The sequence below is a fragment of the uncultured Methanobrevibacter sp. genome (assembly GCF_946184425.1).
Taxonomy (GTDB): domain Archaea; phylum Methanobacteriota; class Methanobacteria; order Methanobacteriales; family Methanobacteriaceae; genus Methanocatella.
The window spans coordinates 1-43,546 of record NZ_CAMHFP010000013.1; the positions used below are offsets into that span (position 1 = coordinate 1).

At 33.3% G+C, this 43,546-nt stretch carries 49 protein-coding genes; 32 read left to right on the forward strand and 17 right to left on the reverse strand.

Translation table 11 applies throughout. The annotated features are described in order from the left end of the window. Nucleotides 1–131: 131 nt before the first annotated feature. Complete coding sequence (locus tag Q0P94_RS04085) at nucleotides 132–848, reverse strand: UPF0280 family protein (protein ID WP_295114064.1); 717 nt, start codon at nucleotides 846–848, stop codon at nucleotides 132–134. A gap of 196 nt (nucleotides 849–1,044) precedes the next feature. On the opposite strand from Q0P94_RS04085, the gene comA reads away from it, so the two are divergent. The 6 genes from comA to Q0P94_RS04115 all read left to right on the forward strand — a co-directional run bounded on the left by comA (nucleotide 1,045) and on the right by Q0P94_RS04115 (nucleotide 7,254). Continuing rightward, entirely contained in the window at nucleotides 1,045–1,818 is a 774-nt protein-coding gene (comA, locus tag Q0P94_RS04090; protein ID WP_295114066.1) for a phosphosulfolactate synthase, read from the forward strand. A 24-nt stretch (nucleotides 1,819–1,842) separates the two neighbouring features. Beyond that, entirely contained in the window at nucleotides 1,843–3,093 is a 1,251-nt protein-coding gene (locus Q0P94_RS04095) for a methanogenesis marker 16 metalloprotein (protein WP_295114068.1), read from the forward strand. Then, a complete protein-coding gene (hdrC, locus tag Q0P94_RS04100) occupies nucleotides 3,090–3,701 on the forward strand; it encodes a ferredoxin:CoB-CoM heterodisulfide reductase subunit HdrC (protein WP_295114070.1) in 612 nt (203 codons plus the stop codon). Before Q0P94_RS04095 ends, hdrC begins: the two co-directional genes overlap by 4 nt. Then, nucleotides 3,685–4,626: a ferredoxin:CoB-CoM heterodisulfide reductase subunit HdrB gene (hdrB, locus tag Q0P94_RS04105; RefSeq protein ID WP_295114072.1), complete on the forward strand. Its 942-nt coding sequence runs from the start codon at nucleotides 3,685–3,687 to the stop codon at nucleotides 4,624–4,626. The genes hdrC and hdrB overlap by 17 nt, the downstream gene beginning before the upstream one ends. After that, nucleotides 4,623–6,929, forward strand: coding sequence for a ferredoxin:CoB-CoM heterodisulfide reductase subunit HdrA (gene hdrA / locus Q0P94_RS04110; RefSeq protein WP_295114074.1), 2,307 nt, complete (start codon nucleotides 4,623–4,625; stop codon nucleotides 6,927–6,929). Before hdrB ends, hdrA begins: the two co-directional genes overlap by 4 nt. 154 nt (nucleotides 6,930–7,083) lie before the next feature. After that, nucleotides 7,084–7,254: a hypothetical protein gene (locus Q0P94_RS04115; protein ID WP_295114076.1), complete on the forward strand. Its 171-nt coding sequence runs from the start codon at nucleotides 7,084–7,086 to the stop codon at nucleotides 7,252–7,254. Here the strand turns inward: Q0P94_RS04115 and Q0P94_RS04120 are convergent. The 3 genes from Q0P94_RS04120 to comD all read right to left on the reverse strand — a co-directional run bounded on the left by Q0P94_RS04120 (nucleotide 7,251) and on the right by comD (nucleotide 8,661). Further along, nucleotides 7,251–7,514 (reverse strand): MarR family transcriptional regulator, encoded by a 264-nt coding sequence (locus tag Q0P94_RS04120; protein ID WP_295114078.1) that lies wholly within the window; start codon nucleotides 7,512–7,514, stop codon nucleotides 7,251–7,253. The two genes, Q0P94_RS04115 and Q0P94_RS04120, sit on opposite strands and share 4 nt — an antisense overlap. Before the next feature lie 108 nt (nucleotides 7,515–7,622). Next, nucleotides 7,623–8,165 (reverse strand): sulfopyruvate decarboxylase subunit beta, encoded by a 543-nt coding sequence (gene comE / locus Q0P94_RS04125; RefSeq protein WP_295114080.1) that lies wholly within the window; start codon nucleotides 8,163–8,165, stop codon nucleotides 7,623–7,625. Nucleotides 8,166–8,169: 4 nt separating this feature from the next. Next, complete coding sequence (gene comD, locus Q0P94_RS04130) at nucleotides 8,170–8,661, reverse strand: sulfopyruvate decarboxylase subunit alpha (RefSeq protein WP_295114082.1); 492 nt, start codon at nucleotides 8,659–8,661, stop codon at nucleotides 8,170–8,172. Between the two features lie 204 nt (nucleotides 8,662–8,865). On the opposite strand from comD, the gene cofH reads away from it, so the two are divergent. Together cofH and Q0P94_RS04140 are read left to right on the forward strand one after the other, a co-directional pair. Then, complete coding sequence (gene cofH, locus Q0P94_RS04135) at nucleotides 8,866–10,008, forward strand: 5-amino-6-(D-ribitylamino)uracil--L-tyrosine 4-hydroxyphenyl transferase CofH (protein WP_295114084.1); 1,143 nt, start codon at nucleotides 8,866–8,868, stop codon at nucleotides 10,006–10,008. Nucleotides 10,009–10,024: 16 nt separating this feature from the next. Further along, nucleotides 10,025–10,603: a deoxynucleoside kinase gene (locus tag Q0P94_RS04140; protein ID WP_295114086.1), complete on the forward strand. Its 579-nt coding sequence runs from the start codon at nucleotides 10,025–10,027 to the stop codon at nucleotides 10,601–10,603. On the opposite strand, the gene Q0P94_RS04145 is transcribed toward Q0P94_RS04140, so the two are convergent. Both Q0P94_RS04145 and priS read right to left on the reverse strand, forming a co-directional pair. Continuing rightward, nucleotides 10,598–10,855, reverse strand: coding sequence for a hypothetical protein (locus Q0P94_RS04145; RefSeq protein ID WP_295114087.1), 258 nt, complete (start codon nucleotides 10,853–10,855; stop codon nucleotides 10,598–10,600). The genes Q0P94_RS04140 and Q0P94_RS04145 overlap by 6 nt on opposite strands. A 1-nt stretch (nucleotide 10,856) precedes the next feature. After that, nucleotides 10,857–11,834 (reverse strand): DNA primase catalytic subunit PriS, encoded by a 978-nt coding sequence (priS, locus tag Q0P94_RS04150; RefSeq protein WP_295114088.1) that lies wholly within the window; start codon nucleotides 11,832–11,834, stop codon nucleotides 10,857–10,859. 220 nt (nucleotides 11,835–12,054) lie between these two features. Between priS and Q0P94_RS04155 the strand changes: the two genes are divergently transcribed. Next, the gene (locus Q0P94_RS04155) at nucleotides 12,055–12,504 is read left to right on the forward strand and encodes a YdeI family protein (protein ID WP_295114089.1); all 450 of its coding nucleotides are present in this window, start codon (nucleotides 12,055–12,057) and stop codon (nucleotides 12,502–12,504) included. A gap of 62 nt (nucleotides 12,505–12,566) precedes the next feature. On the opposite strand, the gene Q0P94_RS04160 is transcribed toward Q0P94_RS04155, so the two are convergent. Then, complete coding sequence (locus Q0P94_RS04160; RefSeq protein WP_295114090.1) at nucleotides 12,567–12,689, reverse strand: hypothetical protein; 123 nt, start codon at nucleotides 12,687–12,689, stop codon at nucleotides 12,567–12,569. Nucleotides 12,690–12,867: 178 nt separating this feature from the next. On the opposite strand from Q0P94_RS04160, the gene Q0P94_RS04165 reads away from it, so the two are divergent. Together Q0P94_RS04165 and Q0P94_RS04170 are read left to right on the forward strand one after the other, a co-directional pair. Continuing rightward, nucleotides 12,868–13,008: a hypothetical protein gene (locus tag Q0P94_RS04165; protein ID WP_295114091.1), complete on the forward strand. Its 141-nt coding sequence runs from the start codon at nucleotides 12,868–12,870 to the stop codon at nucleotides 13,006–13,008. 45 nt (nucleotides 13,009–13,053) lie between these two features. Continuing rightward, the gene (locus Q0P94_RS04170) at nucleotides 13,054–13,572 is read left to right on the forward strand and encodes a hypothetical protein (RefSeq protein ID WP_367270199.1); all 519 of its coding nucleotides are present in this window, start codon (nucleotides 13,054–13,056) and stop codon (nucleotides 13,570–13,572) included. Between the two features lie 24 nt (nucleotides 13,573–13,596). Here Q0P94_RS04170 and Q0P94_RS04175 read toward each other — a convergent pair whose 3' ends face one another. Continuing rightward, on the reverse strand, nucleotides 13,597–15,336 hold the full coding sequence (locus Q0P94_RS04175; RefSeq protein WP_295114093.1) for a Na+/H+ antiporter NhaC family protein: 1,740 nt from the start codon (nucleotides 15,334–15,336) through the stop codon (nucleotides 13,597–13,599). Between the two features lie 358 nt (nucleotides 15,337–15,694). Next, nucleotides 15,695–17,026 carry a DNA primase large subunit PriL gene (gene priL, locus Q0P94_RS04180; RefSeq protein ID WP_295114094.1) on the reverse strand — a complete coding sequence of 444 codons (1,332 nt, stop codon included), beginning with the start codon at nucleotides 17,024–17,026 and terminating at the stop codon, nucleotides 15,695–15,697. A 204-nt stretch (nucleotides 17,027–17,230) separates the two neighbouring features. Here priL and Q0P94_RS04185 point away from each other — a divergent pair, with 204 nt between their 5' ends. The 3 genes from Q0P94_RS04185 to Q0P94_RS04195 all read left to right on the forward strand — a co-directional run bounded on the left by Q0P94_RS04185 (nucleotide 17,231) and on the right by Q0P94_RS04195 (nucleotide 19,009). Beyond that, a complete protein-coding gene (locus Q0P94_RS04185) occupies nucleotides 17,231–17,662 on the forward strand; it encodes an AAA family ATPase (protein ID WP_295114095.1) in 432 nt (143 codons plus the stop codon). Then, nucleotides 17,659–17,853, forward strand: a complete 195-nt coding sequence (locus tag Q0P94_RS04190) for a hypothetical protein (protein ID WP_295114096.1) — start codon at nucleotides 17,659–17,661, stop codon at nucleotides 17,851–17,853. Before Q0P94_RS04185 ends, Q0P94_RS04190 begins: the two co-directional genes overlap by 4 nt. A gap of 133 nt (nucleotides 17,854–17,986) precedes the next feature. Further along, nucleotides 17,987–19,009, forward strand: a complete 1,023-nt coding sequence (locus Q0P94_RS04195) for an MATE family efflux transporter (protein ID WP_295114097.1) — start codon at nucleotides 17,987–17,989, stop codon at nucleotides 19,007–19,009. Here Q0P94_RS04195 and Q0P94_RS04200 read toward each other — a convergent pair. Both Q0P94_RS04200 and Q0P94_RS04205 read right to left on the reverse strand, forming a co-directional pair. Further along, entirely contained in the window at nucleotides 19,006–19,620 is a 615-nt protein-coding gene (locus Q0P94_RS04200) for an ABC transporter ATP-binding protein (RefSeq protein WP_295114098.1), read from the reverse strand. The two genes, Q0P94_RS04195 and Q0P94_RS04200, sit on opposite strands and share 4 nt — an antisense overlap. After that, nucleotides 19,610–20,569 (reverse strand): ABC transporter ATP-binding protein, encoded by a 960-nt coding sequence (locus tag Q0P94_RS04205; RefSeq protein ID WP_295114099.1) that lies wholly within the window; start codon nucleotides 20,567–20,569, stop codon nucleotides 19,610–19,612. The genes Q0P94_RS04200 and Q0P94_RS04205 overlap by 11 nt, the downstream gene beginning before the upstream one ends. A 142-nt stretch (nucleotides 20,570–20,711) precedes the next feature. Between Q0P94_RS04205 and Q0P94_RS04210 the strand changes: the two genes are divergently transcribed. Next, complete coding sequence (locus tag Q0P94_RS04210; protein WP_295114100.1) at nucleotides 20,712–21,275, forward strand: GNAT family N-acetyltransferase; 564 nt, start codon at nucleotides 20,712–20,714, stop codon at nucleotides 21,273–21,275. Here Q0P94_RS04210 and Q0P94_RS04215 read toward each other — a convergent pair. Then, entirely contained in the window at nucleotides 21,270–21,962 is a 693-nt protein-coding gene (locus tag Q0P94_RS04215) for a 4Fe-4S double cluster binding domain-containing protein (RefSeq protein WP_295114101.1), read from the reverse strand. The two genes, Q0P94_RS04210 and Q0P94_RS04215, sit on opposite strands and share 6 nt — an antisense overlap. A gap of 341 nt (nucleotides 21,963–22,303) precedes the next feature. Between Q0P94_RS04215 and Q0P94_RS04220 the strand changes: the two genes are divergently transcribed. The 6 genes from Q0P94_RS04220 (at nucleotide 22,304) to Q0P94_RS04245 (ending at nucleotide 28,610) form a co-directional block, all read left to right on the forward strand. After that, nucleotides 22,304–23,920, forward strand: coding sequence for an ABC transporter substrate-binding protein (locus tag Q0P94_RS04220; RefSeq protein WP_295114102.1), 1,617 nt, complete (start codon nucleotides 22,304–22,306; stop codon nucleotides 23,918–23,920). Nucleotides 23,921–24,031: 111 nt separating this feature from the next. Beyond that, nucleotides 24,032–24,961 (forward strand): ABC transporter permease, encoded by a 930-nt coding sequence (locus Q0P94_RS04225; RefSeq protein ID WP_295114133.1) that lies wholly within the window; start codon nucleotides 24,032–24,034, stop codon nucleotides 24,959–24,961. Beyond that, entirely contained in the window at nucleotides 24,954–25,808 is an 855-nt protein-coding gene (locus Q0P94_RS04230) for an ABC transporter permease (protein WP_295114103.1), read from the forward strand. Before Q0P94_RS04225 ends, Q0P94_RS04230 begins: the two co-directional genes overlap by 8 nt. A 48-nt stretch (nucleotides 25,809–25,856) precedes the next feature. Beyond that, on the forward strand, nucleotides 25,857–26,363 hold the full coding sequence (locus tag Q0P94_RS04235) for a GNAT family N-acetyltransferase (protein ID WP_295114104.1): 507 nt from the start codon (nucleotides 25,857–25,859) through the stop codon (nucleotides 26,361–26,363). A 680-nt stretch (nucleotides 26,364–27,043) separates the two neighbouring features. After that, a complete protein-coding gene (locus Q0P94_RS04240; RefSeq protein ID WP_295114105.1) occupies nucleotides 27,044–28,246 on the forward strand; it encodes a hypothetical protein in 1,203 nt (400 codons plus the stop codon). Nucleotides 28,247–28,355: 109 nt separating this feature from the next. After that, nucleotides 28,356–28,610, forward strand: a complete 255-nt coding sequence (locus Q0P94_RS04245) for a hypothetical protein (RefSeq protein ID WP_295114106.1) — start codon at nucleotides 28,356–28,358, stop codon at nucleotides 28,608–28,610. Nucleotides 28,611–28,692: 82 nt separating this feature from the next. Here Q0P94_RS04245 and Q0P94_RS04250 read toward each other — a convergent pair whose 3' ends face one another. Beyond that, nucleotides 28,693–29,010 carry a hypothetical protein gene (locus Q0P94_RS04250; RefSeq protein ID WP_295114107.1) on the reverse strand — a complete coding sequence of 106 codons (318 nt, stop codon included), beginning with the start codon at nucleotides 29,008–29,010 and terminating at the stop codon, nucleotides 28,693–28,695. A gap of 377 nt (nucleotides 29,011–29,387) precedes the next feature. Beyond that, a complete protein-coding gene (locus Q0P94_RS04255) occupies nucleotides 29,388–29,939 on the reverse strand; it encodes a hypothetical protein (protein WP_295114108.1) in 552 nt (183 codons plus the stop codon). Between the two features lie 229 nt (nucleotides 29,940–30,168). On the opposite strand from Q0P94_RS04255, the gene Q0P94_RS04260 reads away from it, so the two are divergent. The 3 genes from Q0P94_RS04260 (at nucleotide 30,169) to Q0P94_RS04270 (ending at nucleotide 33,198) form a co-directional block, all read left to right on the forward strand. Next, nucleotides 30,169–31,368, forward strand: coding sequence for an ATP-binding protein (locus Q0P94_RS04260; protein WP_295114135.1), 1,200 nt, complete (start codon nucleotides 30,169–30,171; stop codon nucleotides 31,366–31,368). A 425-nt stretch (nucleotides 31,369–31,793) separates the two neighbouring features. Then, nucleotides 31,794–32,081, forward strand: a complete 288-nt coding sequence (locus tag Q0P94_RS04265) for a hypothetical protein (protein ID WP_295114109.1) — start codon at nucleotides 31,794–31,796, stop codon at nucleotides 32,079–32,081. Nucleotides 32,082–32,322: 241 nt separating this feature from the next. Next, nucleotides 32,323–33,198: an SHOCT domain-containing protein gene (locus Q0P94_RS04270; protein WP_295114111.1), complete on the forward strand. Its 876-nt coding sequence runs from the start codon at nucleotides 32,323–32,325 to the stop codon at nucleotides 33,196–33,198. Between the two features lie 81 nt (nucleotides 33,199–33,279). Here the strand turns inward: Q0P94_RS04270 and Q0P94_RS04275 are convergent, their stop codons facing one another. Both Q0P94_RS04275 and Q0P94_RS04280 read right to left on the reverse strand, forming a co-directional pair. Further along, nucleotides 33,280–33,741, reverse strand: a complete 462-nt coding sequence (locus tag Q0P94_RS04275; RefSeq protein ID WP_295114113.1) for a type II toxin-antitoxin system CcdA family antitoxin — start codon at nucleotides 33,739–33,741, stop codon at nucleotides 33,280–33,282. Between the two features lie 109 nt (nucleotides 33,742–33,850). Further along, nucleotides 33,851–34,204 (reverse strand): hypothetical protein, encoded by a 354-nt coding sequence (locus tag Q0P94_RS04280; protein ID WP_295114137.1) that lies wholly within the window; start codon nucleotides 34,202–34,204, stop codon nucleotides 33,851–33,853. A gap of 178 nt (nucleotides 34,205–34,382) precedes the next feature. Here Q0P94_RS04280 and metG point away from each other — a divergent pair, with 178 nt between their 5' ends. The 5 genes from metG (at nucleotide 34,383) to Q0P94_RS04305 (ending at nucleotide 40,367) form a co-directional block, all read left to right on the forward strand. After that, a complete protein-coding gene (gene metG, locus Q0P94_RS04285) occupies nucleotides 34,383–36,374 on the forward strand; it encodes a methionine--tRNA ligase (protein WP_295114115.1) in 1,992 nt (663 codons plus the stop codon). Nucleotides 36,375–36,385: 11 nt separating this feature from the next. Continuing rightward, on the forward strand, nucleotides 36,386–37,963 hold the full coding sequence (locus tag Q0P94_RS04290; protein ID WP_295114117.1) for a DUF530 domain-containing protein: 1,578 nt from the start codon (nucleotides 36,386–36,388) through the stop codon (nucleotides 37,961–37,963). Between the two features lie 8 nt (nucleotides 37,964–37,971). Further along, nucleotides 37,972–38,442 (forward strand): hypothetical protein, encoded by a 471-nt coding sequence (locus Q0P94_RS04295; RefSeq protein ID WP_295114119.1) that lies wholly within the window; start codon nucleotides 37,972–37,974, stop codon nucleotides 38,440–38,442. Nucleotides 38,443–38,676: 234 nt separating this feature from the next. Continuing rightward, on the forward strand, nucleotides 38,677–39,690 hold the full coding sequence (locus Q0P94_RS04300) for a glycosyltransferase 4 family protein (protein WP_295114121.1): 1,014 nt from the start codon (nucleotides 38,677–38,679) through the stop codon (nucleotides 39,688–39,690). Between the two features lie 8 nt (nucleotides 39,691–39,698). Beyond that, nucleotides 39,699–40,367 (forward strand): 2,5-diamino-6-(ribosylamino)-4(3H)-pyrimidinone 5'-phosphate reductase, encoded by a 669-nt coding sequence (locus tag Q0P94_RS04305; RefSeq protein ID WP_295114123.1) that lies wholly within the window; start codon nucleotides 39,699–39,701, stop codon nucleotides 40,365–40,367. A 2-nt stretch (nucleotides 40,368–40,369) separates the two neighbouring features. Here Q0P94_RS04305 and Q0P94_RS04310 read toward each other — a convergent pair whose 3' ends face one another. Continuing rightward, nucleotides 40,370–41,035 carry a histidinol phosphate phosphatase domain-containing protein gene (locus tag Q0P94_RS04310; protein WP_295114125.1) on the reverse strand — a complete coding sequence of 222 codons (666 nt, stop codon included), beginning with the start codon at nucleotides 41,033–41,035 and terminating at the stop codon, nucleotides 40,370–40,372. Between the two features lie 62 nt (nucleotides 41,036–41,097). Here Q0P94_RS04310 and Q0P94_RS04315 point away from each other — a divergent pair, with 62 nt between their 5' ends. The 3 genes from Q0P94_RS04315 to Q0P94_RS04325 all read left to right on the forward strand — a co-directional run bounded on the left by Q0P94_RS04315 (nucleotide 41,098) and on the right by Q0P94_RS04325 (nucleotide 43,448). After that, the gene (locus tag Q0P94_RS04315; RefSeq protein ID WP_295114127.1) at nucleotides 41,098–42,321 is read left to right on the forward strand and encodes an FprA family A-type flavoprotein; all 1,224 of its coding nucleotides are present in this window, start codon (nucleotides 41,098–41,100) and stop codon (nucleotides 42,319–42,321) included. A gap of 228 nt (nucleotides 42,322–42,549) precedes the next feature. After that, on the forward strand, nucleotides 42,550–42,798 hold the full coding sequence (locus Q0P94_RS04320) for a hypothetical protein (protein WP_295114129.1): 249 nt from the start codon (nucleotides 42,550–42,552) through the stop codon (nucleotides 42,796–42,798). 143 nt (nucleotides 42,799–42,941) lie between these two features. Then, nucleotides 42,942–43,448: a flavodoxin gene (locus tag Q0P94_RS04325; protein ID WP_295114131.1), complete on the forward strand. Its 507-nt coding sequence runs from the start codon at nucleotides 42,942–42,944 to the stop codon at nucleotides 43,446–43,448. The last annotated feature ends 98 nt before the right edge of the window (nucleotides 43,449–43,546 follow it).

Genomic DNA, 43,546 nt, shown 5'->3' on the forward strand with positions numbered 1-43,546 from the left:
GACAAATTTTAATATATCAATTCATGTTTTGATATTAATAAAGTTTCTTTGATAAATTCATTGTTAATTAATTTAACGATATGTAATCAGGTATTATCTGTAAATATTTATTAAATGCTATTTTTTTTTAATTAGATTTTTATATTAAATTCGTTTGTTTCAACAATTTTTGGTAATCTGCCAATTGTTCCAATATTATTTTCAGATATCAATAATGCTCCATCGAAGTATTCTTTATAGTTTTCTGCGGTTTCTAATGCATTTGAGATTTTATCCTGTGAAGTTTCACCATTAACATCATTTGCAATTCGTGTTGCAAGTCCGTCTGCTAGGGATGCTGATTTGGAAAGAATTGTCACGCTATCTGATTTTCCGAAACTAATGGAATGGCCAATCTTGCCTGATGAAGTGCATATTCCCAAAGCTTTTTTTCTAGGTTTTAATTTGAATGCAATTTCATTTCCAATTATTTTATTATTTGAATAAATTCCGCATAATATTGTTTCATCATTTATTAGTGCGATATCTCCGCCATTTTCAACAGTTGAACATTTGGTGTTGTTTTTGATTAAATGATTTAAAGATAATTCTGATATGGTTCCTGCAACACAGGCCATGGGTCCGACATCAGAGATATTTGATGTTTCATTCATTTTTTTAATTATTGGAGGTAATGACTCTTCATGTAATTTAAGCGGCTCTAATGAAAGTAGAAAATCTTGATTTTTTGCAATATAATGTTTCAAATCAGACCTTAGTGAGAAAATATAATCTTTTAAATCATGTTTGTGCAGATCGGTTTTCAGCCGTATATGTGTTTCACCTAAGTTAATTTCTTGGTAATTCATGTTTTTTTATTTTTGAAGTGTTATTATTAAAATTTTTCATTGAAATTTGTTATTTTTCAGTATACTATGTGTTATTTTTTATGTGGGGTAATATAACGGCCTTTTAAATTAAATTAAACACAAAGTATTAAAAACATTTATATATAATATTTAATTATTTATAATTTAGAAAAATAAATTAACACGCGTGATATTTGTGAAATCTTTTGAATTTTTATCTGTTGCAAGAGAAGAGAAACCAAGAAACTGCGGTATAACCATGGTTTTGGATAAAGGGTTAGGCCTTGAAACTGCAGAAAGTCTGATGAATATATCTGGTGAATATGTGGATTATTTGAAATTTGGATGGGGAACATCCATTGTACATGAACAGAAAATAATAAAGGCCAAAGTAGAAATGTACAAAAATCATCAAATTACACCATATACTGGGGGAACATTATTTGAATTGGCATATAAATCAAATAAATTGGATGAATTTTTTACAGAAGCACATCAATTGGGTTTTCCAGCTATTGAAGTGTCTGATGGTTCAGTAAATATTCCTCATGATGATAAACTGAAATGCATAGAACTTGCAAAGGATAACGGATTTGAAGTATTGTCAGAAGTGGGTAAAAAAGACCCTAATCTGGATAAGGAACTGTCATTAGACGAAAGAATTCAGTATATGCAGGAGGAATTGGATGCCGGTTCATCCCTAATAATCGTTGAAGCCAGAGAAGGAGGTAAAAACATTGGAATTTTCGATAAGTCAGGTAATGCAAAGGAAGATGAAATAGATTATATTCTGAATAACTTCGATGGCAATAAAATTTTGTGGGAAGCTCCAAACAAAGACCAACAGGTATTTTTCATATTGAAATTGGGAAATACTGTTAATTTAGGAAACATTTCAAGTGATGACATAACTTCTCTTGAAACTTTAAGAAGAGGGCTGAGAGGAGATACAGTCGGTAAAATTAGTTAAAATAATTAAAAGAGGGTAGTTAAAATGGAAAATAGGAGCATTGACCAAATCAACCGAAAGATTGATGATGGTGAAGCTAATATTTATACAGCAGAAGAGTTTAAAAAGCTAATCAAAAATGATGATGCACCAAGTTTTGATGAAGTTGATGTTGTAACCTGCGGAACTTGTGGAGTGATGAGCGGAACAGCCGCCATACTTAACTTTATTGTTTCTCCTCCAGGTGAATTCATAAGGGCTAATGAGGTGTATCTGAACGGTGTTCCGGCATATGCAGGACCTTGTCCGAACGAATGGTTGGGTTCTGTCGATGTGATTCTTCATGGAACCGCACATTCAGTATATGATGAAAATTATGGAGGAGGATTTTTATTGAAGGATTTGCTTGAAGGCAAATCAATTGATGTAAGGGTGGAAAGTGCAGACAATAAGACAATTGAAAACACCATAACACTTGATGACATTACACGTGGACAGATAATAGGTGCACGTATGGCCTTTAAAAACTATACTGCTTTTACAAACCCCAATAAAGAAGCGGTTAACTCAATATTTGCTGCAACTCCTTTAGAAGGTAACTTATCTGGATTGACATTTTCAGGATGCGGTGACCTGAACCCTCTTCAAAATGACATTCCTCATAATGTAATTAAGGAAGGATGTAGGGTTTTGGTAAATGGAGCTCAAGGTTATATTTTGGGTGATGGTACACGTTCCAGTCCCGAAAAACCGAATTTGATGCTTTCAGCGGATTTATGTAAAATGGATCCTTATTATTTGGGAGGTTTCAAAACAGGTCAGGGCGGAGAAATATATGACACTGTTGCAATACCTATCCCTGTTTTGAATGAGGAAATTTACAATAATCTGCTGATAACTGATGATCAAATTGATTTGCCTGTTGCAGACATTAAGGGACGTCATTTGCCTTTGGATAACACAAATTATGCGAAAATGTGGCAAGGTCATGACTTGAGACCTCAATTTGACGGCTCCAAATGTTTTAACTGTGAAAAATGCAGTGTTGAAAGTGTCTGTCCGACAAATGCATTCAAAAACAGAAAATTTAATATTACACATTGTTTCGGTTGCGGAATGTGTGCAAACTTCTGTAATCATGATGCGTTCCAAATGAATACTGGTGATGTTGATTTAACAATTAATGAGAAAAAAGTAAACATTCCGATTATCTGCAGACAATCTGACAGATTGAGAGGAAACAAATTATCATTAAAACTTAAACAGTTAATTGAAAATAAGGAATTCAGATTATGACTACTCAAAAAATCACTGATTCTCCAATTGATTTTGCAGAGCAAATTATTGAAGATGTTAAAAATTCAAAGGATGATGGAGTTTTAAAATGCGTCCAATGTGGAATGTGTACTTCAACATGTCCGGCAGCACGCCACTCCGATTATAATCCTCGTGACATTATAGAAAGAGTATTGGATGGGGATATAACAATTCTGGAAGACAACAATATCTGGAATTGCTTTTACTGTTATACCTGCCATAGTGTTTGCCCTGTAGGAAACAGCGTATGCGAGGTCAATCAAATACTCAAACAATTTGCAATTGCCAATAATATTGGTTATGATAAGCTTTATGAATATATGGGCTTTGCAGACAGCTATTTTACCGCAGCAATAGGGGCAATACCTGAAATATTTTTCAAAGACATCGACAGGGATGTTCCGGGATGGTGGGATTTCAGACAGAATCTTGATGAAATCAGAAAGGAACTGGAACTTGACCCGCCTTTAATGCCATCCAAGGAAGTAATAGATGAAGTAAGTAAAATATTGACAATTACAGGTTTTAAGGATAAAATAGAAAAGATAAGAGAATCTCAGGAGGAAGAACATGAAGAACATTCCTGATAAAGATATACTTTTATTTAGAAGTTGCCTGGTAAGTGTGGAATATCCTGGTGTTGAGGCATCCACTAAATTTGTATTTGACAAGTTAGATGTTGACTATGCTATTTCAGATAAACAGACCTGTTGCACTGGTCTTGGACATTACTCAGATGTTTTCAGCCAGATAGATACAACTGCTATCGGTGCACGTAACTTTAAGATTGCCCGTGAAATTGGAAGGCCAAATCTTGTAATGATGTGTGCCACATGTTATGCAATCAACAAAAAATCAGTTAAGTTATTGAACAAAAAAGATGATTTGAGAAACAATATCAATAATCTTTTTGATGAAAACGGATTATCTCATTTGAAATATGAAAAGGACGACTTAAACCCCACTGAAAATATATTTCATGTAGTTGATATTCTTTATGGTAAAAAAGATAAGATTAAAGAAAATATAAAATATGATTTAAGTGAGTATACTATAGCCACTCATCATGGATGTCATTATTGCAAAGTGCATTATGAGGACACAATCGGAGGTGTTAGAGATCCGAATATAATGGATGAAATTATTGAGGAATGTGGATGCAAGACTATTGGCTGGTATGACCACAAAAGAGCCACCTGTGGGACTGGTTTTAGACAAAGATACTCTAATCCTGAGTTGTCATTTACTGCTACGGCTGATAAGATGAATGCAATTGCAGATGAAGATGTTGATATTTTGGTGCATTTGTGTCCTAACTGCCATATTCAGTTTGACAGGTATCAGCATTTGATTTCCGAACGTGAAGGCAGAAACTTTAGAGCAATTCATTTGAATATTACACAATTTTTAGCGTTGGCTATGGGAGGAGATTTAAATAAAGTAATAGGAGCTAAAGCTCATACGGTTCCGATTGATTCTGTAATTAAAGATTTGAAGGAGGTTTCTAAATGAGGGATGATTTAAAAGTTGGCGTTTTTTTATGTGAATGCGGAGGAAATATTGCAGACATTGTAGATTTGGATGAAGTCCGAGACTCTTTGGATGTTGAATTCATTGGGCAGTTCGAAAATTTATGTTCACTAAATGGACGTAAAATCATAAGGGATGCAATCTTTGACCATAATCTGGACAGGGTTGTAGTTGCTGCATGTTCTCCAATATCTCATGAAAAGACATTTCAGGATTATGTGAAACCTTTAAATCCTTATTTAATGGATATGGCTAATATCAGAGAACAATGTTCATGGGTACATAGCGATAAACAAAAAGCTACTCATAAAGCTATTACACTGATTAATGCTTCAATCGAAAAGGTCAAGCAGTCCGATGCGGTTGACCCAATTTACTGTCAAACTCCTGAGGAAGTGGCGGTTATTGGTGGGGGTATTGCCGGGATGAATGCGGCATTATCTCTTGCAAAACAGGGAACCAAAGTGACTATTGTCGAGCAATCTCCTTCAATTGGAGGACATATGGCGAAAATAGGTAAGGTGTTCTCTCCTGTAAAAATTGCTGAAGAGTGTGGAATGTGCCTTTTAAATCCAATCTTAAATGAGCTTGTATGGAATGACAACATTGATGTTTTAACAAATGCTAAAGTAATTGAAGCTGAACGAAGAGCCGGAACTTACAATTTGATTATCGAACAGTCTCCAAGATATGTGGACACAGAAAAATGCATTGCGTGCGGTAAATGTGCTGAAGTATGTGAAGTTGAAGTTCCAAATGATTGGAATGATAATCTGTCAATGAGAAAGGCAATTTACAGACCATTTGGGCAATCATATCCAGAAAGCTATGTTATTGACATGGACAACTGTTCCAAATGTGGGGACTGCTTTAGAACATGCAACATGAAAGCTATTAAACTCAGAAGCAAACCTGAAAAGTCCCTGCTTCAGGTGGGCTCAATAATCGTTGCAACAGGACATAAACTATTTGACATGGAAAAAAGGCCGGAATATGGATATACTAGATATGATGATGTCATAACCCAATCTGAACTTGGACGTATTACTGGGGTAAACGGACCTACAAAAGGAAAACTTCTCAAATCAAATGGCGAAGTTCCAAAACGTGTTGTGATGATACAGTGTGTGGGTTCAAGGGATGAAAAACCTGACGGTCACAGATACTGCTCAAAAATATGCTGTACTGTGGCATTGAAAAATGCAAATATCATCAAACACAAGTATCCGGATACAGATGTGTTGATATGTTACACAGACGTTAGAACTCCGGGAATGTTTGAGAAATACTATAAGCATACTCAGGAAAATGAGGTAAGGTTCTTAAGAGGCCGTCCTGGAGAAGTTGTTAAAAAAGGAGACAATTTCATTGTCAGAACCGAAGATACTCTTAAAGGTGAATTTGTGGAAATTGAAGCTGACATGGTGGTATTGTCCACTGCAATGGAACCGTCCGAGGGTACAATTGAAATTGCAGAAACATTGAACATTGGAACAACTGAAGATGGTTTCATCAAGGAATCACACCCTAAAATAAAGCCTGTTGCAACCGATGTGCAGGGAATATTTGTATGCGGAACGGCACAGGATCCAAAAGACATCACAGATTCAATCATGCAGGCAACTGCAGCTGCTTCAAAAGTTTCAGAGTATAATTATGGTGGAGTTGAAATTGAGCCTTTCATTGCAGAAATCGATAATGAGAAATGCACTGTATGCGGTGAATGTATAGAAAGGTGCAAATACAAGTCAATGAGCATTCAGGATGATGAGATTTACATAGACCCTATGAGCTGTACGGGTTGTGGTAAATGTCTTGTTGGCTGTAAACAGAGGGCCATTACTGTAAATGGTAACATTGATGAGAAAATATTGGCTACAATAAAGGGGGTATTGTCCAAAAAGCGTGAAGGTGAACGCATGATTTTGGTATTTTTGGATAATATTGGTTATACTGCTGCAGACAATATTGGAGTTAACAGACTTTCATATCCGGAATCAATTCATATCATTAAAGTTATTTCCGTAAATCGTGTAAGGCCAAGGCATATTAGATATGCACTTGACAATGGTGCTGACGGAATATTCATTGGGGAATTCCCTGGAGATTTGATGTATGGTGAAGTGGAGCGTAAAATTGAAAGGGTTAAGCAGCGTATTGATGAATTGGGTCAAAATCCTGAAAGGGTTACATTTTCAAAAGTGTATATTCCCTACTTCACAGGTCTTGCCCGTAAATTAACAGACTTTGACAAAAAGATTGCTGAGCTAAATGAATCTGAATAGATTTCAAATTAAAAATAATTTCTGCTTTTTTAGGCTGAAATTTAATTTTTAATTTTTTAAATTATTTTTTTTTTTTCATTAATTTGCACCCAATGCTGTTTTGGATGAAGTTTTAAACAAAAGTTTTAATATTAGTTTTTTTATATAAGTTATCATGATTACATGTGATGTTTGCGGACACTTGAACGACTCATCCAGAGCAACCTGTGAAAATTGTGGATCAGATTTATCAGACAGTCCTGATTGGAGTGCAGGTTGTGATGATGATTTAAATTTTGATGAAAATGGTGATTTAGGTTATATTGATGATGGATATTGGGATTAATCTATTTTTTTGAGCAGTTCCAGTCCCATGGGAGTACATTTATACAGTCTTCCTTTTCTCACTTCTTCGTTAACACACACTACCAGATTTTCTTTTTTCAAATCAGATAATGCTGCTGATACTTGGCTTGTTTTAATGTCAAGTTCTTTTGCAATTTCTGAGGGCATTTTTAATTCATTGCCTATAGACTTTAATGTGTTAGTTCTATACGGAGAGATTTTAACATATCCCAGAAGTTCGTATAATCTGATGTTATCCATAATTATTATTTTTGAAATTAAACAAATAATGATTATATATAAGTTAAATATGTTTAAATTTATTTAAACATAAGATATTCATAAAATAAGTGAAAAAAGAAATAGATTTTAAAATTGGATGGTATCCATAAATCTATTTTTTATTGATATTGGGTCTAAATCAATAATTGGTGCATCTGAATTTCCAGCTTCAGTTTTATATACGATAAAACTGGCATTACTACTTCCAATAATTTCTTTTAAATCAATATCGTTAAAATTAAAACTATTTTTAAATCCAACGCTTTTTGCAATTTCACATAGATCAACTACTTGAGCATAGGTATCCTGGTTTCCTGTCGAACCGTATGCACCATTGTCAATCACAATCCAGGTCAGATTCTTGGGATTATTTGCAAAAATTGTTACAAGTGACCCCATGTTCATTAAAAGAGATCCGTCTCCATCGATTACAACAACATCTTTATCTGGACGGGCTATTGCAAGGCCGAAACCAATTGAAGATGCAAGTCCCATTGAACCGATCATATAGAAGTTTTCTTTTCTATCTTCAATGTCATATAATTCTCTTGATGGAAATCCTATATTGCATATAACAAGTTCATCGTCAATATTTTTCATTATTTCTGTAATTGCTTCTCTTCTTGCCATATTATCACCAATAACTAATTTCTAAAAGTATTGAAACAGGTTTTCCCTCTTCAGTTGACAAATCCCATGAATCAAAAATTGCTTCATATGCTGCTTCAGGATTCCCAGGCTTGAAGAATCTGAAGTTCATTGCCTCTAGAATTCTAGGGGTTGATTCTCCCATTGGAACTTGTCCGCAAATATTTTCCCCTTCAGTTCCTCTATGGCTCATAATCATAATAAGAGGAAATTCATATAATTCCATCAATGATTTTAGTGCATTTATGGAGTTTCCAAGTCCTGAGTTCTGCATTAAAATAGCTGTTCTTTTTCCTCCAAGATATGCTCCAGCACATATTCCAATTCCTTCTTCTTCACGGGTTACGGGAATATGAGTTATCTCATCATCTTCATCAATCATCTTAAGTAATTTTGATAAGTTAGCGCATGGAACACTTACTATAAAATCGATTCCAGCATCTTTAAGTCCGTTAAAAATAGCTTCACTACTATCCATACTATCACTTTTTTTCTAATATTATTACAGTTATATAATTCATTACTTAAATAGCTATTTTATTTGATATTCTCATTGATTTTCATTATTTTGAAATTATTGTTAATTATAATTCATGTTTTTAATTTAAAGTAATGTACATTTTCATACATATAATTTAATTAATAGAAAACTTTTTATTTAATTTAATACTAATATATTTTCATGTTTGATAAACTACCAGTATCTTCTAAAACTGAAAAGATTTTGACTAAATCTTTAGACGAGCAGATTACAGTCGAGGAAGCAAATCATTTGATGAAAATTCAAGGGTCAGATTTATACCCTTTACTTGCTACAGCAGACTATTTAAGACAGCAAATCGTGGGGGATAATGTTACTTTCATTAATAACTGTAATATTAACTTCACAAACATATGTACAGTAAGATGCGGTTTTTGTGCTTTTGGAAAAGATGCAGATGACCCTGAAGCTTATATTTTAAGTGATGAGCAAATATTGAATAAGGCTCAGGGAGCTGTTGAAAAAGGTGCTCATGAATTTTGCGTCATGGGCGGCGTACTTCCAGATGCAGACATTGAATATTATGAACATTTACTTCAATTGCTGAAAGGCGAATATCCGAATGTAATGATTCATGGTTTTTCACCTACAATGATTAATGATGCATGTTTGGTTTCCGGTCTTGACATTGCAGAAGGTTGTGAAAGATTAAGGGATGCAGGATTGGACACCCTACCGGGAACTGCGGCAGAAATTTTAACTGATAGGTCACGTGATTTAATTTGTCCTGAAAAGGTAAGTGTAAACGAGTGGGTGGACATTGTTAAAACTGCTCATGAAGTAGGAATCCCAGGTTCAGCTACAATCATGTATGGTCATGTAGAGACATTGGAAGAAAGAGTCGAACATATAGACATTATCCGCAAACTTCAGGAAGAAACCCATGGATTCACTGAGTTTATTCCTATGACTTTTATGCACGAATATTCTCCGATATTTTTAGAAGGACAAAGCAATCTAGGAGCTACTGGTACTGAAGACTTAAAATTATATGCTGTTTCCAGATTGATGTTAAGGGATTTGATTCCAAATATCCAAGTGTCCTGGGTGAAAATGGGATTCAGATTTGCTCAGGTTGCATTGACTGCAGGAACTAATGATTTGGGTGGAACTTTAGGTGGAGATGAGTTATCTGAAGCTTCCGGAGCACCTGACGGAGTTGATGCGTCAATTGATACATTAAGTAATATGGTGAAAAACTTGGGCAGAAATCCGATTGAAAGAAATTCCAAATACACTGAATTTTATCCAATCAAATCCTATAAAGCATTGGCTTCAAAATAATTAATTAAGGGGTATTATGAATAAATTTATTGTCATAGATGGTTTGGATGGATCAGGGAAAGACACTCAGGTTAACTTGCTTGCTGAAATGTATAAAAAGCAGGGAAGGGAAGTAATAGTCAGATCTCATCCATGCAGTGACAATAAGTATGGCAGAAAATCTAAGGCGGCACTTTTAAAAACTGGTAAGTTAAATCATATCAAGGCCACTCTTTATTTTGGAATGGATGCTATCAGGTCTGTTCAGATGTACTGCCACAGCAATGATACTGATGTGGTAATATTTTCAAGATATATCCTGGCTGTAATGTATCTTCCGGATGTTATCAACACTATAGTTTATAAAATTGTGGCATTTATTCTGCCGACATCCAATTGCATGTTTTTTTTAGATGTAAGTCCTGAAGAATCTTTAAGAAGAATCGGAGGGCGTGACGAGGAGACAGAAATGTTTGAAAACATCGAATCTCTACGTGAAAATCGCTTGAAATCTCAGAAATTCACATATAACTGGAATGTGGTTGATGGAAATAATTCTCCTGATGTCATTTCACAGGAAATTATTTCAAAGTGTCTGGAAACAGACAGATTATAAAACTTCTTTAATTCCATCATTTGTAATAATCATTAGGGAATTAAGATTTTCTAAAACAAGTGAAACTATCGGATGGGTCTGAATGTCCTTGTGCATGAATATTATTTCTTTGTCCACAATGTCAATCCAATTAACATGGTATACAACAATGCCATTCACAATCAATCCTAAAAACTGTGGAACAAACCTGTTTTCATTAATTTCTTCAAAATACTGATTTTTTCTTAATATTTTTCTTAAAACTTCATCCATTTTAAACACCTTTTCTTTCATAAACGAATTTCGGAACGGCTTTTGAGAAAGGATCAAAAGTTTCCCTGTTTTTCACTTCCATGCATTTCATGCTTACCTTTGAGTGAAGTGAAGATGGAAGTCTTAAAATTCTTTTCAAATCAATGGATACTTTTGCATCAATAGTGGCCAGATTAACACGGGCCATAGCTTCAACAAGGTTTTTATACCTTCTAGGACCTATGTCCCTTTTGAAAAATCCCCAATTGTCATTTTCAAGGTGATGTCTTGATGCGATAATGTCCTTCATAAGCTTTGGATTGATACCGTCCAGCTTTTCATTTCCGACCAAATGCTGGATATTGAATTTAACTTTATCTGTGAATATTTTGGAATATCCTACGGGAATCGAGAAATGCTCAAAATTAAAACTCTGATTGGATACTTCAGGATTTATGAATTGTGATTTGGGAACTTCTGCACCAGCTACATATTTGAGTACTTCAGAGCGGAGCTCGCTTCCTGCAGTCATCATTTCATCATCAAGAATTCTTATGTGATATCCTCTTCCTGAATATATAAGATGTATGTTTTTGAGACCTAAATCAGATTCCAATGTGTCAATTAGGGTATTGACGATTTCTAAAGCTTCACCTAAACATATTTCACATACTCCATCGCATTGGCATGACCTGATTGGAATATCCTTTGCATCAACATCAAAAATATATTCAGCCTTTAACCAATCTTCTCTTCTTCGAGGATTGTTGTAGAATGCTACTGAGATATATGCTGCAAAAGGTGCCTTATATCTTAGGAATTTTCTCAAAGATTCTTTTCCTCTAAAGACCTTATATCTGTCATTAGGTCCGCTTCCGTTATGGTCAAAACCGAACTCCCTTTTCTTTAAGTCAGTAGCTATGAAGTCCGGCAGGTCATTTTCAGACCATTCCTCACGATAGTATTGTCTGCGCTCTTTTAATGTAGCTTTAGAAAACATGATTAATAGTTACTTTTTTTAAGTATATATTATTTCTTAATGTGTGCTTTTGCACAAAAATGCCGATATTTTGCAAAGGATTATTAACTTTTCTTTTAAACATTAAATCATGGAGTATGAAAATATTTTGGATTGCAGGAACAATAAGGAATTCCGAAATTGGCTTTCTTCCAATCATATGAAACAAAAGGAATGCTGGATACATTGCAAGCGGGGAAAAATGAAGGATGATGATGTGTTTTACTATATTGATGCGGTCTATACTGCACTGTCCTTCGGGTGGATTGATTCAACATATGGTATTAAGGACGGTGTCAGGCTTCAGAGATTCACTCCCCGAAGGAAAAATAGTTATTGGTCTGAATTAAACAAGGAGAGATGTCGATGGCTAATTAAAAATAATTTGATGACAAAAGAAGGTTTCAAGCAACTCCCTGATTTGGAGGAAGAATTTAAGATTGATGATGATATTATTGAAATATTAAAGAAAGATTCTGAAATTTGGAAAAACTTCAGTGATTTTCCTGATTTGTATAAAAGAATTAGGATAGGCAATATTCAAAGACACAGAAAGAATAAAGATAATTTCAAAAGAATGATGTCTAATTTTTTAAAGAATACGAAAAATAATAAAATGTATGGCAATTGGACAGATTATGGAAGGTTATGATGTTTGCGTATTTATAATATGATTGGTGTAATGGGGTATTTTCATAATCTGTTTTTTCTAAACTATTTGTTTTTGCAGCATCCAAAAAAGAAGTTTTTGATTTTTTTGGATGTAGATTTTTTATCATCTTCGATTTTTTTATTTCTTTCATGCATATGCTTTCTGGCTTCTGCCATATTATCCATAATTTCACATCCTAAAAATTTAGTTACGCCTAAATAAATTTATCACTGTTCCCACTTATAAAGTTTTGTAATATACTGTTTCATCATTGACATTTAGTTAAATTAAAACATTTAACTGACTTATGTGGAAGTTATGATAAACTACTATATAAATGGCTTTTCCTATAAGTGAGGTGATATGATGAATGGTATTGCGGCATTATTTGTTGGTGCTATTGTGGCTTATTTTGTAAAAGGAATGCTTGGTGACAGTGCATGGAGTACAATAATAAGTTTGGTTATTGGATTTTTGGTAATGGGTTTTGTTGCTTCATTGTAAATGCACAACCTATTCAATTTATTAAACAGTATAATAAAATATTTAATCATGGAAGAAATAGTTGAAGTAATAGGAGTGGAGCATTTAAAAACAGTCTTGTCAGGATTGACTCCTGAAGATATTGTTAAACCGGCTTTTGATAACTGGATTTCCTGTCAGAGAACAGGTCACACGATACTTAATCTTGAAAATGGTAAGGTATACGGGTTGGGTATTGAATTCAACCAATTGCCTTTGGCAGATAATATTTATATTGAACTTTTTACAATTAAGGCCAGTGAAGATCCGATAGATGCCAAGGATTTATTCTCCAAACAGGAATATGAGGAATTTCTGGAGTTCAGCAGTGATGATCCTTGTGAATATATTCCAGATATAATAACTGATTTTTGTGAAAAAAATAATATTAATGAATATGAACGTAAAATTGGGATTTTAGCTTATAATTTTGAGAAAAATGAGCAGTCAAATTATAATATGTGGGAATCAGCTATTTTAAATAAGTATTATGATGCAATTCATGAAGACCATAATCCGTTTAAGTTTTCTCAGTCTTCAATGTAAAAAAATAAAAAAAGTGAAGAAACTTTATGCAGTTTCTTCTTCAACATCATCATCGAAATCTACTTTTTCACCAATTACTCTTAATCCGATGTACATCGCTACAACAGCTACAGGGATGCAGATATACCAAGCAATTCCGAATCCTGCTGGAATGTAACCGAATATTATTGCAATGATTGCTACAAATATGGCATAATAGATTTGTGTTTGCACATGGTCAATATGGTTACAGCTGGTACCCATACTTGACAGAATTGTTGTATCTGAAATCGGTGAACAGTGGTCTCCGAAAATAGCTCCGGTCAATACTCCACTTGTTGCTGTGACAACGAATCCCATATCCGGTGAAACAGCCCATGCAAGAGGTATTGTTAACGGCATGAGAATACTCATTGTACCGTAAGCTGTACCGGTTGCAAATGAAATCAATGCGCCTAGCACGAAAATCAGTGAAGGTAAAATCCATGCAGGTATTGTTCCTTTTAAAACACCAACCAGGTAATCTGCAGTACCGATATCTCCGATTACTCCACCTAAAGACCATGCAAGCAATAGAATTACTCCGGTAATAACGATGGTTTTCATTCCTCCGATCCATTCGCTTATGGCCTGTTCGATGGTCATGATTCTTTCAAGCACTGCCATTACAATAGCAACGATTGATGCAAGTAAAGCAGCCTGGAACAATGCAACAGATGCATCTGAAGCAGATAATGCTTCAAAAACACCGTTGAATGATAATGGAGCTGTTTTCATTAAGGTTATAAGTGCTTGGTCTTGTCCGCCTAAAATTGTAGTGTATCCGCTCCAGTAAAATGCAATTAATGCACCGATAATTAATGTTCCGATTGGGATGATTGCATTCCAGACAGTTAATTTTATTCCTTCAACAGGTTGAACCTCATCAAAACCAGGTGCCTCGAGAGCCTGAATAGGTTCTGAGTCTTTTCTTGCACGTGCTTTTTGTTCCGCTTTTTTCATTGGTCCGAATTCATATAATGTAATAGCTGAGATTACAATGAAAATTAAAATAAAAATGTTATAGAATCTGTATGGAATTGTTTGTAAAAATATTCCAAATCCGCTAACGTTCATTCCGATTGATTTAAAACCAGCAGCAATTAAACTTATTTCCAATCCAATCCAAGTGGAAATAATTGCGATACCGGCAACAGGTGCAGCAGTTGCATCGACTACAAATGCTAATTTTTCTCTAGATACTTTAAGTTTGTCCATTACAGGTCTCATGATTGGTCCGACGATTAAGGAGTTTGCATAATCATCAAAGAATACACATAATCCTAAAAACCATGTGATGAGCTGTGCTTTTCTTGGGGTATTTGCGCGTTTTGCAAGTGCATCTGCAAGAGCTTTTGCACCGCCCATTTTTGTGATTAACTGAATTACACCACCGATAAGCAGACACTGAAGGATAATTCCCGCATTCCATGGATCAGCCATACAGGCAATTACCTGATTTCCGATTGCTAAAAATGCATTCACTGCACTGCTTATTATGTTCAAGTCATTTACACAAAGCATGAATTCTCCAACGAAAACACCAATAAAAAGAGACAATATTGTTTCTTTAGTAATAAATGCCAATGCAATAGCTACAAGTGGAGGAAGTAATGTTAAAACTCCAAATCTTAATGCATTATCATCACCTGCAGGAGCTTGGGTAATCAATAATGATAATACGAAAAGAGCTATCACAGAAACAGCAGTTACTATTCCTATTTTCATATTATTGTTCATGTTCATAATTCCACCATTTTTTTTATAAAATATTTTATAATGTAATTAAGCACAATTTAATTATAAAATCTATATGATGTTCAATATTTTTTTTAAAAAATAATCAATTAATTCCTTTTTGAATAAAAAAATGCAATAGGTTGTTATTTTTTGTTTAAAGTTATTAGAACCATCTAGATAAATTAAATCATGTAATCTATTTTGTAAATTCTATTATAAATAATATTGTCCTTTAAATTTGACATATAATATTTTCATTCAATTAAATCTGATTTTAAAAAGTAATATATATTTTATATATGGTTATAAAATGATTAAAGAATTGTATAAAATCATAAAAAATAGGAAAATTGTATTTATTTATTCATTCCTCTTTTGCTTCCCGGTCAATCTGGAATTTTTTACGGCCATAGCAGGACAAAGGGTTGTTGATGCCTTTGCAGGATTTGTCCGGATGGCATAGTTGAGGCAAGTGTATTTTTATTTTCTCACAGCTCATCGGAGTGTACCATTTTGTCTCTCCCTCATGGTTGATATCGACACTGTCGTGCATTCCGAAACCTAATTTGGAAATGATGTTAATCTTTTCCTGAGGCTGGTCGTCAAATAAAGGGGGAGTACAGTTGTCTGCCGCATCAAAAATTAATGGTAAAATTTCATTTTCGGTTATTGTAAGGTCAGGATCCATATCTGACACTTTGACGGTTTCATCAGAAGCAAAGATTCTCGGATATAACCGTGCATATGAAGCAAATGAAGTCAAAAGAAGTACAATTGCATCATTACGTCCTCCGGATGACACTCCCTCTACAGTTGTTTTAATGCATGGAGGAAACGCATCGGGATTTAATTTTCCGGCTTGGACACTGCCATATATTCCTCCGCTTCCGGCATAATACTGATTGTATTTGCTTGTTTCCTCAGGGATGAATTCCTTAAGGTCTTCTGCAATCTTTACAATTGCCGGATGTATTTCAACATGTGCGGACATTTTTTTAATTCTATTGATGTATTCTTCGGTTCTTTGCATTATTAACCTTGATAGAATCTGTTCCTTGACGCTGTCTCCAATTAGAATATTGTACATTCTGTCAGGACTTCGGTCATGGAATTTGTCGGAAAATCTTTCGAGAAAATCGTCTGCCTGAAGTATGATATCTCCCTCATCAATCAATAAATCTGTCAATTTGAGTTTTTTGGAAGCTATAACATCTTTCAGGGAATTCCATTTAATTGCTCCGTCAGTCTTGACTTCATCCAAAACCTCGTCAATTATTTCCGCTCTTGACATTGGAGGTATTTTGGATAGTCTTTCCTGAATTAGGATTCCCTGTGATTCAATAAAAAGCCTGGTTTCACGTGAACCTGTATTGAACTGGATGGCAATGGCCTGACATAATATGTGGAATATAACAACATCCTGCATGAATAATTCTTCGTTGGTTAAGTATTCAAATTCGGCCTGTGTGAAGTTCTTATTGTTTTTTTTCTCTATTGCCCACTGTATCCGTTTCATTGCATAATCTGCATAGGATTTTGGAATAACGCTGTCATCTGATATTCTCTGATTTAAGGTATGTGTGCAGATTTCAATCAGTGATTCGTCTTCATCAAAAATCTGATTTAAATCGCCATATTTGCGTATGATTCCTCTTCCTTCATCGGATAATGGATTAATAAAAGAAACTTCAGCCATGATTTTAACTTTTTATTTCATGTTTTAAATAGATATCTCATTTTCAAAATCAGGTTTTATTTTTGTTTGTTAAATTGTGTGTTAATAAATATCTTTTTTGTTAAATATGGTCATTGTCATGCCAATTCCAACATGAATCTGATTAAAATGAATCAAAAATTACATAATCCGATTCATCATTGCTGATTAGAGATATCGTAAAGAATGATGGAAGATGTAATTTATAAATATATAATAAAACAGTTGTCTGAAGTGCCAATGATTCTAAACAGGAAATTATCATATAAAAACATTAAGTTTAATAGCAAAAACGAATTTGATAAGCTCAAATTAATGATTGATAGTTTTTTAGATGGGGAGTCTGAAGAGAGATATTTTGTACTTCCAGGAATTCGAGGGGTTGGAAAAACAACAATACTATACCAATGCTATGAATACTTGTTAAAGGAAAAAAATTTCAATTCAAGTGATCTGTTATATATCTCATGCGAAACAACAAATTTTGCAGGTCAAACGGATATCAAAAAAATAATAGGAATCTATTTGGATAAAATTCACAATACAACTCCCGCACTTTTAGACAAACCGGTTTCATTTTCATTGATGAAGCACACTTTGATGAAAATTGGGCAATGAACGGTAAAACCATCTATGATGAATCTCCATACATTTTCCTGATATTGGCCGGTTCATCATCACTTCATCTGAATTATAATTCTGATGCAGCCAGAAGACTTAATATACTTCCGGTAATGCCATTAAAATATTCTCAGCATTTGAGTTTAAAATACAACTACCATACGGATATTGGAAATGACCTGATTTGATATTCACAGGAAACATTGAATCTGCACAGGAAAATGAACTGAAAATCCAAAAGGATTTAATAGGATTAGAAGATTATCCAAATTCATTCAATAATCATTGATATTGTCATATCTTGCTATAACGATAATACTATTGATTTTCCTCAATCCAATCTTAAATGCAATGGGTGCTGGCCAAACAATCGGTTATGCAACAGACTATGGAGTCATTATTCTTTTGGGTTCAATTTTTATCATTCTTTCAAATGCATTGTATGGCATTTTCAGAGGGGAAGGAGACACTACACGCCCTATGTATGCGATGATTGCATCAGTTATTCTCAACATGATTCTTGATCCGATTTTAATCTACACATTGAATTTGGGTGTAAAAGGTGCAGCTATTGCAACATTAATTTCAGCGGTATTCGTAATTTTGATTTTGCTGTATTGGTTTTATGTTAAAAGGGATACTTACCTAAAGCCTAATCTGGCTAATTTCAGTTTTAAAAAGGAGATTTCAATAGATATTGTTAAGGTGGGAATTCCTGCAAGTATTCAGCTTTTAAACAATGCATTTTTTGCAGCGGTTTTCTCAGCATTATTGACTTTTGTCGGCTCAACGGATTCGGTTGCAGTTTACTCAACAGGTTGGAGAATAGTCACTATCGGAACAACTCCTCTTCTGGCTATTGGAACAGCACTGATAAGCGTCATTGCAGCAAACTATGGTGCTCGAAACTATAAAAACATTCAAGTTGCTCACAGATATGCGATGAAGGTTTCAATTGTCATAGCATTTATTGTAGCTATATTGACTAATGTGTTTGCGGGAGATATTGCATCAGTTTTCGCTTCAAGCGGAAGCAGTGTCAGAATCGCTTCTGAACTTACAAGTTTCCTTGCATGGATTGTAATATATTATCCGACAATGGCTGTTGGGGTTGCATCAACATATGTTTTCCAGGGCATCGGTAAGGGTATCACTGCAATGTTTCAGACAATCATGCGAGAAACTGGTTTTACAATATTCTTTGCATTCCTGTTGGGTGTTGTTTTAGGTTATGGTGTTTGGGGAGCCTGGATGGGTATTGTTTTAGGCGAGGTTGTCTCAAATAACATTACTATGGTTTGGGCGGACTTGCAAATTAAAAAATTAATGAATATTAATGATTAAACACCATTAATATCTTTTAAGTATATTTTATCGTCACAAATGGTGTCAACTAAATCCATATCGTGACTTACAAGTAAAAATCCCATTTTTCTTTGTTTAACCACTTTTAAAACTGAATCTAAGATTTGCACTTGTGTAATTGCATCAAGCATGGTTGTCATTTCATCTGCAATTAGGAACTTTGTTTTTGGGTTGAGTGATCTCAATACTGAAAATCGCTGAAGCTCCCCTCCTGATAACTCCTGTGGGAATCTGGTAAGCCATGACTTTTGGATACCGAATTCATTTAGAATGTCATCCGGCACATCCCATGATTCTTTTAATACCTGTTCCATTTTCCATTTTGGATTCATTACCTTTTCTGGATGTTGGTAAATCAATTGAATCGATTTGAATCCTTTATTTGGCAGTGCTTTACCATCAAATGTTACTGCACCTTCATAATTTGTCACATATCCTGACAGTATTTTGCACAATGTTGATTTTCCGCTTCCGCTATCTCCAATCAAACCCATGATTTTGTTATTGTCTAATGTAAGGTTAATGTCTTTCAGCAGGTAGTTTTTTGCAGTGGGATATTTAAATGAAATGTTTGTTGCTTTAAGTTCCATCTTCAGCACCTTCTTCATATTTAAAACATCTGACTTTTTTATTTCCAAGGTCGATTAATTCAGGTCGTTCGTCTCTGCATCTGTCGAATCTCATTTCGCACCTGTCATAATATGGGCAGCCCTTTGGTATTTCACCATGCAATGGCTGATGGCCTTTGGTTAGTTCGAACCCATTTGCAGGCAATGCCTTGTATAGCGCTTTTGTGTATGGGTGAAGGAGATTTTCCCCATCTCCTGAAAAGTCCTTATTTTCAGCAATTTCAATCACATATCCGGAGTAGAATATTCCGATTCTGTCGGCAATTTCTAATGCGGCGTGGATGTCATGGGTGATTAATAATACTCCAACTCCATTATCTTTCATATGTTTGAAGTGATTTAGTGTCTCATGGACTGTTTTTTCATCTAAACCAGGAGTCGGTTCATCTGCAACAACCAATTTTGGGTCGGATAATAATGCAGTTGAAACAAGCACTCTTCTTGCCATTCCTCCGGATAATTGGAAAGGATACATCTCATCTACTTCAGGACCAAGATTGTAGTGTTCAAAGATTTCTCTTTGTTTTATTTTCTTTTCTTTTTTCTCGGCATCATTTTCGGTATGTCCGATTGCCTGGTCTGAAATTTTCATTAAAGGATCTAGGAAATTCACTGATTGTGGAATTAAGGCTATTTCATTTCCTCTAAGTTCTTCTTTGTCTTCTTGTGATAATTCTTTTCCTTTGTACTTGATTTTTCCATTTAAATTTGCATTTTCAGGAAGGATTCCAAATATTGCATGTGCTAGGAGACTTTTTCCAGACCCGCTTGAACCTAACACTGCCAATATTTCTCCTTCAGAAATATCTAAGGTCAAATCAGTGATAACTTTTAGTTCTCTTTGATTTAAACCTTTAGTATATTGAATAAATGAAATAGAAACGTTTTCTACATCTAACAATTTTTCCATTTAATCACCTGTCATGATCTTCAAATGATAACTTTTAAATACTAATTTGTACTTTATCAATATTAAAGTTAATCAAAATTAATTAAAAAGTATTACTATCTACATAAATTTACATTAATTTGTAATACTTTTGAGGTTAATCATGAAAGTCGTTATTAAGGAATTGGGCAATGATTCCAAAAACATTAAAGATGTTCAGGATTTTTTATTTGCTCAGATAAAAAAAGAGTTTGGCTATGGTTATGTTCCTGAATGGCACGAAGACATTATCAAACTGGATGAATATTATGTTAATCCTCTCAGGAATAATTTCTTTGTGGCTTATCTTGAGCAAACCGGTGAAATCATTGCAACTATAGGAATAAGATCTTATGATAAAGATTTTCCTGAATTTAGGCATTTGTACTCTAATGAAACCACTTCAAGCATTTGGAGACTGTTTGTTGATGGGAAATATCGCCGTTGCGGCCTGGCATCAAAGATGTTCAGCATTGCTGAAAACTTCGCCAACAAGTCAAAGTATCAAAACATCTATTTGCACACTCATAAAACACTTGATGGAGCACTTGAGTTTTGGACAAAAATGGGTTTTGTTGTTGTATTGGATGCAAACGATGAGCTTGAAACAGTGCATATGGATAAGGAGATTCATGAATTGGATATTTGTATTCAACCGGCTGATTTCATGCACGCCGTAAAATTATAGTTTTTTTATGTATTTTTGAGTATGTGGGCAAGCATATATGCATTTTCCACATACTGTATCTGCTTTTCCCAAATTTTCTTCAGATATTTTTAGAGCATATCTTTCACATTTTTTATCATCGTAAAATTCATTTCTCTTAAGTTTATGGTTCCATTCTTTTCCGCTGATTGCTCTGCCGAAACATGCGTTTTTACATTCCACGCACTTTCCACATTTTGACTTTAGTATTGGTGTTCCCACATCCAGTGGGGCATCGGTTAGAACTGATGACATTCGAAGAGCTGGCCCGTAATCTTTTGTTATTAACAGTGCAGATTTTCCAATCCATCCCAGTCCTGCACGGGTAGCAATTGTTTTATGTGGCAGTTCAAATGAGTTGAACTCTCCAAAATCAGTTCCCAGTCTCTTTTTGGTTTGAGCATATGCATCATATCCATTATTTATTAAAAACTCTTCACATTTCATTCCCAGTGCATCAAGTCTTGTGTTCAGACTCACCAATTCTTCGACATATTCCTGGGTAGGTGCATTTTGCATGTTTTGTATTATCTCTTTCGGATATGTTATGTAGAAAATGACTCCAATGTCGAGTCCTTTTTTGGGTGTGAAATTGGTTATATCAGCAAAGCCTACTTCAGTAGCACCCTCTGCCAATAAAAAATTTTTCAGTTCAAGAGATAAATTCATGAGCGAATATTTAACGGTAATGCTATTTAAATTTAATTTTTGTATTACTTTGAAAAAAATATTACATATTTTTTGTTTAATTTTTATATTGGATTTTTTTTGAAATTTGAAATGTTTTGTTAATTTTTTTAATTTAAATCAAATTCTTATAATATTTTTTTATTAACTGTTTATTTTATAAATTAAACTTTAAAAGTAATAAATATCTTTTTATATGTATTATTGATAAATTATTATTTGTATTAAAATAAGTTAAATTAGTATTACTTATTAGGTATTTTTTCAAAAAAAAGTATTACTTTTATTTTAATATTAATCATTTAATAAATTAGAGAGATATCATGGACAAGAAAATAATAATTGGTGCAATCATTGCTGTTATTGTAATTGTTGTTGCAGCTTTCGCATTGATGGGCGGCTCTCATGATAGTGATCCTACTCATTTGACTGTTGCAGCACACAGTAACATCAAAGAACCTGAAGCAGGATTCAATCCGCTTACTGGTTGGGGATGTGGACACCAAAACTATAATCCTTTAGTGCAAAGCTGTTTATTTAAAACTGATAAAAATGGTAGTATGGTCCCTGATCTTGCTACTGGTTACTCAATCAGTAGTGACGGAAAAACATGGACTGTAAACGTTAGAGACGATGTTGTATTTTCAGACAATTCAACTTTTGATGCGGAAGATGTAGCATTCACATTTAACACTGCAAAAGAAACTGAATCTGATTTGGATTTAACCAACCTTGAAAATGCAACTGCTGTAAATAAGACTACAGTTGAATTTAACCTGGTTGAACCAAGATCCACTTTCATTTATGATTTAAGATACCTTGGTATAGTGCCTTCTGATTCCTATGACAATAATACCTATGGTGAAAACCCTATTGGTACAGGTCCTTACGTATTGGACCACTGGGACAAAGGTCAACAAGCAATCTTCAAAATAAATGACAATTACTATGGTGACAAACCTTACTTCACTCAAGTAACCTTATTATTCCCTGAAGAATCAACATGGTTAGAACTTGCAAAATCAGGTGATGTGGATGTGGTTCCAGTAGCAACCTCTGCATTAAACCAAACTGTAGACGGATATCAATTCTATGAAGTGTCTGCAGGTAGGGCACAAGGAGTATCCTTCCCTTATCTTAATGATACTGGTGATGTAAGTAACGCAAGTTCCAAAATAGGAAACAATGTGACTGCAGATAAGGCTATCAGACAAGCATTAAATGTCGGTGTAAACCGTCAAACAATGTGTGATGAAATATTCTCTGGCCATGCTGTTCCTGAATATACTAGTGTAGATACAAGAGATTATGTAAACAACGATTCCAAAGTTCAAGACGGCAATATTAGTGAAGCAAAAAGAATCTTGGCTGAAGGCGGATGGAATGATACTGATGGTGATGGAATTGTAGAAAAAGATGGTGTAAAAGCATCATTCGATTTATACTATCCTCCAGATTACCTTGACAGACAATCCTTATCCACTGTATTTGCTGAACAAGCAAAAGAAATTGGAATTGAAGTAAAACTTGTTGGTGCGGACTGGGATACAATTTACCAAAACATGTACAGCTCAGCTGCATTAATGCAACAAACTTCTCCTGACCCATATAAATCAATCTATCAACAATATCACAGTAAAGAAGCAGATGACTTCTATATGAACCCAGGTTTATATAATAACACTGATTCAGATAAATTGATGGAAGAAGCTATGCATACTAATGATTTAAGTCAAGCTGATTCATTATGGGCACAATCTGCACTTGTAAACGGTGGAGGTTGGGGTCCTGCTGGTGACGCTCCATTTGTATGGTTGGTCAACTACGACTACAACTATTTCATTAAGGATGGTATCGATATCGGCAGTCAACCTGACGGTTTAGGAAATGATGTTTTAATTAATATCTGTGACTGGTCTAGAACCAATTCCACAGCTTAATTAACATATTTTCCTTTTTTATTTTTTTAAAATTTTTTTGGGGGTTTATTTTTGAATAAAAATCAAATATTAAAATTCTTTGGTTATAAATTAATAAGATTTATAATACTGATGGTTGTAGTAGCTATTTTTAGTTTTGTATTATTAGATTTATCCCCTATTAATCCTGTTAACACTTATTTGAGAGGAGCCGCTGTTTCAGAAGCTCAAAGAGCTATATTGGAAAGTTATTTCGGAATGAATGTTCCATTACCTACAAAGATATTTCATTGGCTGTTGGATTTAGTTCAAGGTAATTTGGGAACTTCACTGATTTATCGTGCTCCGGTTATAGATGTTATTTTAGATAAATTCGCAGCCTCTATTGTGCTTATGACAATTTCCTGGCTTTTAAGTGGGATATTAGGTTTTGCATTAGGGGTTGTGGCTGGAAAAAACAAAGGATCATGGATTGATAAAGCAGTTAAGGTATACTGTTATGCAATTCAATCAGCTCCATCATTTTGGGTAGGAATGCTTATTTTAATGGTATTTGCTGTTTACTTGAAATTGTTCCCAATCGGTTTTGGTGTACCTATCGGTGTTAGCAGTACTGATGCCACATTTGCTGAATGGGCATCAAGGTTGGTCCTTCCGACATTAACATTGAGTTTGGTTGGTCTGGCTCCGATTGCTATGTATACTCGTAATGAATTAATTCAGGTTTTATCCTCTGATTATGTTTTATTTGCAAAATCAAGGGGTGAAAAAGGTTGGGATTTAGTAAAAAATCATGGAATAAGGAATATTTTATTGCCTGCAATAACATTGCAATTTTTATCATTCAGTGAATTGTTTGGCGGTGCTGTTTTAGTAGAGCAAGTATTTTCTTATCCTGGAATTGGTCAGACGGCTGTTGCAGCAGGTCTCCAGAGTGATGTGCCTTTATTTTTAGGTATTGTACTTTTCAGTGCGGTGTTTGTGTTTGTCGGTAATCTACTTGCGGACCTTTCATATTATCTTATTGACCCAAGAATCAAGGAGAGTGAATTTAATGATTAAGAAAAAGGCTGACGATAAAAAACAGTGGTTTTTGTATCCTGCAAATCTCAGAACAAAAACCCTTGTAATCATTGCACTTTCCGTATTGGTTATCGTATCAATATTCGTTTCAGGTTATTTCATTCGAGATATTCCTACAAGTTTTGTAAATGCAAACCAAATGCCTTCATTGGAACATCTATTTGGTACTGATTGGATGGGAAGGGACATGTTTCAGAGAACTGTTGCAGGTCTTGGATTAAGTTTAATGGTAGGTTTTATTGCATCCGTTGTAAGTACATTTATTTCTATTGTTCTCGGACTGTTTTCAAGTTTCAACAAATTTGCGGATGAACTCGTTGCGGGAATCATTGATTTATTTGGTTCAATACCTCATATTCTTTTGATTATTCTTGTATCAATAATGTTTGGTGGGGGAGTATTTGGTGTTGTCATGGGTGTCGGTTTAACTCATTGGACCCCTCTTGCTAGGGTTTTAAGATCAGAAGTAAAAGAAATTAAAACCACAGAATATGTGCATCTTGCTGAAAACCTTGGAAAATCTAAAGTATGGATAGCTACAAAACACATTTTGCCGTTGGTTGTTTCCCAAATTATTGTGGGTGTTATTTTAATGTTCCCTCATGCAATTATGCACGAAGCGGCAATAACATTTTTAGGATTTGGTTTACCTCCTCACGAGCCTGCAATTGGTGTCATTTTATCCGAATCCATGCACTACTTATCCTCAGGTTATTGGTGGTTGGCATTTTATCCTGGAATGTCATTATTGATTGTTGTGCTATTATTTGATTTGATTGGAGAGAACGTTGAAAAATTGCTCAATCCTGAAACTGCTCAGGAATAATGGAGATTCACATCTCTATTATTTTTTTCATTTTTTTCATGTGATATTATGGAATTTGTTGTAAAAGAAGTTAAGAATAATAACAGTGAAATTTGTGACGTAAAAGAGTTTTTATATGGTCAGATTAAAAAAGAATATGGAATTGGCCCTACACCGGAATTTCATTATGATATTGAAGGTATTAGGGAGTATTATATTTTGCCTGAGTGTAACAATTTTTTCATGATTTGTGACGGTGAAAAAATAATTGCCACTGCAGCAATAAGGGCCTATGATAAAGATTATGATTTGTTTAAAGGCCAATATACAAAGAAAAATACGGCAAGTATTTGGCGACTGATGGTTGATGAAAACTATAGGAGACATGGTCTTGCCCGTAAACTTGTTGCCGTGATGGAAGAATTTGCAAAAAAGGCGGGTTATACCAAAATTTACTTGCATACTCACAGGTATCTTGATGCGGCTTTGCCATTTTGGAAATCTATGGGATATAAAATAACTGTTCAAGAAGACGACTATGATGAAACAACCCATATGATTAAAGAAATTACCTAATTAGTAGTATTATTTTATAAAAAAGTATTACTATTTTTTAAGTTTTAATTTTTTTTATTTTTCGTTTAATATTTGTCTAATGATTTTATTTTTTTATAATTATTAATTTTATAAGTTATTTTTAATAATTATTATAATATATTGTTTCATTGCCTATTTAAGTGATTTTAATAGAAAATTATTAGTAATACTATTTTACAAAAAATTATTATAATGTCTTCATTAATTCAATTTCTTTGTTAAATGTGTGGATTGTTAATTTAACTTATTAATTTTCTTTATTTGTAAATTTAAGCTTCAAATTCATGAGTAATACTTTAATAACATTTATATGGGTATTACTATTAATTATAAATTAGATTACCTAGTTTCTTTAGGTAATTAAGATAATTAAAATTAATAGCAATATAACTACTCTATCTTCAAATAATATATTAAATTTTAATTATCTTCATTTTAACTTTCGTAATGAGTAATAAGCGATAGTGAGGCCATATAATTATGTAAATAGCTATTAGATAGCTATTTACTTTCCTTCTCAAATGTTATTTTTCAGATGTTTTTCGACTCTTTCAAAAACTTTGTTGATTTGAAATTTTTTGATGAAAATTAGTTGTGAATTTTTAATTTTATCTAAAAATAGTTAAATTTAATAAATAGGTGGAGTAAAAGTTTTTATTATGCCTAATCAAAAAACAAATACTCCAAATAGTATTTTAGATGTTAAACAATATATATTTTGCGATTCAAATGGAGGATTAGTCCTTTCAGATCCTCGTTTTGTGAAAATTTTTAAATCCTGTCAAAAAGCTCTGAAATCTTTTGATTTAAGTTTTAAAAAGGATGTTCCTTATTTTAAAATGAGTTTAGCTAGGTGCCCACATTGTGGAACTCGTCATGTTGTTAAATATGGTTTTACAAAAAGAACATTAGTATTTAAAGAAATTGGTAAAACTAATGTGAAGGTTCAGCGTTATATTTGCAAACGTTGTGATAAAACCTTTCAAACAGATTTAACAAGTCTTGTTGATAAAAACAGCAATTTTACGAATGAATTGAAAAGTGAATCAGAACATTTAATTTCAGATTATCTGGGAAGCTTAAAAAATGTTTGTAAATCATTTAAAAAATTCTTTGGAATCACGATTTCACATCAAACAATTGAAAATTGGCTTTTTGTTAATGAAAACATTTTAGAATTTGATTTAGGGCGTTGCTCGGGTTATTATGTCTTTGATGTAGAATGGATAAAAATCAACGGAAAATGGAAATATCGTCACACATTACTTGATTCTATTTCAAATTGCATCGTAGCCGATGCAATTTACGATACTGAAGATGAAACAACTGTTGAAAAGTTTTTAAGAGAATCTACAGCAAATAAAAATAAAATTGCAATCACAACAGATTTAGATAAAAAATATGCCTCAATTATCCCAAAATTAGGTTTTAAACATCAATTATGTATTTTTCATACTAAAAAAAGTTTAAATAAACAATTAAAAACTTTTAAAGATAAAAATCGTATTTCTGACGAAGAATATCAAGAATGTCACAAACAACTGAAAATAATCAAAGATTTATTCGATTTAAATGATTATAATGAATTCAAAAATGAAGTACAATCTTTAATTTATCGTAAAGATGATTTTCATCCAGTGATTTATAAAATAATCAGAAAATCAATCACTCCACGATATAAAAGCTTCATTTATCACTTAAAAGATAAACGAATTGAAAAAACAAGTAACAAAATTGAAAATGCATTTCAAAAAACAATGCCAAAATCAAGAAAACGAACATTCAAGACCAAACGAGGCGTTTTAAAACGAATCTATCGCAGAGATCTCATTTGGAATGACAATCGCAAAAAAGGATTTTGAAAATCAACAAAGTTTTTGAAAGAGTCATTATAATTTGAATAATAATTTATTTATTCTCTTATTAACAGATTATAATATGATAGAATAAAAAACGGAGGATTTGGATTTTATGAATGATATAATATTTAAAGACTGTGACTTCCGTTATCTTGATGATAACGATGAATTATCCTGTAAAAACAAACAAGGTACTGAAATTGGTTGCGATAACTGTCAGGAAAATATTCATTTAAACTGCGATAATTTCAATGCAAAAAAAGATTTCTGCTTAAAATTCTTTAGAGATAACATAAGTGAATTAAAAGAATGTCAAGAGAAAACTGTATTCAATGACAGTGATTTAAGCCGTAAATGGTCAAATTAACTTCAATATAAGAATTGTTTAATTCTAGAAAAGTAGCAACAAAGAGTTAATGTGGATGAGTGGTATTCTATATAATTAATAGCTATTGGCCTTTCAGTAATTTTTGTCTACCTTTCCATATTAGCTGGTGCTGTCTTTTTCTCAATTCCTTGTATTCATAATACATCTGTGAAGTAACGTATCCATGCAGTCTTCGGTATTCATCAATTCTCACAATCTTAGCTTGTACAATAGCTGATTCGCCTTCATGCCAGCAGTACCATGGATGATGGCAGGGCGCATCACATTTTGAAGCCAGTCCTGTCTTGCAGTTGTTGCAGTAGTCAACAAACCACATTTCTTCCTCTCTTAGAGTCTTTTTCTTCTTGGCTTCGATTATCTGCTGTCTTATAGACTTCATTTACATCACTTCAATAATTTTATAAAAACCATAAAAACTATTGAGAACTTTTTGAAAAGTTTTTTTAAAAAACTACTCACAGTTCTCAAAACGATAAAACGGACAGTTCTTATGGCTTTTTCATTATATGTATTTTTATAAAAACTATTTTTTCAGGAGGTATGTGGGATAACTTTTTGAAAGTTTGCTCCCGTCCATTCCTGAAAATCATGGTTTTTTTAATTTTCCGATTGTAAAAATCACCATCAAACTCAATGAATAATTCTTGAATTTGCCTAAAAACAATTTTTAACAATTTTTGTGAAAAAACTTTTTGAAAAGTTTTTATGAGTTTTCATGGTTTTTCCACTTACAGGTTTTTTAGGTTTTTTGAGTTTTCATGGTTTTTTTGGTTTTCCAATCCATGGTGGTTTTTTAATCGTGCTGTCAAAGTTCATTATACTTAACCCCTCAATAAATTTATATTCCTTCATAATGTCTAAAACCCATTCGCCAATCTCATAGCTGATTATTTCATATATTGAATCGTCCATGTGTTTTAAATCATAGTTGATGGATGCTACTTCACTTTTTGCCAGGTCATATACATTGGATCTTCCGGATTGGGTGGTTACCTGAAGAAATCCATGGTCTGCCAGTTCATACATGTATTTCCTGACTGATGCCTTACTCAATTCAAGATTCTGAAGCGAGAAGTATTTATTGGTTGTAATTCCCATGTCCAATACTTCTCTGTCCTTATTGATTCTCCATTCGTCGATATTGTTTCTGATGTCATTTAAAACCTCAACCGCTTTTGGAGCAAGGTTTGCAGATATGCTTTCCTTGTATGGTTTAAGCAAGCTCATGAACTGCTGAACATCTGATATATTTGTTAGAATTACTTTCTTGCCGTCAATCTCATGGATGTCATGGTTATATTGATACACAATAAAGATTAATTTAATTAGTTGTCTTATTTCTATTTTTAATCAATTTTTAGATTTATCAAAAATTTTATATTTTAACTTTTGGCATGAAATCTATTTATAATTTTAACATTACTTTTCATTTAACTGAAAACAATATTGATTTTATTATTTACTTTTCAATATACTGAAAACTTTATATTATAGTTGTGATAAATTAATAATTATAAAAAGAAGTGTGATTTTAATGATTATTCAAAGAAAAGATTATATTGATAAAATCAATCCTTTTATAAATAAACATATTATTAAAGTTTTAATAGGAACAAGACGTTCCGGCAAGTCAACCATATTAAAACAAATAATTGATTCATTAATAAAACAAGGAATCCCTGAAGAAAATATTATTTGGATGAACTTTGAATTAAGTGATTATTTTGAAATAGATACTATTAAAAAGCTTGAAGAATTCATATCTAATAAAACTGAAAATATAGATGGAAAAATTTATCTATTTTTTGATGAGATACAGGTTGTTCCCCAATGGGAAAAATTAATCAATTCTTACTTTGCAAAAGAAAATTATGACATATACATTACTGGATCAAACTCAAAGTTATTGTCTGGTGAGTTTGCCACATATTTGTCCGGCCGATATGTGGAATTAAATATATATCCATTTTCTTTTAGGGAATATCTTGATTACAATGAAATTACTTCTGATTTTAAAACTCATTTTTACAGATATTTGGAAGATGGGGGCATGCCTTCAACATTTGACTATATGGGTGAGGATAAAAGATTAATTCTAATTGATTTATACAATTCTATTGTCCTTAAAGATATTATTCAAAGAAATAATGTTAAAAATGTTGACTTGTTGGATAGAATTATGAGATTTGTAATGTATAACATTAGCCAGCCTTTTTCAGCAAATAAAATTCATAAAAGGTTAAAGCAGGACATGGTAAACTTATCTGTAAATACAATTTATAATTATCTTAAATTCTTTGAAAATGCATGTTTGATTTATCAGGTAAAACGTGAAGATTTACTGGGTAAAAAAATATTAAAATATGATGAAAAATATTATATTTGTGATTTGGGTTTTAGACAAGCGATAATTGGAAATAATCAACGGGACATCACTCGTGTAATCGAAAATATTGTTTATTTGGAACTTTTAAGAAGAGGATATGAAATAACCATTGGTAAAGTTGATAACTTGGAAGTGGATTTTGTATGCAAAAAACAAAACAAACCCATTTACATTCAAGTTTCTTATTTATTAGCAAGTGAAGAGACTATTGAAAGAGAATTTAAACCATTAAAGAATATCTCAGATAATTATCCAAAATACGTAATAACCATGGATGATGTGGATATGTCTCATGATGGAATTATTCATTTGAATTTAATTGATTTTTTAATGGATAATGAAGTTATTTAACATCTTGGAAATCATATCATTTTGCGGAGTCTATCGGCTCTGAGTTGATAAACTCATATTGGTTTTCAAATATTTTTTTGGTGACAAGCGATATTTGTTTTTTTTTTATATGAAACAAAATTCACAAAAAAGTAGTGGATAATTCTACTACTTTTTTTTACTGTCATTTCTTTGTATTCTATCAAACAAAAACTCAAAAAAGTAGCAGATAATTTCTATACGGTTACGCGAGTAGTATCGAAATTTTCAAATACTTATCCTCTCACTACAGATAATTCTATTGATTTTCATGAAAATTAAAGTTATGCCAATTCTTTATGTTAAAAATTATACCTGGTCAAAATATAAGTAAATAATGTGATACGAGGATAATAAATGTCGGCGGAAGAACAGGTAAAAACTTCGGATTACTTATCATTGATGAGTTGACAAGAAGAGGCTTTGCTACAGGCACCGGTAACTCAAGGGAGAATAAGGTTGACCATGCAAGAAGAGTTTCAGCAGACATTCAAAAGAATGGAATTTTCCTGGTTGGAAAGGATTCGACCGGGTTCACCAAAAAATGGGCGATGGAATTTCTTGAAAAAATAACTGCATATCCGAATGAAGCTATTCATGATGACTGTGTAGTGGCATTCACTGGAGGTTATGAAAAAATAGCTGTTGATAATCAAATTAAAAGAGTGGATGTGGATAGGTGGTATTCCACATGATTTTGATAGAGTTCGTTAACATTGTGGGGAAAAATAATTTAAAATGATTTTCTCGAAAAAGTTTTAAAACAAGAAAAAATAAATGTGTTAAATAAGTGTATAAGACAATAATATTTGAATTGATTTTATATGAAAAATATTATTTTTGATTATTGTCTCATAGATTAAATCTTAAAAATCTTTGGCAAAACGTGGTAACAATGAGAGTGTTGCCAGTAGCTTATTTATGAAAGGTGAAAAAATGGATAAAATAACCTGTAAGAATTGTGGTGCTATCTTAAACAACGATGCGATATTTTGTACAGAATGTGGAACAAAAATTCAAAATGAGTTAAAAATTAGGACAGTGGAAGATTTTTCTAATATTGAATTATATGATGAAATTGTAAGGACTGGCGCTCCTCTTCAATCTGAAGAGGAATTGAAGGCCATTATTGAAAATTATAACAAAAATGTGAACATGTTTAAGAAAAAAGGAGTAAGACAATTATTATTACTTTATAAAACTAATTTAAAATTCTCCCAGAAAAGATTAGGGGCAGCGGCAAGAAGTCAGGAAAATGTTGTGAATCCTCAAAATGAGTATACACAAGAGGGTATTAATAAATTTGCAGAAGAAGAAGCTAAACTTGAAGAAAAATTTGGAACTCAATTTCATGGAAAAAGATGGTTCAGATGTACTCTTGAAGAAAGAAGGTACAGTACATTCTCAAATACTAATGATAGGCGTGTTGAAACTGGATATATCATTTTAAATGATGATTATCTTGAAATTTGTAAAGAAGGTGTCTTTATAAAAAGCAATCTTGGAAGCAGAAAAGTTTACCTTAAAAATGTTGCTTCAATAGATTTTGATAAAAGAGGTATCTTCGATCTCAGTAGTTCTGTTGTAATTAATTTTAAATCTTCTGAATTTGTTGAATTAAAAAATATTAGTAAAGAAGATGCAGAGTCATTAGTGGAATTATATGAAGACTTCATTAATCGTGACAATGCGCCTGTGAATAATACTGTAAGTTCTGCTGATGAACTTATGAAATATGCAGAATTATACGAGAAGGGATTATTAACTGAAGAAGAATTTAATCAAGTTAAAAAAGATATTTTAAACTCTTAATAAATAAAAATTATTTAGAAATGTTATTAACAAAAGAAATTAAAAGTTTATGTGGATAAAGGTATTCCACATAACTCTAACTTAATGTTCATCTTCGTTTTCATTGTATTTTTCCAATACGTCCTGCCAGGTGTTAGTGTCAACTTTAACATCTGTAATGTGAACCCAGTCAAGAATATCCTCTAACTCCTCTTCATCCATTCTCAACTCTTCAATGGCTTTTTCCATTAAAGTTTCATCGGGAATCAGTCTTGGCCTGTAATCATTCCATAAAAATCTCCATGCCTTATTCTTTTTCTCATCTTCTGCTCTTTTCATATTTTCTTCTGCATTGTAGTTCTGATTTATTAAAATCAGTTCCACGTTTAATTTACCAATCTTGGCTGTGATTTCATTGATGTTTCCTACAGGGACTGTTCCTTCTGCATAACCCAAGTAATGTTTCAAACATTCTTCTACAAATCCAGATAGGTTAGGTATGTCTCTTTTTGCTTTTTTTAATAGCTCACTATCTATTGAAATATTTATTCTTTGTTTTGTCATACTTTCGACCTCAATTCATAATACTCAATTCTCAAAAAGGGGTCATGGGGTTTTTTGAAAATCATACACACATACACACGATTTCAAAAACTTCCCTATGGAGAGTTTTTCACATTTGAATATGCAATGTCAAATCTACCCTCACGGTTAATGCCTTTCTCGTGACTAATGCTCCACATTCCATTTCAAGATGCCTTATTGATTCGGCGGATAATGGCACTCCTTCAATAGCCATATTGCTTCTAATCATATTCTCCATTTCAGATATAGCACTTAATTCATTTTCAGAATGAATTCCATGAAGCTCACCGGCAGTTGCTAATGTCAGTCCCAGTCCGCTTAATGCTTCCTTGTAAATATCAATAGCTTCAATAGCATCCGTTATTGTTGCTTCCTGTCTGTATTCACATTTCGCTCTAGCTATTGTCAGTCTCTCCAATGCCTTTAAATCTCTGGGAGTGATTGGTTTGCCGTCACTTTAATATTGTTTTCATGGCATAATGACAAAATTTGCAATATCTGTCTGACAATTTCGATTGCATTATTAATTTCTGTTGTTTATAACACTGTTAAAAATAATAATTATATTATAGTAATTACATAATTATAAAATGTTTAAAATAAATAAGGGGAAAAGATAAATGTCTAAAATTTTTATTTCATGTGCACTTCCTTATGCAAATGGGCCATGTCATCTGGGCCATATACGTTCCACTTATCTGCCTGCTGATATTTATGCAAGGTATAATAGAATGATTGGCAATGACGTATTGATGGTTTGCGCTACTGATGAGCATGGAACTCCAATTGCAGTTAAAGCTGATAAAGAGAATAAAAAGCCAATTGAAATTTCTAAAAGATATCATGACATGATTGTTCATGATGTGGAATCAATGAACATATCTCTTGATAATTTTACAAGAACCACTGATGAAGCTCATTATGAATTGGCTCAAAACTTTTTCAAGAAATTATATGACGATGGATACATTTACAGAGAAGATATACAGCAGTTATACTGTCCGAATTGTAAAAAATTCCTTCCGGACAGATATGTAGAAGGATTATGTCCTGATTGCGGTTCTGAAGCAAGAGGAGATCACTGTGAAAAATGTGGAAAAGCACTTGATCCGACTGAACTTGATGAACCTCACTGCATTACATGCGGTACAACTCCAATAATCAAGGATACCTTCCAGTATGCCTTCAAACTATCTGAATTGGAAGACGATTTGAAGGAATATATTTTCAGTAATGAAAATCTTCCGGCCAATGTAAAAAATTATGCAACCAACTGGCTGAAAGACGGATTAAACGATTGGATTTTGACAAGAGATATGGATTGGGGTATTCCAGTTCCATTGGATGAAGCTGAAGGCAAAGTATTATACGTTTGGATTGAAGCATTCCTGGGTTATATCTCATCTGCATCACAATGGTCAAAGCAATCTGGCCGTAAATGGGAAGAGTATTGGAATGACTTTGTAGTTCATTTCATAGGAAAGGACATTATTTACCACCATTCAATTTTCTGGCCGGGACTATTAAAAGCATACGGATGCAAATTGCCTGATATGATATATGCCGGAGAGTTCTTGTCTCTTGAAGGGGAAAAAATGTCTACAAGTAAAAATTGGGTAATTTGGATAGCTGATTTTGTAAAAGACTATGATCCTGATTTGCTTAGATATTACCTCACAATCAATGCTCCTTTAAACAAGGATTCAGACTTTTCATGGGATGATTTCCAAAGGAGAAACAATGATGAACTTGCAGACGTTATTGGAAACTTCCTTCACAGGACATTTACATTTACACATAAGTTCTTCGACGGTAAAATCCCGGAATACAAGAATCCTTCAGATGAGGACAAGGAATTTGAAAATGCAATTAAGCAATTGCCTGCAAAAGCGGGAGAGTATATTGCAAACTTCGAGTTTAGGGAAGGTTTGCTTGAAATATTCAAAGTAGCCAAAAAAGGAAATAAATATTTCAACGATGCTGAACCGTGGAAAGCTGTAAAAGATGATATGCAAAAAGCAGCAAACTGTTTATATTTATCCAATCAGTTAGCAAAGGCATTGGCTTTTACACTTAAACCGTATTTGCCAACCAAAGCCGATGCAATAGCTGAAATAATGAATCTTGAAAACTTAAATGAATGGAAAGATGCAAGTGTCTTTTTAACTGACGGACATGAAATAAACAAGGCTAAACCATTATTCAAAAAGATTGAAGATAAAGTAATTGAAGCTGAAAAAGCAAAACTACAAGAAAATTTAAAAGAAAGTACAGAGGATGATAATATGAGTGATTTGATAAGTATTGATGATTTTGATGAAGTTGTAATTAAAATAGGTCAAGTAAAAGAAGCGGAAAAGATTGAAAAGTCAGACAAACTGTTAAAATTGCAGGTTGATATCGGAGAAGAAAAACCAAGACAAATCGTTGCAGGCCTTGCAAAATTCTACTCTCCTGAAGAATTGATTGACAGGAAAGTGTGTGTTGTGGCTAACTTACAGCCAGCTAAACTATTCGGAACATTATCCGAAGGAATGATTTTAGCAACAGGGGAAAGCGGAGCATTGTTATCTCCTGATGAAAATGCTGAAATCGGTGAAAGAATTCAATAAATTTGATTAGTATGGAAGAATCTGTCCTAGTAAATAAAGCCGAGAAATACCTGAAAGAAATATCAAATGACTCAATCAGTCTCGAAAATATTGACAATTTTGATAATTTCAAGGAACTTTACTTTAAGCTAGAGGACAGATTAAACTTTTTAGTAAACCTGAAGGATGATATGGATGCCCAAGGGTATACCACTCCCTTCACATCCTTAAGCCGTTATGGAACCAAGGCAGTAGCGGAAGTTACACTTGATGAAGTTGGTGAAAACAGCCGTCACAATCAGATATTCAGAATGAAGGCAAATGCCAAAAAGAACATTCTTGATAGGGTAAAATCAGCTATTGATTCACATAAGATTGCTATTGGACACCTTAAACAATTCGGATATGTGAAATGTGATTCCTGTTATAAGAAATATTCAATGGATGAATACGGAAAAAGGGATGCGAAATGCAGCTGCGGATGCGAATCATTTTCATTTAAGATAAAAAAGGAAGCAACCCATAGGCTGGAAATAATTCCTTACCTGCCGTTGTCCGGAAACTATATGGTACTGATGAGTCAATTTTCAAATTATGGAAGGGAATCTCTTAAAAAGGTTTTGAATATTTTAAAGCAGGAACGTAAAGGCGTTGTAAAAACAATTTCTCTTGTAATAAGATTTAAAGATGAAAACAACAGGCTGGTTCGAAAAAACGTCACTCTTGATTCAGAATATGTAAACAACTATGAAGAGGAAGTCCGAAGAATCTACGGAAGCCGTGTTAGAATAGAGGCATTAAGGTTTCATAGAACCAAACCGGCCATAATTGATGACAAACATGCAAGAACCGCTCTTGCAATAGCTTATGTCAGATACTGTGAGCATATCATAGACAACATAAAGGATGAAATTTTAAAAAGAAGACTGTCTGACTTTAAAAGAATCAACAATTATGATGATATCATTTCTGAATTTGAAAATCAAACTCCCGATTTCATAGACAAGTATGATGTCGATGCAATTGAAGCATGGAGAGAAGCCAAAATCAATAAAAAGTTTCAGGAATTTAACTATCTGGACAGATTTGGAAACATGACAAGGTCTCTTAAAAGAGATTTGAAAATCAGAGACAATATCTATAAAAGCATATTCGTCAATATCGCATCATGTCTGATAATGTGGGACATGTTCAGATATTATCTGACAACTTCCAACAATTCCCGTAAGATAGACAGCGGACCGTTCCCATACATTCGTGTCGAGCTTGACCGTGAACAGAGAAAAGTCTTTCAGACCACATTCACTAAGGTCATCACAATCCTAAATGACTTCACTGACATAAAGATTATCCCAGTAAATGAAATGGATTTGCTGCTTTATGAGAAATTCAAATTTGAAAAGCAAATCAAGAATTCAAACATCAAATTTAATCATGTTGCATTGGGTGCGGCGTTGATACATGAAAATTCAGACATGGAACTTGAAGAAATAAGTAATGCATTCCTAATCAATGAATCAAAAATCAGAAAGGAAATAAAAAATATTAACCACATCAAAAATCCGAAAAGCGACAGGTCTAAAAAGTTCCTGGATTTAATTAAGAAATAGTGATTTAAATGAATGAAGATTTAACAACAATTCACATTACAGAAGTATTGTCCTCTTCACTCATTATGGATTTGATGGACGAATATCCCAACTTGTCTGAAATAACATGTGCTCCGAGTGTGTATGAGAGAACTTCCAAAAATTATATTGATGCATTGGAACAGCTGGACATTGATGTTAAGAAGAAATATAACTGGGGTGCCAAAAGTCAGACAAACGGGCAGGAAAAAGTCGTTTTGGATTTGGCTAAAAAAGGTCTAAAAGCTCGTGAAATTGCTGAAAAACTGGACATTAAACTTAATCGTGTTTATTATTTGCTCAGAAAAAATAAGGATAATGTTAAATTTGATAACTATAAAAGAAAACATGACCGCAGTGAGATAAAATCTCTTAAAGAGGAGGGATTGAAACCGCGGGAAATATCTGAAAAATTGGATATTCCTCTTCGTACGGTTTACTATATTTTGAATAAAAAGTAGTCAGAACTTTTATAGTTCTTGCGATTTTATGGTAAAAATAAAAAAGTTATAATATAAATTTGTCAGCTTGGCTTAAAGAGATTATTTGAGTAAATTTAACTCAATTTTTGCTTGTTCAAATATGTTCTAGCCATTGATTTAAACTAATTTTAATTATTCTTTTTCAAAAAAGGTAGCGAAAATACCTCAAATAAATAATTACTTTTTTTAATAATGAGTATTATATAATTAAGTATGATGATTTTACCACAACTTCCGTTATATGTAATAGCAATAATCTGTGGACTGCTGTCTTTTTCAATGACCAGATTATTTATGCCGAAAATTATTCAAAAGTTAGAAGAAGCTGACATCGTTGGAAAAGATATCCATAAATCCTGGAAACCTGTTGTTGCTGAAATGGGTGGATTTGGTATTATATTCGGATTTGTACTTGGAATGTTTTCCGGAATATACATGCACGATATTCTTGCATTTCCATTGGTTATAGTTCTTGTTGTAATATTGCTTGTGGGAATGATAGGTATTCTGGACGACCTGCTTGCACTCTCATCCAAATCCAAATTCTTTTTGCTTTTCATAGCAGGTCTTCCGTTGATGTGGGCTGCACCCCCAAATGTAGGTTTACTGTATTTGATTACAATGCCTATTGCACTTTCAATTGGATCCAATTTGACCAATATGCTTGCAGGTTTAAACGGTATTGAATCCGGTTTGGGTGTTATTTCAATGACCTCATTAACTATTGCATGTATAATATTGGGAAAATATGATGTTACAATCATTTCTATGAGTATGCTTGGTGCACTGCTGGCATTTTTATACTTTAACAGATATCCTGCCAAGATTTTCCCAGGAGATACTGGTACGCTGATTATTGGAGCAGCTGTTGTATGTATTGCATTTATTGGAAGGGTAAAACTGATTGCACTTATTGTGCTGATGCCGAATATCATTGACGCTGCTTTAAAATTCTATTCTGCAGGAGTAATGAACCGTTCTCAGCAGAAACCTACACAATTGAACGATGATGGAAAACTGGTAAGGCCTGATGTAGGTTTTAAATCATTAATCAGATTAATATTGAGACGTCCAATTGCTGAAAAGGATGCAGTAAAAATAATCTGGGCAATTGGTATTGTATTTGGAGTATTGGGTATTATTGTTGCTTTAATAATGCCTGGAATGCTTGAAAGTAAAACTTTAATGAATTTCTTACAAATCAAAGAGATGTTCTATCATATATAGGTGATATAATGAAACCTTATGTAATATTAAGTGCGGCCATGACATTGGACGGTAAAATTGCAACTGAAACAGGCAGTTCAAACATTTCCGGTGAAAAGGATTTAGAACGAGTCCACGAGCTTAGAAAGGAATGTGATGCAATCATGGTGGGAATAGGAACTGTCCTTGCAGATGACCCGAGGCTGACTGTTCACAAAGTTGATGCATCACCTGAAGATAATCCTGTCCGTGTTGTCGTTGACAGTAAATGCAGAACTCCTATAGCTGCAAGGATTACAAATAAGGATGCCCGCACAATAATTGCGGGAGCAAATGAATACAAATATGAGTTTATTGTATCGGACAGATATGATACATTTACCAAAAGGGGAGTTGACTTTTTCTGGAGTGGAGATAAAAGGGTTGATCTCGTTTCATTGATGAATTACCTTCATGAAGAAGGCATTGAAAAATTAATGCTTGAAGGAGGAGCTACCTTAAACTTTTCCATGATAAAGGCAGGTCTTATTGATGAAATAAGGTTGTGTGTTGCACCGATGGTTGTTGGTGGTGCAAACGCTAAAACTTTGTTTGATGGCGATGGTTATCCTTTAATGGATTTGGCAGTAAAATTAGAATTGGTTGATTCTTACTTACTTGAAAAAGATTTAATATTAACTTATAAAGTTATTAAATAACTTTATAATATTCCTTTATTTTTTAAAAGTTCACGAGGGTTATCAATGATAGCCTTTTTCGCTTCCTCATCACTCAATCCGGCACCGAGAGCTATTTCGTAGGATTTCTCAAATGTAATGATATTGTCCGGTGAGTGGGTGTCTGTGTTTACTAATAATTTATTCCCAACTTCACGTGCAATGTTTGCAACATGTCCGTTTCCAAGGCAGTGTCCTTTACGTGCTGAAATTTCCAGATAAATTCCATTTTCTTTTGCAATTTCTGCTTCTTCTTTTGTAATTAATCCAGGATGTCCTAAAATATCAACATATTCTGATTCAACAGCTGCTCTGTTGGTACCTGGGGTCACAGGTTCATTTAAGGTTTCACCATGAACAACAACGATTTGGGCACCTAATTCCTTTGCCCTTTTGGCAATTCCATCAATGGATTCTGTTGGTGCATGGGTTACTTCCGCCCCTAAGATGACAGTAATGTCCCAGTTTGCATTGATGTCATCGATTGCATCCTGAATTGCTGGAATGGTGTCTACGTTGGAATAGTCAACATGGTCTGTGATTGCTATTGCTTCATGGTTCAATTTTAAGGCTCTTCTTGCAAGTTCTGAAGGTAATAATTCTCCATCACTAAATAAACTGTGCATATGTAAATCGATTCTTTTGTTCATATAATAATTTATATAATACGTAGAATATATATTTATATAACTTAAATTATTGAGGTTATAAAATGAAAGCAAAAGCAGTTAAAATGGCTGATGGTGTTTATTGGGTTGGAGTAATCCACTGGAACAGCAGAACTTTCCACGGATACGGAATCCCAGGCACAACCTACAATGCATATTTGGTATTTGGTGAAGAAAAAACAGTATTGATTGACAACGTTTACAGAGGAATGTTTGAACAGTTCGATGCAAGAGTAAAAGATGCATTTGAACAGGAAGGAAAAGAATTCAAGATTGATGTATTTGTCCAAAACCACTCTGAAATGGATCACTCAACATTTTTAAGGCAAACCATTGCAAAATACAATCCTGATGCTGAAATCTATGCATCTGCAAATTGTATTAAATTCTTGGAAGCTCAATATCACAACTTCTCTGATTTGGAAATAAACGCTGTTCAAACAGGCGATGAATTGGATATTGGCGGAAGAACCTTAAAATTTGTATCTGCTCCAATGTTGCACTGGCCTGACAGCATGTTCACTTTGCTTGCTGAAGATGGGATATTATTCTCCAATGATGCATTCGGTCAGCATGTGGCTCATTCCAAAAGATTCGATGATGACTATGATTTGGAATACCTGCTCAGACAGGCACAAAAATACTATGCTAACCTTGTCACATTAGGTTCTCCAATGCTTAGAATGAAACTTGATGAGCTAACCAATACAGGTTTGATTAATGACATTAAAATGATTGCTCCATGCCATGGTCAAATATGGAAAAATCCTGCTCCAATTGTAGAAAAATACGCTGAATGGGGGTCAGGTGTTTGTAAGGACAAAATCACTGTCATCTATGACACAATGCACCACTCTACTGAAAAATTGGCATTCCAAATTGCTGAAGGAATAATGAGTGAAGGCGTAGAGGTTGCAATGTATTTCATGCAGGAAGACGGTCCTGATGATGTAATTACAGATATTTTGGATTCCAAAGCTATTGCGCTAGGTGCTCCTACAATGATGAACAAGCCTTTCCCAAGAATCGGTAACATGATGTACTGGTTGGACTGTGTCAATTTCAAAGGAACCACCAGTGAGAAAAACGCTTTAATCTTTTCATCCAAAGGATGGGGTGGAGGAGCTATTAAAAAACTCCAGGATGAATTGGAAACTGCGGGTTTTAATGTAACTGACACTTTAGATGTTCTGTTTGTACCTGATGAAGATGTGCTTGCTGAAGCATTTGAAAAAGGTGCTGAACTCGCTCGTTCTATCAAAGAATAATTAACTTTATTCTTTTATTTTTTCTATTTTTTTTATTGTATATTTTTTCACTCTTAAAATTGTTTTAATTCGATAAAATTGTTTAGGTATACCTAAACATTTATATATAAGGCGAACCTAAAATTAATTAGAGGAACAAATAAGTGACATTTTTGGGCTTATTTGTTCCTCTTTTTTTTTTAAATTAATTATAAAGGGGGTGAAAATATCAAGAAAGGAAAGCTATTTATGGTACTTTTATGTTTAATGATTGTAATGTTAAGTTTTAACATGGTCTATGCGCAGAATAATGATAATTCGACGCTATCAACGGATTTGAGTATCTCTGATGGTCAGTACGAAATTGATATTTCACATGAAAAATATTCGAATGAAATATATAATTCAGATAAGACGAACGGGAGTGTGGAAAGAATTTATGAGTCATCCGCCAATGAACAAAATTCTTTTAATAATCCACATGTTAATATTTCTTAAGGATACTATTTAGAAGTATTATTATTTAGGATTTCCAAAATTCCAACTCTTGTACTTTTTTTAGGGTGTCTAAATTAAAAATTGTTGCAAATAACAACATTTAAATAGGATATTTTAAATATATATTATAAAGAGGTATTATTATGTCATGCTTAGTAATTTATTTTTCAAGAAACGGTGAAAATTATTTCGGTGGTGAACTTAAAAACATTGAAAAAGGTAACACTGAAGTAATTGCTGAGTATATTCAGGAATTGGATGGTGCTGAATTATTTAAAGTAGAACCTGCAGTTGAATATCCTGCAGATTATATGCAATGTATTGATGTTGCCAAAAAAGAGCAGCAAGCAGATGCAAGGCCAGAAATTAAAGAAACATTAGATGACATTTCTGCTTATGATACAATTTACATTGGTTTTCCAAACTGGTGGGGAACACTTCCTATGCCAATGTTTACCCAACTTGAACAACTGGACTTTTCAGGAAAAGTAGTAAAGCCGTTTGTGACACATGAAGGATCCGGTTTCGGTTCCAGTCTGAAGGATGTGGAAAAGTTATGCGAAGGCGCTGAAATCAAAAAAGGTCTTTCCATTCCTGGAGCAAATGTCTATGATGTAAAAGACACTGTTAAATCTTGGATTGATGAATAATTTTTTAATTAAATTTTATATATTTATTATTTTTTTAACATTTTTTTTATTTTTTGTTTATTTTATCACGATTCAAATCATTTTTAATGCTAATTAAT

Coding starts and splice junctions, on each gene's coding strand:
- hdrA (WP_295114074.1), top strand. CDS start 4,623: ATGAGGGATGATTTAAAAGTTGGCGTTTTTTTATGTGAATGCGGAGGA.
- Q0P94_RS04175 (WP_295114093.1), bottom strand. CDS start 15,336: ATGAACATGAACAATAATATGAAAATAGGAATAGTAACTGCTGTTTCT.
- Q0P94_RS04290 (WP_295114117.1), top strand. CDS start 36,386: ATGGAAGAATCTGTCCTAGTAAATAAAGCCGAGAAATACCTGAAAGAA.
- Q0P94_RS04245 (WP_295114106.1), top strand. CDS start 28,356: ATGAATGATATAATATTTAAAGACTGTGACTTCCGTTATCTTGATGAT.
- cofH (WP_295114084.1), top strand. CDS start 8,866: ATGTTTGATAAACTACCAGTATCTTCTAAAACTGAAAAGATTTTGACT.
- Q0P94_RS04200 (WP_295114098.1), bottom strand. CDS start 19,620: ATGGAACTTAAAGCAACAAACATTTCATTTAAATATCCCACTGCAAAA.
- Q0P94_RS04225 (WP_295114133.1), top strand. CDS start 24,032: ATGGTTGTAGTAGCTATTTTTAGTTTTGTATTATTAGATTTATCCCCT.
- Q0P94_RS04210 (WP_295114100.1), top strand. CDS start 20,712: ATGAAAGTCGTTATTAAGGAATTGGGCAATGATTCCAAAAACATTAAA.
- Q0P94_RS04145 (WP_295114087.1), bottom strand. CDS start 10,855: ATGGATGAAGTTTTAAGAAAAATATTAAGAAAAAATCAGTATTTTGAA.
- comD (WP_295114082.1), bottom strand. CDS start 8,661: ATGGATAGTAGTGAAGCTATTTTTAACGGACTTAAAGATGCTGGAATC.
- Q0P94_RS04305 (WP_295114123.1), top strand. CDS start 39,699: ATGAAACCTTATGTAATATTAAGTGCGGCCATGACATTGGACGGTAAA.
- Q0P94_RS04310 (WP_295114125.1), bottom strand. CDS start 41,035: ATGAACAAAAGAATCGATTTACATATGCACAGTTTATTTAGTGATGGA.
- Q0P94_RS04275 (WP_295114113.1), bottom strand. CDS start 33,741: ATGACAAAACAAAGAATAAATATTTCAATAGATAGTGAGCTATTAAAA.
- Q0P94_RS04155 (WP_295114089.1), top strand. CDS start 12,055: ATGAAGGATGATGATGTGTTTTACTATATTGATGCGGTCTATACTGCA.
- Q0P94_RS04230 (WP_295114103.1), top strand. CDS start 24,954: ATGATTAAGAAAAAGGCTGACGATAAAAAACAGTGGTTTTTGTATCCT.
- Q0P94_RS04220 (WP_295114102.1), top strand. CDS start 22,304: ATGGACAAGAAAATAATAATTGGTGCAATCATTGCTGTTATTGTAATT.
- Q0P94_RS04270 (WP_295114111.1), top strand. CDS start 32,323: ATGGATAAAATAACCTGTAAGAATTGTGGTGCTATCTTAAACAACGAT.
- Q0P94_RS04235 (WP_295114104.1), top strand. CDS start 25,857: ATGGAATTTGTTGTAAAAGAAGTTAAGAATAATAACAGTGAAATTTGT.
- Q0P94_RS04115 (WP_295114076.1), top strand. CDS start 7,084: ATGATTACATGTGATGTTTGCGGACACTTGAACGACTCATCCAGAGCA.
- Q0P94_RS04120 (WP_295114078.1), bottom strand. CDS start 7,514: ATGGATAACATCAGATTATACGAACTTCTGGGATATGTTAAAATCTCT.
- Q0P94_RS04160 (WP_295114090.1), bottom strand. CDS start 12,689: ATGGATAATATGGCAGAAGCCAGAAAGCATATGCATGAAAGAAATAAA.
- Q0P94_RS04215 (WP_295114101.1), bottom strand. CDS start 21,962: ATGAATTTATCTCTTGAACTGAAAAATTTTTTATTGGCAGAGGGTGCT.
- Q0P94_RS04190 (WP_295114096.1), top strand. CDS start 17,659: ATGAACGGTAAAACCATCTATGATGAATCTCCATACATTTTCCTGATA.
- Q0P94_RS04185 (WP_295114095.1), top strand. CDS start 17,231: ATGATGGAAGATGTAATTTATAAATATATAATAAAACAGTTGTCTGAA.
- hdrB (WP_295114072.1), top strand. CDS start 3,685: ATGAAGAACATTCCTGATAAAGATATACTTTTATTTAGAAGTTGCCTG.
- Q0P94_RS04085 (WP_295114064.1), bottom strand. CDS start 848: ATGAATTACCAAGAAATTAACTTAGGTGAAACACATATACGGCTGAAA.
- Q0P94_RS04240 (WP_295114105.1), top strand. CDS start 27,044: ATGCCTAATCAAAAAACAAATACTCCAAATAGTATTTTAGATGTTAAA.
- Q0P94_RS04140 (WP_295114086.1), top strand. CDS start 10,025: ATGAATAAATTTATTGTCATAGATGGTTTGGATGGATCAGGGAAAGAC.
- priS (WP_295114088.1), bottom strand. CDS start 11,834: ATGTTTTCTAAAGCTACATTAAAAGAGCGCAGACAATACTATCGTGAG.
- hdrC (WP_295114070.1), top strand. CDS start 3,090: ATGACTACTCAAAAAATCACTGATTCTCCAATTGATTTTGCAGAGCAA.
- Q0P94_RS04320 (WP_295114129.1), top strand. CDS start 42,550: ATGGTACTTTTATGTTTAATGATTGTAATGTTAAGTTTTAACATGGTC.
- metG (WP_295114115.1), top strand. CDS start 34,383: ATGTCTAAAATTTTTATTTCATGTGCACTTCCTTATGCAAATGGGCCA.
- comE (WP_295114080.1), bottom strand. CDS start 8,165: ATGGCAAGAAGAGAAGCAATTACAGAAATAATGAAAAATATTGACGAT.
- Q0P94_RS04250 (WP_295114107.1), bottom strand. CDS start 29,010: ATGAAGTCTATAAGACAGCAGATAATCGAAGCCAAGAAGAAAAAGACT.
- Q0P94_RS04325 (WP_295114131.1), top strand. CDS start 42,942: ATGTCATGCTTAGTAATTTATTTTTCAAGAAACGGTGAAAATTATTTC.
- Q0P94_RS04315 (WP_295114127.1), top strand. CDS start 41,098: ATGAAAGCAAAAGCAGTTAAAATGGCTGATGGTGTTTATTGGGTTGGA.
- priL (WP_295114094.1), bottom strand. CDS start 17,026: ATGGCTGAAGTTTCTTTTATTAATCCATTATCCGATGAAGGAAGAGGA.
- Q0P94_RS04295 (WP_295114119.1), top strand. CDS start 37,972: ATGAATGAAGATTTAACAACAATTCACATTACAGAAGTATTGTCCTCT.
- Q0P94_RS04205 (WP_295114099.1), bottom strand. CDS start 20,569: ATGGAAAAATTGTTAGATGTAGAAAACGTTTCTATTTCATTTATTCAA.
- Q0P94_RS04300 (WP_295114121.1), top strand. CDS start 38,677: ATGATGATTTTACCACAACTTCCGTTATATGTAATAGCAATAATCTGT.
- Q0P94_RS04165 (WP_295114091.1), top strand. CDS start 12,868: ATGATGAATGGTATTGCGGCATTATTTGTTGGTGCTATTGTGGCTTAT.
- Q0P94_RS04095 (WP_295114068.1), top strand. CDS start 1,843: ATGGAAAATAGGAGCATTGACCAAATCAACCGAAAGATTGATGATGGT.